This is a genomic window from Acinetobacter legionensis, from assembly GCF_048552295.1.
Classification (GTDB): domain Bacteria; phylum Pseudomonadota; class Gammaproteobacteria; order Pseudomonadales; family Moraxellaceae; genus Acinetobacter.
This window is the reverse complement of the sequence record NZ_JBIMCW010000031.1, coordinates 1-47,992: the sequence shown is the minus strand read 5'-3', so window position 1 is coordinate 47,992 and position 47,992 is coordinate 1. Positions and strand designations below refer to the sequence as shown.

Sequence of the window (47,992 nt, the reverse complement as noted above, 5' to 3'; positions counted from 1 at the left end):
TGACCAGCTACCACAACAAAATAAGGTAGCTTAACTAGAGCAGAGTATCACTTATAAATAAGCTTTTAGTTGTTCAAACATGTGGGACCACCTCTTGCCAAGGCACACCGCCCATGTAAGTTGGTGCACCAAATACGATTGCATCTGCGGCATCCAAAGTGTCCCAATCTTGATCTTGAATATTGCCTTCTTGATCCACTTCGATAAGTGTTGCCTGAATTTCATTGGCAAAGGTTTCTGCAATGACTTTGGTATGGCCATAACCTGAATGATAAACAACAGCGATTTTTGACATGATAAGTCCTCTTATATAGACGGTAAATATTTAAAAATTAATGTTTGATATAACTTGGAACGGTTGCCGTTAGACCTTGTTTGAGTTGTTGGGTAGATTCCCCAACCAACACTTCAAAGGCATTTTGTTGAATTCCATCAAATACGTGTTGCGCCACTGTGTGTGGAGAAATTTTGGCAATATCGAGTGATTGGGTTAAATCTGTGTCGACAAAACCGACATGTACCCCCATCACATGAACATTGGCTTTAACTAACCATTGTCGAGTTGAATTGGTAAATGACCATGCTGCTGCTTTAGAAATTGCATAACTGGCTAACATCGTGCTGGGTTCCCAAGACACATCCGATAAAATATTGACGATATAACTTTCAGAATGGCTTGCTAAAATTGGAGAGAATTGCTGAGTCGTATTGATCACACCATAAAGATTGGTATCTAAAACCGTCCGTGTCACAGCTGCAATATTTGCGTCTACAGGACTTTCATTTAAGCGTGCAATACCTGCATTGTTGATTAATAGATTGACATCACCACATTCTGCAACAGCTTTTTGAATAGATACGGGATCTGTGACATCTACAACAATCGGAATAATACCCTGTTGATTAAAACCTTGAAGATTACGCATGCCTGCATAAACTTTCTTGGCGCCACGTTGTATCGCTTGCTGGGCAAGTGCTAAACCTAGACCACGATTTGCACCCGTAATAAAAACGACCGCATCTGTTATTTTCATTAAAACCACGCTCATAAATATAAAATGGTCTATCAACGCTATCAATCAGCAGAAGTTGTATTGACCTGATTAACTTATGATATACTTTTGAAATCTAGTATCAATTAGTTACTATGTGGTAACTGGTCATTTCTTGGTTATAACTTTCCAAATAGAGGTATAGATTGATGACTAATGCATTCAATTTTAATATTTTTCATCCAAATTGCCCGGCACGATCTTTTTTTGAAAAATTTGCAGATAAGTGGGTTTTGATGATTATTTATCGACTTCATCAGCACTCTCAACACTTCAATGAACTGAAAAAAAACTTAACAGGGATCTCACCTAAAGTACTTTCGCAAAAATTAAAAATTCTGGAAAGAGATGGGTTTATCACCCGTACAATTCATGAGAACAATGTGATTCGTGTTGAATATGCATTAACCTCTCTAGGCTTTGAGTTTGCTCAAACTGCTTTATCATTTAAGCTCTGGGCTGAAGGCAATGTGCAACATGTGATTCGCGCACAAGAACAATTTGATGCAATTCAAGCAAAAAATGAGCCAGCTCTGTTGCAGGAAGCATAAATCTCAACACTCAGAACATGACTTTAACTCAGCTTGATATGTTGTAAATATGATTAAACTCAGCATAATTTTAATAAAACATATCAAAGGGAGAAAAATAATGAAAATTCCACTGCTCTTTATTCTAGCAATCCTCAGCCATAGTGCTTTTGCGTCCTATGAAAATTCTTGTGATTTAGAGGTTAAGCTTTTAGAAAACACTTCTACACGTACGCTATATATCAATAAAGATGGCTTAGGTGAAATTGAGGAAACAACACTCAACATAAAAGGTGTTGTAAAAAAAGCGCAAGAGGTAGGCCGCGCAGATAGTGGTTGTCAAAACTATATCGGCAAAGTCTTAGAAGAAAATTTAAGAAATTTCCCGAATCGCTCTGAATTTAAAAAAGGACAAAAAATTAAACTGAATATCTTAATCACAGATTATAAAGGTATACCGAAATCTGAAACAGTGACCTATTTAGGACCAAACAAATAGTTAAAATCTGAATTATTTTAAAGTATGGATAATAAAGTACAAATGTCGGAGCACTCTGATACAGACTGCCCACATTATTTAAGAACGGTTATAGAAAAAATGACTGGCTCAGACATTTGCTACACAGCAAAGAAAGGGCAAAAATTAAGATAAATATTGTGATTACTCATTTTAAAGCCTCCAACAGATGAAGTCGCTTTTATGCAAAGATAATCACATCGCTCTTTCTCAAAAGGAAATCATAAACTAATATGAATAAAAACCCATCTAAACGATGGGTTATGATTTTTATTTTAATTCTTTAAATCCTTGTTGACGCCATGCTTCATATAGAATCACTGCGGTGGCATTCGATAAATTCAGACTACGTGAATTCGGTGCCATAGGTAAACGAATCCAATGCGCCTTTGGGAACATCATACGGACATCTTCTGGTAAACCACGTGTTTCTGGCCCCATCAATAAAGCCACAGGTCGGTTTAAATCTGAAGTATGCGGTGTTTCAGTACCTTTGGTAGTTAAAGGATAAATCGCATCAAGATCAATCCCCTGCACCTCTAAATGTGCCAGACATTCAGCAAAGTTTTCCCAAACTTTCATATGTGCCCATTCATGATAATCTAATCCTGCACGGCGCAACTTTTTATCATCCAGTTCAAAACCTAAAGGCTTGACTAGATGTAATTGTGCACCTGTATTGGCACATAAACGAATGATATTCCCTGTATTTGCAGGAATTTCAGGCTCGTATAAAACAACATGAATCACGGGAGATCTCTACTTATCAGAATACAACCTAAGTACTTTAAAAAAAGACCATGTCAGTTTTTTAAAGAAAAATTTAGGCAGATATTATTGCCACTGTAACTGTTCGCGCAAATTCACCACTTCACCAATAATGGTCAAAGTAGGCGCTTGAATATGGTTTTCTTCAACTTTTGATGCAATATCTGCCAAAGTTCCAACCACCACCTTTTGATCTGGGGTTGTCCCTTTGGAGATCAAAGCCACTGGCATATTTGGACGTTGACCATGTGATATTAGATTTTCACAAATTTTTTCTAGTCCCACCAAGCCCATATATAAAACCAATGTCTGATTTTCGTAAACCAGCTCATTCCAAGGTAATTCTGGTGAACCTTCTTTTAAATGCCCCGTCAAAAAACGAACGCTTTGTGCATAATCACGATGTGTAAGCGGAATCCCAGCATAGGCTGAACAACCTGATGCAGCAGTAATACCTGGGACGACTTGGAATGTAATATTGGCTGCAAAAAGCTCTTGAATTTCTTCACCACCGCGACCAAAAATAAATGGATCACCACCTTTTAGACGACATACACGTTTGTTTTCGGTGGCATATTTGACCAGTAATGCATTAATACCATCTTGTGGCACGGAATGATTAGAACGTGCTTTTCCGACATATATTTTTTCAGCATCACGCCGACATAATTCTAAAATTGCTGGAGAGACCAAACGGTCATAAATCACCACATCCGCTTGCTGCATCAGTCTAAGTGCTTTTAAAGTTAACAGCTCAGGATCACCTGGTCCTGCCCCCACCAAATAAACTTCACCTTTTGGTTTTTGCCATTTTGTCAAAGCTTGTTCAATTAAACGATCCGCCTCTTTGAGGTTGTCATTAAATACCTGCTCTTTTAAAGGACTGGCATATAAATCTTCCCAAAAGATTCGACGTTCATCAGGATTACTAATCTGCTCTTTAACTGCTTTACGCCATTTTCCAGAAAAATCAGCAAGTTTACCCATGCCATGTGGAATAGAAGCTTCGAGCTGAGTACGAATCTGGCGAGATAAAACAGGAGAAGCACCATTGGTGGCAATTGAAACTACCAGTGGTGAACGGTCAATGATCGCAGGCACCATAAAGCGACAATGTGGAGGATCATCAACACTGTTGACCAACACATTTAAATCTTCACAAGCTTCAAAAACAGCTTGATTGACAGCTTTATCATTGGTTGCAGCAATCACCAAACGATAGCTACTTAGGCTAATTTGATAATCAAATTTATCCGCATGATATTGCCCATAGGTTGAATGGACAATATCTAAGAGATTTTGCTCTATATTTGGCGCAATCACATGAATCACTGCACCTGCTTTTGCAAGTAATACTGCTTTGCGGTAAGCAATATGCCCACCACCCACAATCAGACAAGGTTGCCCTTGCAGTTTTAGTGAAATTGGGAAAATTTCCACAGTGTTCCTCAAAAGTTCAAATCTGATTGTACTAAGCAATATTTATGCACAAAACTGAACCAAATATCGAGTTTTCGACATTTAATCGATAAATGTTGCACCAGCCATGTACGGGCGTAACACTTCTGGCACTTCAATAGAGCCATCAGCACGTTGGTAATTTTCCATCACGGCCAATAAAGTGCGACCTACAGCCAAGCCTGAACCATTCAAAGTATGTACCAGCTCAGTTTTCTTTTGATCTGCACGATAACGCGCCATCATACGGCGTGCTTGGAAATCTCCCATACTTGAACACGAAGAAATCTCACGATATGTATCTTGGCTTGGTACCCAAACTTCTAAATCATAAGTTTTGCATGCACCAAAGCCCATATCACCACCACATAAAACGATTTTACGATATGGTAAACCCAAAGCTTGTAAGATCCCTTCCGCATGCCCTGTCAATGCTTCCAAAGCATCCATTGAATCTTCAGGTTTTACGATTTGAACCATTTCAACTTTGTCGAATTGGTGTTGACGGATCAAACCTCGAGTATCACGACCATAAGAACCCGCCTCACTACGGAAACATGGTGTATGCGCAGCATATTTCAACGGTAAACGATCAGCATCAATGATTTCATTACGTACAAAGTTCGTCACTGGAACTTCAGCAGTTGGAATCAAATAGTATTCTTTTTCACCTTGTAATTTAAATAAATCTTCTTCAAATTTAGGCAGTTGACCCGTACCACGCAATGAGTCTGCATTAACAAGATAGGGTACATATGCTTCAGTATAACCATTTTTCAGGGTATGCGTATCGAGCATGAACTGGGTCAATGCACGTTGTAAACGGGCTAATGGACCTTTCAATACACTGAAACGTGTCCCCGTTAACTTGGTTGCCGTTTCAAACTCCAAACCACCCATCATTTCGCCAAGGTCTGTATGGTCTTTGATTTCGAAATCAAATTGACGCGGTGTTCCCCATTTGAATACTTCAACATTATCACTTTCATCTTTCCCTTCTGGTACAGACTCATGTGGCATGTTTGGGATAGAGAGTAATTTTGCTTCTAATTCAGCTTGAAGTTCATTCAATTCAACTTCAGCAGCTTTAATTTCATCACCAATCGCACCCATACGTGCCATGATTTCTGAAGCATCGCCACCAGATTTTTTGATTTGACCAACTTGTTTCGCACCCGAATTACGCTCTGCCTGTAAGTTTTCAGTTCTAGACTGGATTTCTTTACGGCGAGCTTCTAGTGATGCCCATTCTTCAACATTGAGTTGTACACCACGTTTGGCTAAGGCTAAGTTTACAGCCTCGATATTATTTCTGATTAATTTCGGGTCGATCATAGTCAATCTAAAGGGTAAGAAAAAAACTGACTATAGTGTAAGCTCTTCACTGTAAAAAATACAGTGACAGAGCATTAGACATACATGAATTGTATGATTTGAAGGCAATTAAGGTGTAACAGGTTTTTCGACAGCCGCTTCGACTTGAGGTAGACTTGGTAAATACTCAGCTTTAATCAAATCTTTTGCCACTTGATACGGCAGTTTTAACTCAGGCATACCTTCTGCATAAGAGGTAAGCTCATACAGTGGATAAACAAAAACTAGACCATTTACACCATAATAATAGTTATCGCTTAACTGCAACTTTTCACGTGTAATATCTTTTTGAATCAACCAATTCGCATTGGCATCATAAAGCTGTTCAGCCACTTTTGCTTCCACGTTTGGTTTTAGAATATCAGTTAAGGCGAGGCGCTTTTGCGTGGTTAAATCGAATGTCACATATTCATTGTGATACATCCCATGAGCTGCACCTGCTACATAGGTATAAGTCTGGATCACAAAAGTGGCTAAATTATTTTGTTGTGAAATAAAACGAACATAAATTGAATTTTGATTTAAACCTTTAGCTGAAGATTGCGCTTCACTTTCAGCTTGGGCATGATTTTGATCTTTTTCAAATGCGCCAGGTACATCTTTTTTAATACGATTTAGAAAATAATCATCTAGCCAAGGCACATTACTTTTAACAGTTTGCAAATCATATTGTGTACAACCATCTTCATCACAAAACTGTTTTTTTACCACGTTGACTCGCTCAACTTTGGCTTGAATCAGCGGTATTTGCGCGTGTTGAGTCGCAGTTGCAGCCTGTTCTGCTTGAGGTTCCGGCTTTTCCTGGCATGCGCTAACCATGAGCATACTGGATAAAAGAGATAAAAAAATCAGACCACTTTTAAAATTTACTTTCATTTCTATATCTTTAAAGCATATTTAGTAATAGCCCTATCATAAAACCAGAACCTTTAAATTAATATTCATTATTGTAATTATCACCTATTTACACTGTAAATAAGCGCGTTGTTATTTCAAAGATTTGCTTTCTGCTAACATCTTCTTCCTGTTGATACGCGCATTTATCCATCTTTTTTGTTGATGACTATGTTTTAAATAATCATTTCTTGTGTGCAAATAATACTATTTTTATAATTTTTAAACTCATTAGATCAAAAACTAAATAACATTGAATACCACTAATAACACCAAACATCCAATCCTCAGGGTCAGGGCCAACACTGGGTTGAGCCAAAACTACAAATAAATCATTATCACTAAAAAATGTTAGCACAAAAGTATGGAACTGTCGTGGAGCACCACGTTCATTATGTTGAACAAAATACTTCCCAGCTTGTTTGATCATTTTCAATGTGATTGCAGGACTGACAACTCCATCCAAATTATCCTCAAAATCGCATCTGACTTCATCAATTTGTTCTTCAAATAAATCACTCGCGTCATCATAAATAAACACTTTCTTCTTTATGTCATAACAATAGAAAATTGTATTTAAAAGATACTTTTCATAATTATTGTGAACTGAAAATAAAGCTTTTAATATTTTTTTATTTGGGGTGACTTCTAAATATACATCGTAGTAACGACTCAGCTCAAAACTGGATTCTCTGTTTGAAAAAAACTTCATAAAGCTTGATTAAACACAAAAAAAGATCTGCAGTGATAAAAGAGTTAGAGGCCGTTTCTGGATGATATAAGGGATGTTTAAAATCTACAGTCATAATTCAAACCTTAAGCTAAATCCACCCAATTACAATGAAACCCCAGTGGTACATGTACCCCCAAATCAATTTCAGCTTGTGGCTGAATTTCCAATCCATTTACTTTTAAAATAACAGCTTTGGCTGCTTCTCCGTCCACATGATGTAAATAGGCCATCAAATAACCATGCCCTTCTGCACTGTGCTCATGCTCAGCCACAAAAGTGACTTCACCCATTGCCCACTGTATACCAAAATCATAACTCACCGATGTTTGCATTTCTAAATCATGAATATATAAACAATTGAACAATGCAGTTCCAGCAAAACCCAAAGTATATAAATAACGATATGGAATCCCAGTAAAACGCGCATCAATTTTCGGAAATTCTTGAATCCGAGAGTCGAGTACAGATCTATCTAATGTCTGTGAGTTTAGATCAATGCTCCAACGCTCTAATTGTGCATGTTGCAATTCATAAGCTGCGTGTTGAGAATGTTCAAAATCGTCCTGATGTACTAAAACATCTAAAATAATTCTATTTTCATGATCACGAAAAGCATTTGCCGCATGAAAAACAAAACATGGCTCAAGCTCAATCCACTGAATCTTTTCAGCATTTCCATATTTAGGCAATATTCCGATACGCGCTGGATGTTGTTTATTCCATTGATACGGAACACTTGCGCCACGTAATAATCGAGCCATAGAAAAAGTAAGTGGAAAATCAAAAACCAAAACTTCATGTTGTGTAATGAGACAATCATGAATCATGGGACCATGTTGTAATAAAATTTGCGTCACATGAATCAAATCGCCATGCTGATCAATCACTTGGTAATAGGCATTTTTACGATCTAAGGCATCATAACTAATCGCATGTAGGTGCCCTGTTTTGATATCTTTACGAGGATGTGCCGTAAACGGTAAATCAGCATCACTATTAAACAACTGATAACGTTCTGCATTTAACTCATCATCTAAGCAGATCGGAAACGCGCCAGCTTCAATCACTGCCCAAAGCTTTCCTGCATGTTTAAAAATGTTGGTATTTACAACATCATGTGCACCACGGCGAAAACCACCTATTGAGGGACGTTGTTTATATTTCTGTACAGTATCTGTGGCCAGCATACTGCTTTTAAAGCAGATTGCTTTACCTGCTTGTAATTTGAGTGCATGAATCATTCCATGACCAAGATACCACTCAAATAATGAAGGCTTTTCTATCTCAATCGGATTTGAACCAATTCTTAACAATAAGCCATTTAAATGATCTGGGATAATTCCTGATATTTTTAAGTGAGTTGTGATGATTTCTTCAACTGGTTGGTAAAGCTTTTTGTGATATAGATTAACTTCCTTATCACGACGATGTCGCCTTAAAAATCGCTCCATCACGCAGATTAACTTTTGTCTCAAAACATTAAAAAATGATTTTTGCGCAGTTATCCTTGGGTAATGTTTGAGTTTCAATTGTGTTTTGCGATACATACAGAATCTCTATTTTTATATTCAAACCCTTGTTTGAGCATAGAATAATCTTATATTGAAAGCCACTTTATTTGCTCGTCGCTATTTATCATTCGCCTGATTAACATGACCGAGTCTATTGCTTTGTTCTGTTTAATTGGCATAAAAAAAGCAACCTTATGGTTGCTCTTCTATTCACTTAAAATCGTTTATTGATCTATGATATCTGTACCTTTAGGTGGCACAAAATTAAAGGTAGATGCTGGGATAGCCGCATTGACCTGTACATTGTTAAAACGCACAGTGGTTGTTTGACCTAAAGAATCTTGCAAGATCATTAAAGTCGGTGCATTTTTCGCCCCAAAACTAATCGTCAAGCTTTGGAAAGCACCATCTTTTTGTTTTGGATACAAGGTATAGTAAGTTTTACCTGCATTTGGCTGAGTAATACGATAAGCCTTTTGAATTTGCTCGGTATTACCACTGAGTAGTAATGCCGGTGTATTGGCAACCTGCTCATCTAAACTTTGGCGTACAGCCTGCTGTAAGTCAGGATCATAAATCCACACTGTACGACCTGCAGTCACAATAGTCTGTTTCGCGGGTGTCGTGGTTTCCCAATAGAATTTACCAGGGCGCTCAACCTTCATTGTACCTTTAAAAGTTTGATTCATATGTTGAGCGGTTAAACCCTTTTTCTGTGCAACTTTACCTGTTTGAGTCGCTTTTGTGGTTTGCTCAAAATTTGCAGTAAAGCTTTTTACACCACTGAGTTGTTTAACCAGATTTGCGGTTGCTTGTTGCTCCGAAGCAGCAGTTGCTGCAAAAACTGTTGTGCTCATTACAGGTGCAAACAGCGCTGCACTTATAGCCACTGCACCCATCGTTTTACGAAGCATATTCATATGTCCACCTTTTCTATGTCTGCACCTCAATTAAAATATTCAGATAATATTTGGCACAGAATGTAATTTATTAGATTGCTTATCTTAAACCAAATTGAGTCAGTAATAATTGAGAAAATAAGAAGTTTTGTATTGTTATTGGTGCAATATGTTGAAAATTATTCATCATGATGAAGATGGTTTTTTCTTTAATGCTAAAAAAACTGATAAAAAAACCCGCAATAAAGCGGGCTTTTTTGCACTATTAAAACTTACGCTTCAACAGATACATAGCGACGGCCAAATTGACCTTTCACTTCAAATTTGATTACGCCGTCAGCAGTAGCAAATAAAGTATGGTCACGACCCATACCAACATTTGTACCCGCGTGGAATTCTGTACCACGTTGACGAACGATAATGTTACCAGCAGTCACAGCTTGACCACCGTACATTTTAACACCTAACATTTTAGGATTCGAATCACGACCGTTTTTGGTCGAACCACCGGCTTTTTTAGTTGCCATGTCTATATACTCCTAGTGATTAACCTGCGATCGTAGTAATTTTCAACTCGGTAAACCATTGACGGTGACCTTGTTGTTTACGGTAGTGCTTACGACGACGCATTTTAACAATACGAATTTTGTCATGACGACCGTGACCAACCACTTCTGCAGTTACTTTTGCGCCAGCTACAACTGGAGCACCGATTTGAATACTTTCGCCATTCACAACCATTAATACATCATCAAATGTAATAGTCGCGCCAGTTTCAGCTTTCAACAATTCTACTTTAAGGGTTTCACCCTCAACAACACGGTGCTGTTTACCACCGCTTTGGATTACTGCGTACATAACGTACTCCAACTGACCCGTGTCGTCGTGCCGATAAAGGAATATACCGATCTTAAGACGAACGCCACTGGGGGTTATTCAAGGGCAAAGATTTTAAGTGATAATGAATTAAACAACAAGTCATTTCCAGCAAATATTAGCATTGTATAGAAAATAATCTGCATATATTCATTTTTTTAAGATTCTCCCTTTGATAATATGAATTTTTTTTTAAGATCCAGCTAAAATTGAAATAGATTTTTAAAACAAATCCGCTACTATGTAGCTCAAAAGAATGATCTATTGAATGTTAAATGCTTTATTCATCTTTGGACAAAGGAGGAACAAATCATTAAGATTCAGGCACGATGTCTGCTTTCAAAAGCAACATTGAGACATGTTAATTGTTACACTAGCAACTTATAACGCATTTGCATGAGGCTCCCACCCGATGACCATCGACTTTAAGCAAGATATTCTCGCTCCAGTTGCAACCGACTTTGCTGCAATGGACAAGTTTATTAATGAAGGGATTACCTCAAAAGTTGCTTTAGTAATGGCGGTCAGTAAACATGTTGTTGAAGCTGGTGGTAAACGGATGCGTCCAATTATGTGCCTACTTGCAGCAAAAGCATGTGGTGCAACAGACCTACAGATGGAGCCTTATCGTAAACTGGCAGCCATCATAGAAATGTTACACACTGCAACACTAGTGCATGATGATGTGGTCGATGAATCTGGTTTACGTCGTGGTCGTCCAACTGCTAACGCGACTTGGAACAACCAAACTGCGGTATTGGTTGGGGATTTTCTTATTTCTCGGGCTTTCGATCTTCTTGTCGATCTAGACAATATGATTTTGTTAAAAGACTTTTCAACTGGCACTTGTGAAATCGCTGAAGGCGAAGTGTTACAACTCCAAGCCCAACATCAACCTGAAACAACTGAACAAACATATTTAGATATTATTCACGGTAAAACATCTCGTTTATTTGAACTTGCAACTGAAGGTGCTGCAATCCTTGCTGGGAAACCTGAATATCGTGAATCTTTACGCTTATTTGCTGGCCATTTTGGCAATGCCTTCCAAATTATTGACGATATTTTAGATTACACTTCTGATGCTGAAACATTAGGTAAAAATATTGGTGATGATTTAATGGAAGGTAAACCCACTTTACCTTTAATCTCAGCCTTAGCAAATACCCAAGGTGAAGAGCACGAGATTATCCGTAAAAGTATTGCAACTGGAGGAACAAGCGATTTGGATCGGGTGATTCAAATTGTTCAGACCTCAGGTGCTTTAGATTACTGTAGTCGCCGTGCAACAGAAGAAACTCATGCTGCGATTCAGGCTTTAAATCATTTACCTGAATCTGAGTATCGCCAGGCATTGTATAATTTAGCGCAACTTGCCTTACATCGAATTCAATAAAATTTAACAAGGCTTATGCATATACAATTTAATGATCTTTTCCTCCTTATGCAGGAACAACTTGATAGCATAAAAGTTGTTCCCAATCCTGATATATTAATTGAATTAATCAATCGTATCAGACCTACTGACAGCCACAATTTAGAAGAAAGTCAAAATAAATTTGAGGAGTTACTTCAAGCACTCTTAATCACACCAAATGCATCATCTGCGTTTCAAGGTTACTTACTAAAACTGGTTAACCACTATAAACAAGCAGGATTATATGCAGATAGTGGGATTTTATCCTTAGACGGTTTCTGGAATCAGCTTGGACAACGTATCGGCGCACATTTTCTACCTTTATTAAAAGACGAATCAGATCTCAAAGATTTGGTCGGCAAAGTGTTTCATCAACGTAGCGATAAGTATTGGCTGGAAAATATAAGTGAAAAGAAATGGGAACAACTATTCCGCTTATTGAATCAAGGTCATCGTTATAAAAACGATAAATTGGGAATTAAACGCGACATTGTTAAAGCCATCACAGTACTTTCTTATCGAATCAGTGGTATTGGTCTGTATCCTGAATTTATCAATGCTTACCCAGAACTTCAGGAATATGAATCTCCTTTTTTAGTTCAAAATCGTGAAATAGTTGAATTTATAGAAGCGTATAAGAAGCAGCATCAAGATGAAGATGAGCTTGCTATTGGTATAGCTCCAGATGCAGATCAAGCTTTGGTTATGATTGAACAATGCCGCGATGTGGTATTAAAAATCCGTCGAGCAATTAAACGGATTGGTGTTAGCTTAAGTTTGACTTATTTATTATCGCTACTAGAACAATGTATTGATCGAATTGAACTGCTTCTCAACTTACTTGTAGAAGATGATCAAATTCGTTATCAACTCTGTGGCGAATTACTCACCGATTTAGTCAATGCACACTATAGTGAAACCAGTGTACGTGATTTACTCAAAACTAATAGTGAATTGATTGCACTACAAGTCACTGAAAATGCAAGTAAGACGGGCGAACATTATGTCAGTACCGATAAGAAAGGTTTCTTTGGCATGTATAAAGCAGCTGCAGGTGCAGGTGCGATTATTGCCACCATGGCAACACTTAAAATACTGACAGCACGTTTAGTTCTTGCACCATTTATGCATGCTTTTCTTTACAGCATGAATTATTCATTGGGTTTTATACTGATTCATGTTTTGCACTTTACTGTAGCAACAAAGCAACCAGCAATGACTGCAGCCGCACTAGCATCAACAGTTCAGCACCAAAAAGGTTCAAAAACAGCACAAATTGCTGAACTTGCAGGACTGATTATTAATATTATTCGGACGCAGTTTATTGCAATTCTGGGAAATATTTCGATTGCAATTCCAACTGCAGCTTTAATAACGTATCTATGGCAACTTTCGATGCATGAACCACTTTTAACCCATGCGAAAGCGACAACCTTACTCGCCAGTCTAAATCCATTTACCTCACTAGCAATACCACATGCAGCAATCGCTGGTGTTTGTTTATTTTTATCGGGATTAATCGCTGGATATTTTGACAATATGTCAGTCTATCGAAAAGTCGGTCCTCGTTTAAAAGCCCATATGAAATTGAAAAAAATAATGGGACAAGCAAGGTTGGAAAAATTTGCAGACTATATAGAAAGAAACTTGGGTGCTTTAGCAGGTAATTTTATCTTTGGTATTATGCTTGGAAGTATGGGAACAATTGGGTTTATTTTAGGCTTACCATTAGATATCCGTCATATTGCTTTTGCTGCTGCCAACTTTATTCAAGGCTTAATGACCATCAATGGCTCACCTGATATTGGTCTCATTATTGTGTCTTTCCTTGGCGTGTTGTGTATTGGTTTAACCAACTTATTTGTCAGTTTCACCCTCACCATTATTGTGGCACTTCGAGCAAGACAAGTTCGTTTTTCGCAATGGAAACCATTGGCAAAACTTATATTTACCCATTTTTCTACCCGTCCTTTAGATTTCTTTTGGCCCCCAAAGCAACCGTTACAACTGGAAGATGAGGCAAACTCACAAAACAAACTAAATCACTAAGCTTTTTGTTAATTTTTGTGCAAATTGTTAAATATTTCACAAAAAGAAATTAGTATAAATTACCTAAATTGAAAAAAAGTGTACTGGCTAGTACACTTCAGTGCATTAAATAAACTTAACGTACGCAATTTATATACTCTAGGTTATCTTATGCCTTATGTATTGCTCCTTATTGGCTGTATAGGTTTACTTATTGGGAGTGTTGGTTTAAACATTAACCAGATACAACAATTTGATTTTTCAAGCGTTGTATGGATGAGTACACACCGTTTAGAGGTCTTAAATGGTTTAGCACTTACCCTATCCTATCTGGGCGGCTTACCGTCAATGATTGTGATCGCAGGGCTATGCAATTTATATTTCATACGCCTCAAACAATATGCGAATGTACTGATGATCAGCATTGGTCTACTTGGTGCTTCGGCAATTGGTTGGATTATTAAATATCTAGTCAATCGTCCAAGACCTGATGAAATCTACCAAATGGTGCAAACCTATGGTGCTTCATTTCCTAGTGCCCACAGTATTTATGCTGCTATTGTCTGCTGTTCGATTATGTTTATATTTCAAAAGCATCGCCAAGCTAAATGGATTAGCTTAGGGGGCTTTTTATGGTTTCTAAGCATGGGGGGATCTAGAGTTTATCTAGGTGCACATTTCCCAACTGATGTACTCACTGGATGGGGTATAGGTGTCATATGGGCTGCTATTTTATGGCTCATACTGTCACGAGAAACGTTAAGACAGAACAAATTATTTTTAGATAAAAATCTAAACGAGGTGGAATAATGATGTCGGCAAAGCTTTGGGCCCCTGCCCTTACTGCTTGTGCTCTCGCAACAAGTATTGCACTTGTAGGCTGCAGCAAAGATCCTAAATCAGCACAACAAGCTGGTGGTGCTGCCCAAAAAATGCCGCCGACTGAAGTTGGTGTCATTGTTGCTCAGCCACAAAGCGTAGAACAAACTGTTGAACTTTCAGGTCGTACTTCAGCGTATCAAATCTCTGATGTTCGCCCACAAACAAATGGTGTTATTTTAAAACGTTTGTTTACTGAAGGCAGTTTTGTTCGTGAAGGTCAACCTCTTTATGAGATTGACTCAAGCATCAATCGTGCAAACTTAGACAGTGCAAAAGCAGCTTTAGTACGTCAGCAAGCAAATTTAAATGCATTGCAAGTTAAAGCAAATCGTTATCGTCAACTTGTCGGCATCAATGCTGTTTCTAAGCAAGAATATGATGATTTACTTGCTCAAATCAAACTTGCAGAAGCAGATATTTCAGCATCAAACGCTGCTGTTAAAAATGCGCAAATTGACCTAGGTTATTCGACAGTTCGTTCGCCTATATCAGGTCAATCTGGTCGTTCTTCAGTCACTGCTGGCGCTTTAGTCACTGCAAACCAAGCCAATGCTCTGGTCACGATTCAGCAACTTGACCCAATTTATGTAGACATCAGCCAATCAAGTGCTGAGCTATTACGTCTACGTCAACAATTAAGTCAAGGTAGTATTGATCGTAGCAACAATACCAAAGTTCGTCTAAAACTTGAGGATGGTAGCTACTACGGTGTGGAAGGAAATCTTGCATTTTCTGATGCAAGTGTAGATCCAAGTACTGGTTCTGTGACTTTACGTGCAGTCTTCTCAAATCCTAACCATTTATTATTGCCAGGTATGTTTGCCAATGCGCAAATCGTACAAGGCTTAATTCCAAATGCTTACTTAGTTCCACAAGCTGCAATTACACGCACACCAACCGGTCAAGCGATCGCGATGATTGTAAATGCAAAAGGTGTAGTAGAAAGCCGTCCTGTAACGACTGTAGGTGTTCAAGGTAAAGATTGGATTGTCACTCAAGGTCTAAACACAGGCGATAAAGTGATTGTAGATGGGATTGCCAAAGTAAAACCAGAACAAGAAGTTGTTGCTAAACCGTATCAACCTCAAGCGGCTGCACCACAAGCAGGTGCTAAACCAGGTACAGCAGCACAACCTGTTCAACAAAATAAGTCTAGTGAACAAAAAGCTACTTCAAATGCATAAGGGGTAGACGAATATGGCTCAATTTTTTATTCATCGCCCTATTTTTGCATGGGTGATTGCACTGGTGATTATGTTGGCGGGTATTCTTACGCTAACAAAAATGCCTGTTGCTCAATATCCAACAATTGCCCCTCCTGTGGTGACAATTGCTGCAACTTATCCTGGAGCTTCGGCACAAACTGTTGAGAACACAGTAACTCAGATCATTGAACAACAAATGAATGGTCTAGATGGTTTACGTTATATCTCATCGAACAGTGCGGGTAATGGTCAGGCATCAATCAACTTGAATTTTGAACAAGGTATTGATCCAGACATTGCACAAGTTCAAGTACAAAACAAATTACAGTCAGCGACCGCACTTTTACCCGAAGATGTACAACGTCAAGGGATAAAAGTGACCAAATCTGGCGCAAGTTTCATGCAAGTACTTGCATTTTATTCGCCAGATGGCAGTCTTTCTGGGGCTGACATTAAAGACTATGTAAACTCAAATATTTCTGAACCACTCAGTCGTGTTGCAGGTGTAGGTGAAATTCAAGTCTTTGGTGGTCAATATGCAATGCGTATTTGGCTAGACCCAGCTAAAATGACCAGTTTGCAAGTGACACCAAGTGACATTGCTGCTGCTATTCGTGCGCAAAACTCACAAGTAGCTGTAGGTCAATTGGGTGGTGCACCAGCGATCCAAGGTCAAGTTCTTAACGCGACTGTCAATGCACAAAGCATGCTGACAACTCCTGAACAATTTAAAAATATCTTCCTGAAAAACACTGCTTCTGGTGCTCAGGTTCGTTTAAGTGATGTTGCTCGTGTAGAACTAGGCTCAGATAACTATCAATTTGATTCTAAATTTAATGGTAAGCCTGCTGGCGGTGTAGCAATTAAACTGGCAACAGGTGCAAATGCACTTGATACAGCGGCTGCTGTAGAAAAACGTCTTACTGAGCTACGTAAAAACTACCCAGATGGTCTAAAAGATAAGCTTGCTTATGACACTACACCATTTATCAAGCTTTCAATTGAAAGTGTGGTACATACCTTAATTGAGGCAATCGTTCTTGTATTCTTCGTGATGTTCTTATTCTTACAGAACTGGCGTGCAACGATTATCCCAACAATGGCTGTTCCTGTGGTTGTACTGGGTACATTTGCAGTTATTAATATTTTTGGCTTCTCAATCAACACCTTAACTATGTTCGCCATGGTGCTCGCGATTGGTCTCTTGGTCGATGATGCAATTGTTGTGGTTGAGAACGTCGAACGTGTGATGCAAGAAGAACATACGGGTCCAGTTGAAGCCACTGAAAAGTCGATGAAACAAATTTCAGGTGCTTTAGTAGGTATTACCAGTGTATTGACTGCTGTATTTGTGCCAATGGCATTCTTCGGTGGTACTACAGGTGTAATTTACCGTCAGTTCTCGATCACGCTGGTTACAGCGATGGTTTTATCATTAATCGTTGCTTTAACCTTTACCCCTGCTCTTTGTGCGACATTGTTAAAACAGCATGATCCAAATAAAGAACCAAGCAATAACATTTTTGCGCGTTTCTTCCGTTGGTTTAACCGTAGCTTTGATAAAGTAGCTGAGAAATATCAAGGTGGTGTCAATCGTATGACCCATCATAAGATCTTCTCTGGTGTGATCTACGTTGCTGTGATTGTTGCTTTAGTCGGACTGTATAAAATGCTCCCCTCTTCTTTCCTACCAGAAGAAGATCAAGGCATGGTTATGACGCTTGTTCAATTACCACCAAGCGCCAGCCTTGAACGGACAGATAAAGTCATCACCACCATGACCAATTACTTCTTAAATGAGGAAAAAGCCAATGTAGATACTATCTTTACAGTTTCTGGCTTCTCATTTACTGGTGTCGGGCAAAATGCTGGTTTAGCATTTATGAAACTGAAAGACTGGAGTGAACGTACAACACCTGAATCACAAATTGGTGCCATTATTCAACGTGGTATGGCACTAAATATGATTGTCAAAGATGCATCGTACATCATGCCATTGCAATTACCAGCAATGCCAGAATTAGGTGTTTCATCAGGTTTTGATATTCAGTTAAAAGATGCAAGTGGTCAAGGTCACGAGAAGCTAGTTGCTGCACGTAATGCTGTTTTAGGCATGGCTGCACAAGACAAACGTCTTGCTGGTGTTCGTCCAAATGGACAAGAAGATACACCTCAATATCAAATCAACGTTGACCAAGCGCAAGCGGGTGCAATGGGGGTTAGTATTGCGGATATTAATTCGACCATGAGCATGGCTTGGGGTGGTTCTTATATCAATGACTTCGTAGACCGTGGTCGTGTGAAAAAAGTCTATGTTCAAGGCGAATCAAGTGCTCGCATGATGCCTGAAGACTTAAACAAATGGTATGTACGTAATAATAGCGGCACTATGGTTCCATTCTCTGCATTTGCAACAGGCCAATGGACTTATGGTTCACCTCGTTTAGAACGTTATAACGGTGTAGCTTCTGCAAACATTCAAGGTACACCAGCACCGGGCGTAAGTTCGGGAGATGCCATGATGGCTATGGAAGAAATTATTGGTAAGTTACCATCTATGGGCTTAACAGGTTTCGACTATGAGTGGACTGGTCTATCTTTAGAGGAACGTGAATCTGGTAGCCAAACTGTTCCGCTTTTGATTCTTTCTCTGCTTATTGTATTCCTTTGCCTTTCAGCTTTATATGAAAGTTGGTCAATCCCTGTTTCAGTATTATTAGTAGTACCTTTAGGTGTTATTGGTGCATTTACTTTAACGTGGTTGGGAATGGTCATCAAAGGTGATCCTAACTTATCATTTAACATCTATTTCCAAGTCGCGATCGTTGCAGTCATCGGTTTGTCTGCAAAAAATGCGATTTTGATTGTAGAGTTTGCAAAAGAGTTGCAAGAACAAGGCGAAGAATTGTTTGAAGCGACATTGCATGCTGCAAAAATGCGTTTACGTCCAATTATCATGACAACTTTAGCGTTCGGTTTCGGTGTATTGCCACTTGCTTTATCAAGCGGTGCAGGTGCCGGTAGCCAACACTCAGTTGGTTATGGTGTATTGGGTGGTGTAATTAGCTCAACACTTTTAGGTATCTTCTTTATTCCTGTGTTCTTCGTATGGATTCGTAGTATCTTTAAGTACAAACCTAAAAATCAAAATATTCAGGAGCATAAATCGTGATGCAGAAAGTATGGTCTATTTCAGGTCGTAGCATTGCGGTATCTGCACTTGCGCTTGCTTTGACAGCTTGTCAAAGCATGCGTGGCCCAGAACCCGTAGCTCAAGCAAACATACCAACAGGTTATATTCAAAATAACACTGGTACATCTATTGCTGAACAAGGTTATAAAGAGTTTTTTGCAGATCAACGCTTACTTCAAGTAATTGATCTTGCTTTAGCCAATAACCGTGATTTACGTACAGCAACATTGAACATTCAACGTGCTCAACAAGCTTATCAAATCACTGAAAACAATCAGTTACCAACGATTGGTGCAAGTGGTGGTCTTTTACGTCAAGATCAAGGTGTTGGTGCTCAAACACGTTATAATGTTGGTCTCGGTGTAACTGCTTATGAGTTAGACTTCTGGGGCCGTGTAAAAAGTTTAAAAGACAATGCTCTTGATACTTATTTATCGACCGCGAGTGCCCGTGATGCAACGCAAATCAGCTTAATTGGTCAAGTTGCTCAAGCTTGGTTAAATTATTCATTTGCCAATGCGCAACTTAAACTTGCTGACCAAACATTAAAAGCTCAACTTGATTCTTATAACCTCAACAAAAAACGTTTTGATGTTGGGATCGACAGTGAAGTTCCTGTTCGTCAGGCTCAAATTTCTGTTGAAACCGCACGTAATGATGTTGCCAATTATAAGACTCAAATTGCCCAAGCTCAGAACTTATTGAATCTACTTGTTGGACAATCAGTTCCTGACAATTTATTGCCTACACAACGTGTGACGCGTATTACCTCGAATGCTGTGTTTGCATCAGGATTACCAAGTGATTTGCTCAACAATCGCCCAGACGTAAAAGCAGCTGAATATCAGCTTTCTGCTGCTGGCGCGAATATTGGTGCTGCGAAAGCACGCTTGTTCCCAACAATCAGTTTGACGGGTTCTGCGGGTTATGCATCTACTGATTTAAGTGATTTATTTAAATCAGGTGCATTCGTTTGGTCTTTAGGCCCTAGTCTTGATATTCCTTTATGGGATTGGGGTACACGTAGAGCAAATATTAAAATTTCAGAAACAGATCAACAAATTGCATTATCTGACTATGAAAAATCAATTCAATCTGCTTTCCGTGAAGTTAATGATGCATTAGCGACTCGCCAAAATATTGGTGATCGTCTTTCTGCTCAAAAACGTTTAGTTGATGCGACCAATACAACGTATAAACTTTCAAATGCTCGCTTCCGTGCAGGTATTGATAGTTTCTTATCTGTATTAGATGCACAACGTACCTCTTACTCTGCTGAACAAGGTTTATTGCTATTAGAGCAAGCGAACTTAAACAATCAGGTAGAAGTCTATAAAACACTGGGTGGTGGTTTAAAAGCCAACACTGCGGATCAAATTGCACAACCGGCCTCTTCATCTGAATTGAAATATCATTCAAAAGATAAAAAAGTCAGTTAATATCAATTTGATGATCTAAGCTCACTTCGGTGGGCTTTTTTTATTGCTTTTTAGTGGATAATTTCCTATGTTTAAAGTAAGACATCATCAATGAATATTTAAAATGAAACTCAGTAATTTAGAAACTATTCCAGCCCATGTAATAAAGCAACAGCTTGATGTCGTTTATGGAAGCACAGTCCGCAGCAAACATGTCGGACGTGACTTTATGGCTGGTCTAAAAAATATTGTCGGTGGTGAACTCAAAGGCTATACCGAATTATTAGAAGAATCGCGTCAAGAAGCCATGAATCGTATGATTGAAAAAGCACGTGGTTTAGGTGCCAATGCAATTGTCGGTATCCGTTTTTCTACCTCTAATATTGCACAAGGTGCTTCAGAACTTTTTGTTTATGGTACTGCAGTCATTGTTGAACCGACCACGACACAACTTCCTGATCCATTTTCAAAATAGGCGAAACAGATGGATGGTTTAATTTTTAAAATTGGGCTCACACTGGTTCTGTTTTTTATTGGCTGGGGGTTTGGACGTTTTATCGAACAAAAGCATTTAAAAGAATTGGCAGACAATGAACAACGGCTTGCTCATATTCGGATTGATACCAATAAGTTCCAAGTCTCTGAAAAGCATGGACAACTCATCAGTAGTAATGTGGTCATTTCACATGATTATTTTAAATATATTATCGCGCAAATTCAGAACTTCTTTGGTGGTCGTTTAACCACCTATGAGAGTGTCGTCGATCGCGCACGTCGCGAAGCAATTGTTAGATTAAAACAGGAAGCTGAAAATATTGGAGCAACGCATATTATGGGCTTACGTTTAAGTACCACTGAACTCGGTATGCAAGGTGGAATGGTTGAAGTCTTTGCCTATGGAACAGCAACTTAATCTCACTCCTCTTTTTTAAATAATCATCATGATTTTTTCATCAGAATACATAATCGCTGTTGGACTGTCTGGTTTTGTATTCCGGTGATGTAAAGATCTGGGAATATCTAAACCATAACAAAAATGAAAAAATCTTAACTTCATGAACAGGTTAGACATCATGAAAGCTTTAGCACTTAAAATAAGTATCGGATTACTGTCTATGCTTCCATTCACAATAAATGCAGAATTGATTGTATTGGCTTCGCCACAAAGTCAAGATAAGTACTATGCAGAAAAAATCGATGATATCTTTGATTTCCACGTCGATTATGCAAAGAAAATTATTCAAAATGGTGACAATGTGATGATCTTAACGGATCAACAACTTTACCCTGATTATGTTAAAGCACTCGGTAAACAGCATGTCACTATTGCGCCTATGCAAGATATTTGGATGCGTGATTTTAGTAGTGCCAATCCCAATCAACCTGTTCTTTTTCGTTATACCGCAGCAGGACAAGGTGGAACCAAAAAGGCTCAAGCCATCTCTGATGATGTTCAATCAGACTTTAAAGCCTATAGTCAAAAGGCTGGCTTAAAATTTACCCAGACCCAACTGCTCAATGATGGTGGTAATTGGGTTGAAGATGGCTATGGCAATGCTGTGTTAAGCACCAAGTTCTTAGCTGACAATCATTTAACCGAAACCCAAGCAAGAGCACAGCTGATCCGTTTGACAGGTGCTAAACATATTGCATTTATTGAAGCGGATGAACAAGGTGGCTTAGAACATGCGGATGGCGTGGTGAGCTTTATAGATCAGAATACGTTAGTGATTAACACTTATCCTGAAGATCCCGAATACGCCAAACAGTTAAAAATTGATTTAAAACGCGGTATTCCAAATATCAAAATTCATGAAATCACCACACCTTATGATGGCAGTGAGATCTATGATGAAAAATTTGGTTCAGCTTGTGGTTTATATACCAATATGCTGGTTACGCCTGAGCGTATTTATTTTCCGCAATTTGGTATTAAACAAGATGCACTGGCATTACAGCAAATTCGTCGTCTAACCAAACGAACAGTCATCCCAATTCACTCTGCACAGGTGTGCCATATGGGGGGTGGAGTGCGCTGTATGTCATGGCAATTAAGAGGCAAAAATGCTGAATTATTATTAAACTACTTCAATAAAATACATTAAGCATTCGATTTTTACCCTTTCAAATATCCTGTTATTCTAAAAGCATTCATCTTTTAGCTCACTGCTATTTTTTTCGCTAACGAGAAGATGGATGTTGAATAATCAGCATTACGCTGCAATGACTTAATTTTATTGATACTCTTGTACTGTACTGCCTATCGGTACTGATATTCATCTTTAAAACTTTTAGGAAATTGATATTTTTTCCTATCAAATTTTAAAACAAACCGTTGTTGCGATGAGTGATGATTAAATTCTTGGCAATCCTCGTTTATCACTTGCGTCTGGTAGCGTTTAATTTTGCTATTGACCAAAATATCCGTATATTTCTTGGTTTGGGTTGACTGCATGACTAAGGTAGAAGCGCGTTCTTCAATATCTGCATTACAATGCATATCTACTTCTGCCCGATTACGTGTCACAATCAAACTGTCCAGAATTTGTTTTTTATTTTTAAGGTCATATAAATTTAAAAGTTGCATAGAAAAAGGAAAGGGCTGTGAGTGACCTGAGTAATTTAATCTTAGACCCAAAGCTCTATTTGAATCAGTGACTTTATAATTTGCAGTATCCAGCTCAATAGAATTTAAGCTAATTGCGTCCGAAACCATGCGTTCAGCAACAGCATAGTGATAAATCACCTTTAAATTTTTTGGATTAAACTTAAATAAGTCTAAAGCATAATCCCTTTCTTCTGCATTTCCTTTTACAGGAATCCATTGGGCATAGGCCATGATCATATTTGAATTATCGACCGGATCGAGTTTACAGTCGATTAAAGACTGTTCAACCTTTACAATTTTAGCCTGCTTCAATATTTGTGCGACAACTTGAGTATCATCACAAATATTTGCATAAACCGCACTGATCAATATGAATTGTAGACTGATGATTTTAAATATTATTTTCATTAGGTTTAACATGGATTTTGTGCTTATAGATAGAGACGGAACATATTAAGAAAAAGCGCTTATACAATGTATAAACGCCATCAATACACATAAAATTTATGAATTTTCAATCACTTTACTTTCATTTTGCGAATCATTTTATAAAGTGTCGATGGTGATAGACGAGAAACCAACACACCCAATTTCTCTTTACGCCCACCCACGACAATATATTCTTGACCTTTTAATAAAGCAGAAACTGTTTTCTGCGCAAAATCATCAGCTTCTAATCCATTTTCAATGGCTTCATCCTGATGTGCCTGTGCTTTTCCTGCACCATTTAAGGCATTGAAAGATACATTGGTTTTTACAAAACCAGGGAAAATAACAGAAACATTAACACCATCTTGTGCCACTTCTGCGCGTAAACTGTTTGCCCACATATGAATCGCTGCTTTTGCTGCAGAGTAAGATGCCCGATATTGCGTCCCCAATAAGCCCGCAACGCTAGAAATATACGCAATTCGCCCAGATTTTTGAGCTAAAAAGGTTGGTAAAACCAATTTGGTCAAAAACACTTGAGAGAAGTAATCAATTTCCATAATCGCACGTTCAGTTTGCATTGTGGTATCAGTAATCAGTGCCCTTTGGCTTAAACCCGCATTGTTGATCAACCAATCAATACGCCCTTTCTCATCTAAGACTTGTTCATATGCATGGCGTACTTGTGCTTCATCGGTAATATCCATTGCCACAGAAATATGATGATCTGGGTTAAGAAGACTTATACGAACTTTTTCAAGTTCTTCTAAACGTCTTGCACTTAAAACCACTTGTGCACCTTGTAAAGCACATTCAGCAGCCAAGGCTTTACCAATCCCTGAAGATGCGCCTGTAATCCAAACCACCTTTCCTTCTAAGCTTTCCATTTTATTATGCTCTTGAATATGGTGAATAAATATTAGACCACGTGACCCACCAAATCAATCAAGTGATTTGCTTTTAAAAACTAACCTTCAACTAAAAACTTTTTAAAATGTTCTGCATAATGTTGCGCCTTTTCTACATTGCGAGGATTGTATTCATCGCCAACTTTTTCTAAGCGTTTATAGCCAGTACTGGTGATCATATTAATCACACCATTTAAGGTTTTATCGACCACAAAGTTAAATTTTAACAAAGTCTTAGGGTCACGGATAAATTCTGATACACCGAGGTCAATAATTTTAACCAAATTTTTTAGTGTCACAGGCAAAGCACTGGTATCCCCTTGAATGACCTTTTGAATATTGCTGGTCGCTTCTTGCCCTAAGCTACGGTCTAATTGGTAATACATCACCACTTCAGTTGCATCTGAATCTTCAAACTTTTTAAGAATATGGTTTGCCACAGGCTTTAGACGATCATTACTAAAAAAGGAAATTGACCACGGCATATATTTTTTTAATGCCCCTTCAATCTGATCAAAAATCTGTTCAGCTTCTTTGAGCTTTTTCTTCCCTGTTGCATCTAGTGCATCATTTTTACGTTGTTCATCAAGTAAGGTTCCAAAAACCTGATCCAGCACTTGGCATGACATTTCCGTAAAGACATTACCTAATTGTTTTGCTAGATCTCTTTTTTCACCATGATTCAAACTTTGGGTAATGCTTTTTAACTCTTGGTACGTTTGCTGTTTAATCAATAAATCGATTTTATACTGCATTGTTATGTGTCCTTTTGTTGTTTTGTCCTATTCAATTTTGATCTTAGCAAAACTTGAAATATCTTGCATTGTCTTTAACCACTGCTATTTGTTGAATTTCAATCACAAATACTCTCAACAAATCAAATATCTAAAACACGCATTTGTAAATATGACTCAGTTAAAACCCCACAATATCCAACATTTGTCATATTTAAGATCGATAAAAACCACAAATGCATCTTGTATTCTCATGTTTTGATTGCTGCATTCAATTCAAGATAAATATGCCATAACAGGAATCAACATTCCTAATGAATATTTGCTACAATGAATGCAATTTTTTACTTACTTTTGATCTGTTTTTACTATGACTGATTCAGCGCAAAATATTGCTACAACCTACGATCCTACCGAGATCGAGAAAAAATGGTACAAGACTTGGGAAGAGAAAGGTTATTTCCAACCGTCTCGTAAAGGCGATTCATTCTGTATCATGATTCCGCCACCGAACGTCACAGGTAGCTTGCACATGGGTCATGGTTTTAACAATGCCATCATGGATGCCTTGACACGTTACAACCGAATGTCAGGCAAAAATACTTTATGGCAACCGGGTACTGACCATGCGGGTATTGCAACTCAAATGGTGGTTGAGCGTCAATTGGCAGCTCAAGATATTAGTCGTCATGACTTAGGCCGTGAAAAGTTCATCGACAAAATTTGGGAATGGAAAGAACAATCTGGCGGCACAATTACCCGTCAAATTCGTCGTCTTGGCTCATCTGTAGATTGGTCACGTGAACGTTTCACCATGGATGATGGCCTGTCAAATGCTGTTAAGGAAGTATTTGTAAAACTGCATGAACAAGGTTTGATTTACCGTGGCAAACGCTTGGTAAACTGGGATCCTAAACTACAAACTGCACTTTCAGACCTAGAAGTTGAATCAGATAAAGAAGAACAAGGTTCATTGTGGCACTTCAAATACTTCTTTGAAGATAAGTCTCTACGTACTCAAGACGGTCACGATTATTTAGTGGTTGCAACAACCCGTCCAGAAACATTACTGGGTGATACTGCGGTTGCAGTTGCTCCAGATGACGAACGCTATGCACATCTTGTTGGTAAAAATATTATCTTACCAATTACGGGTCGTGCGGTTGCAATTGTTAAAGATGAATATGTTGATAAAGAATTCGGTACAGGCTGTGTAAAAATCACCCCTGCACATGACTTCAATGACTATGAAGTGGGCAAACGTTGTGAACTCGCAATCATCAACATTTTCAACAAAAATGCCGAAGTTTTAGCTGATTTTGAGTTTATCGCAAAAGCTGGCGAAGCGATTTCTAAAACCATCCCAGCACCAGCTGACTATATTGGTTTAGAGCGCTTTGCTGCACGCAAAAAATTGGTTGCACAAGCTGAAGCTGAAGGTTGGTTAGACCAAATTCAACCGTATACGCTGAAACCACCACGTGGTGACCGTTCAGGTGTGATCATTGAACCATTATTGACCGACCAATGGTATGTCAAGATTGCGCCTCTTGCAGAGCCTGCAATCAAAGCAGTAAAAGACGGCGATATCAAATTTGTGCCTGAACAATACAGCAATATGTATATGGCTTGGATGAACAACATTCAAGACTGGTGTATTTCTCGTCAATTGTGGTGGGGTCACCGTATCCCAGCTTGGTACGATGCAGAAGGCAACATTTATGTTGGTCGTTCTGAAGAAGAAGTTCGTGAAAAAAACAATATCACTGCTGATATTGAATTAAACCAAGATGAAGATGTACTGGATACATGGTTCTCTTCAGGTCTTTGGACATTCTCTACACTGGGTTGGACCGGAGATGAAGCAAAAGATAAAGAAAACTATTTCTTAAATACATTCCATCCAACGGATGTATTGGTTACTGGTTTTGACATCATTTTCTTCTGGGTTGCCCGAATGATCATGATGACCATGCACTTCATGAAAAATGAAGATGGTACACCGCAAGTTCCATTTAAAACTGTATATGTACATGGTTTGGTTCGTGACGGTGAAGGTCAAAAAATGTCTAAATCTAAAGGGAACGTACTCGACCCATTAGATTTGATTGATGGTGTAGATCTTGAAACCTTAGTACAAAAACGTACCACTGGTTTAATGAACCCTAAAGATGCACCAAAAATTGAGAAATCTACACGTAAAGAATTCCCTGAAGGTATTCAAGCTTACGGTACAGATGCGGTTCGTTTTACTTTCTGTGCACTTGCCAATACTGGACGTGACATTAAGTTCGATATGAAACGTGTTGAAGGCTATCGTAACTTTGCCAACAAAATCTGGAACGCAACCCGTTTCGTGATGATGAACTGTGAACAACAGCCAATTGGTCAGGAAATCCGTCAAGATCTTTGGGAACTTCCTGAACAATGGATTGTCAGCCGTTTACAAAAAGCGGAAGCTGCCGTTCAACAAGCGTTTGCAACCTACCGTTTAGATTTAGCTGCTCAAGCAATTTATGAGTTCATCTGGAATGAATACTGTGACTGGTATGTAGAACTGACCAAACCAGTACTAAATGATGAAAAAGTATCGACTGAGCGTAAAGCAGAAGTTCGTCGTGTCCTTCTTTCTGTAATGGAAGCGTCTTTACGTCTTGCACATCCAATCATGCCATTCTTAACTGAAGAAATTTGGCAGACCCTGGCACCAATGATTGGTATTGATGGTGAAACCATCATGCTTGCGCCGTACCCTGTTCCTAACCCTGAACGTGTCAATGAACAGGCTGAAGCAGATATGCTTGGGTTACAAGGCTTGATTGGTGCTGTACGTAATATTCGTGGTGAAATGGGCTTAGGTAATGCACGTTTATTGCCTGTATTGCTTCAAAACGCGACTGATGCTGAAAAAGCACAGATTGCACGTATTGAACCATTGTTTAAAGCATTGGCTAAAGTTGAAAGCATTACCTTCTTAACCGAAGCTGAGCAACCACCATTATCTTCATCTTCTGTTGTTGGTCATGTGTCTGTATTTGTACCAATGAAAGGCTTGATTGATCCAAAAGCAGAACTTGCTCGCTTGCAAAAAGACTTAGACAAGGTTCAAAAACAGCATGACCAAATTGCTTCTAAACTTGCAAATGAAGGCTTTGTGGCTAAAGCACCTGCTGCGGTTGTTGAAGGTGAAAAGGTTAAACTTGCTGAATTTGTAGATCAGTTAGCTAAGATTAAAGCCAATATGGAGCAGATTGCGGCGCTTTAAGCTAAGCTTGCAATTTTGCCTCTAAAGAAGGAAGCTTAATTATGCTTCCTTCTTTTTTTGAGTAAAATAATGAATATTATAGAAGAATTTAAAGAATATCTATTAAAGCAAAATTTAGAAATCAAAGAACCTGCAACCTTGATTGAGGTCGAACAATTTGAACAACAATATAAGCTCAAGCTTCCGCAAATTTTGAAAGCGTATTTTACACTTTGTAATGGTTCAGGTGAGATGAATTGTAATAATGAAGGATTTTCATTTTTTACTTTAGCTGAATTTAGACCTGTAAAAGATTTAAAAGGGATTGAAAACTTTCCTCATGCAAATTGCTTTGTATTCTCTGAGTTCTTACTCTGGATTACCGCGTATGCAGTAAAACTAGACGAATATGGCAATGAATTAGGCATTTATGAAATCTGTAATACGCATAATAAGGTTTGTAATAGTTTTGAAGAGTTTATTTTACTCATAATGAAAGATGATTTAGAAATACTTGATCGATGATGTTTTTCCGTACAGCATTCAACAATTTCATATCCATTTAACTTAAAGATTAGTTATCAAAATAAAGCGAATTGATACACTCTAATTTTTCAAAAATTACCCTCACCCTAGCCCTCTCCCACAGGGAGAGGGGACTTCCATTACTAATTTTATCGTTATTTGATACACAATAGGTTTCTCTCCTTTCAACAGAGAATTAAAGAGAAATGACTTAAAATATTTGCATAAACTCCACAACCTCAATCTTCCCAAAAATGTGGCAGAGACACTCTTTGAGAGTTTAATAATTATTCGATACACAATGAAGCTCCCTCTCCTTTCAGCAGCGGGTTAAAGAGAAGTAACTAAAAATGTGTGCATAAATTCCACAACCTCAATCTTCCCTAAAATGTGGAAGAAACACTCTTTGAGAATTGAATAGTTATTCGATACACAAAGAGATTCCCTCTCTTTTCAGGAGAGGGTTAGGGAGAGGTGTCTTTCAACTCAATACAGATATTCCATAAATCCGCCAATACCACCTCACTGCGATTCAATACATCATCATTCCAATAACGAATAACTTTAAGCCCCAAAGCCTCTAAAAACTGAGTTCTTCCATTATCATAAGCTACGCCCACATCTGTATTATGTTGCCCACCATCCAACTCAACCACTAAACCCAATTCATGACTGAAAAAATCGATGATATAAGGCTCAATCACATGCTGACGACGAAACTTTAAATTCATAAATCGTTGAGCTCGTAAAAGTTGCCACATAAGATGTTTCCCATTTGTGGCATCGTGTCGCATAGATTTAGCGTATTTTAATAATTTGGGGTTTAGCTTCATTTTATTTTCCCTCACCCTAACCCTCTCCCAAGGGGAGAGGGGACTTCCATAAAACCACTATTCCTTAAGCTGATCCAAAGCTGTCCCCTCTACAGGATTTCTTTTCCAATAATAAGGTTGGAAAAATCGAAGCAACAAACGCCACGGTGTCATCCAGACAATACGCGCATTGCTCTTCTTATTCTTACTGATGCGTTGTGCCAAATAACCACACACTTGCTCAGGTGGGTCAATCACAAACATAAATAACCATTTCATTTTATGCCAGTTTTTAACTTCACCTTGTTGCCAAGAAGAAATCAATAAATCTGTTGCCACCATTCCGGGGCTGAGCGTTCCAATCAAAATATTACTATTTTTGGTTTCTTTATTTAAAGCATGATTCAGATAAGCAACTGCTCGTTTACTGGTTGCATAAGGCGTCATCCCCGCACTCCATTCACCACGACTACCCCAACCTTCCATATTAAAAATTTGCCCAAAACCTTGCTGCATCATTCCTTTTAAAGCCACTTGCGAACCCAACATCGAACCAAGCACATTAGTTTTGATTACACTTTCCAAGTCTGAGCTAGCAATCTCGGTAAATGCTCTTGCTGCATTACAGGTACCGGCATTGTTAATCCAAACATTGACCTGACCAAATCTTAAAACTGTTTCTTCCCATAAGTTGTGTAAATCTTCATATTGAACCACATCACAGGTCACCCCATAAATTCGATTTGGTGCATAGCGTTGCGCAAAGCCTGCAACAACTTGATTTAACTGTTGTGCATTTCGTGCCGAAATCATCACAGACCAACCTAACTTTAAAAAAGCTTCTGCCAAAGCAAAACCAATTCCACGTGTACCTCCTGTAATCACGACTGATGAAGCTTGATCAGAATTTGATGCGTTCAAAATATTCCCCATTGTGGTGATAAATCAGTATGGACAGCAAACTGGCATGTGATAAAACACACGATGATATCTCCAATTTAGGACATTGAGCATCAAAAAATCAATTTTTAAGATAGAATCTTCAACATTCAAAATCATTGAATGATTCAAATTCTATGAAAAACAAAATCTTATTATGCATCACCCTTATTTTTCTTATTGGCTGTCATGAGAAGCCCAGCACATCAACTGAAAGCAAGCCAACCAAACAAGAAAGCCCCCAATCAACTGAAACCACAGTAGAACCTATTGAGATTGCTGCTCATCCTGAGCCAGACCACCTCGTCAATAATCCAACACTGCTCCCTCAAGGTTATTTAGTCGGTACGACATATCTCAAAAAGCCATTACTCATCGATTTTGATGGAGATGGAAAACGAGATGCTTTCCAAGTCTTAAAGAATCCCAATAAAAAGGGCATGAAATATCTGTTTGAATTCCGTATTTCGGACAGTGATAAAGTTTATTATTATCAAAATAATGAAGAAGGTGATGATTTAGATATTTTTGCTAAGTTCGAAGTCGCGCCTAAAACAAATATCTATGTCGATGAAGAATATCGCTTTGGAAAAAATGGCGATATTATTGCTAACGAACAGATTGACCCTAAACATTATTTAAAGTTTAAGGGTAATGGTGTTTCAGTCAGTGTCCTCGAAGAAACCTGTGCTGCATCTGCTTTCTTCTTAACAGATGATAAAATTAAACGGATTTATCTCTGTTAAATCTATTTTTCATCCGCAAAAATCGCATTTGCCCCAATCACTTTAGAAATCTTTACTTGGTCTTGTTTGAATAAAGCATAGATTTTTACTTTAAGTGTTTCACTGGTAAAAGTCCCGTTTAAATTCAGCAAAATGGGTTCATCACTCAATGAACCTTTGCCGTGATATTCTTGATTAATATCGTTGGTGGTCGCCTGATTGACCACTACAAAATGCCCCGCAATACCAGCAGCCTGACCACAAGCTAAACTTTGTGGTGACCAATCCCCTACTTTGATCTCAGGTTTTAAAGCATAGCCTTTACTTGCTAATATTTTCTTTTGCTGTGCTGTTGTCATGGGAAAATTCAGTATCTTTTGCTGACCTTTCCAGTTTACCGCTAATTGACTCGATAAACATGATGCTCGAAAAGGACCCGCACTACCTGACTCTGCACCTTCGTTAGAATCATCACATTGCGAAATAACTTGAAAAGTTGCTTCTCCACACTGCAACACTTTAGATCTATAGATTTTATATTGATTGGACTGCGCACTCACTGATTCAGCAAATAGACAGAGGCCAAAGAATGCTATTAAATACACTAAAAAATTGGAATATGTTTTAGACACCATCATTTTTGTACACGTCATTAATTGTTTAATCGCAAATTGATTTTATCTTAAACATTTATTTTCAACTCATTAAAACACTCAATAAAAGACCAACCATTTGAAATTTATAATAATATAACTCAGATATCCCCAAGATGTTGATTAAACCAGAAGATGAATACAAAAGCTTGATAAAATACATATTTTAAAATACAGATAATTCAATCACAAAAAAAACGATATGATGATGAAAAATATAATAATATTCAACAGTAGTGTTCTATCACTATTTTTGGGCTCGCTTAATTATGCAGCGACTCCGCAAGTACTTGAGAAAACGGCCATACAAATTTTTTAAAATGCAAAGTTTCAAAAAACCAATCAATGGAACGGTCAAAAATTTCAAAGAAACCATTTCGAATACAGAAATCAAGCTTGCAGTGTGGGTGTATGCAAAAATTGGTCATTAAGTTATTTTTTAATTTTAACTCAATCATTTATCGGTTTGTTTTTAGATTCAAATTAGACAGGCTGGGTCTAAGGTGAAACACGATAAATAAAAATCAATAATTATCAGTATCTTAAAAATAAACCAGAATATCTTATTGCATCAAGTTAGTGCATAAATTCCAATATAGTGCATGCTTTTGCTTTATATCGAGTCTTAATAATATTTTGAAATTGTTGATCTATTTTTTCATACAGCCAAACACTTCACGGATTCAAATCGTTGGTTATACTTGAACCAATTTGTGACAGATAGCACCAAAAAGAATCGTATATGCAAAACGTTGATCTACTCTTTCTCTTGCTTGGCGCAGTGCTTGTACTCGCTATGCATGCAGGCTTTGCTTTTTTAGAGCTGGGAACAGTTCGCCATAAAAATCAAGTCAATGCACTCAGTAAAATTATTACTGACTTTTCAATCTCAGCAATCGCCTACTTCTTTGTTGGTTATTACATTGCCTATGGCCAACATTTTTTTCATACAGGTACTACGCTTTCAACTGAGCATGGCTACAATTTGATGCGTTGTTTTTTTCTTTTGACCTTTGCTGCAGCAATCCCCGCCATTGTTTCTGGTGGCATTGCAGAACGTGCCAAAATGCGTTCTCAAGCCATTGCGACCCTGTTTATTGTGGCGCTGGTTTATCCTTTTTTTGAAGGGATCGCATGGAATGGTAATCTCGGCTTACAAAAGTGGTTAGCGGATACGTTTGGTGCTAGTTTCCATGATTTTGCCGGTTCTGTTGTGGTACATGCGATGGGTGGCTGGATTGCACTTGCAGCAGTGTTACTACTTGGTGCACGTCATGGGCGCTATAAAAAAGATGGTCGCGTTAGTGCACACCCCCCCTCTTCTATTCCTTTCTTAGCACTCGGTTCTTGGATCTTAATTGTTGGTTGGTTTGGCTTTAATGTCATGAGTGCTCAACGCTTAGATGCAATCTCAGGTTTAGTCGCTATGAACTCACTCATGGCAATGGTAGGCGGCACACTTTCTGCAAATTTCTTTGGAAAAGAAGATCCGGGGTTTTTACATAATGGCCCCTTAGCAGGCTTGGTGGCAATCTGTGCAGGTTCTGATGTGGTTCATCCAATTGGCGCTTTATTTATTGGTATCTGTGCCGGTTTTCTGTTTGTTAAACTGTTTACCTATACACAAAATAAACTCAAAGTTGATGATGTACTCGGTGTTTGGCCATTACATGGGGTTTGTGGTGCATTTGGTGGTATTGCTGTGGGTCTATTTGGTCAGCAGTGGTTGGGAGGGATCGGGGGAGTATCTTTGATGTCTCAGATAATAGGTACGCTACTTGCCATTTTACTGGCTTTAGCTGGTGGATTTGCTGTATATGGTATACTTAAAGCGACTATGGGTATTCGTTTAACACAAGAAGAAGAGTTTCGAGGTGCAGATTTATCAATTCATAAAATTTCTGCAAACTCTGAGGATGCAATGTTTTAATCGTTTATACCAGCAGGTTTTATTTTTTATAAATTTTGCGGCTGAAAAGCCGCTTTTTATAGCATCTAAATGACTATACAATAATTTAAAAATAAAATTTTTAAAATAAGCTTATTCATTCTCAAGAGCAGTTACTTACAAAAACCATCTTAAAATAATCGTTGATGTTTCTATTTATTAATAGATCAATTTATAAAATTCCAATTATATAATCATTAAGCTTAGTTTAAGTTTGTTTTTTTCTAATACACGCAGATTAAAATATTTAAATTGAGCAAAACAACACATGTCTTATTGCGACTCAAATAAATTTTTCTTAAGTAACAGTTTATTGTTAGGAATATTATTTTTAATATTGTTCTTTGTCTTTCCCGTGGGTGGCGCAATCGATATGTATTTTATCCAACCGTGGATAGATAGTACTGGTCATTTTCCACTCAAGAACAATTGGTTTCTTATTGAAGTTAATCACAAGTTGCTTAAACATATTATCATTGCCTTCTATATTACAGTATTCATTTCATGGATTGCTTCTTTTAAAGTTGCGAAATTAAAATCGTATCAATGGCAATTGGGCTATTTGTTCATTGTCAGTGTTTTATCCACAGCAGTAATTGGCATTTTCAAATCCCACTCAGCTCATGCCTGCCCTTGGTCTATGACTGAGCAAACCGCTCTAGGCTATGTTTGGGATTTTTCTGCAAGCCACGGAGGCTGCTTTCCTGGTGGGCATGCCAGCACAGGTTTTTCATTGCTTACAGGTTTTTTTGTATTTAGACGATCAAATTCTAAAATTGCTTATCTTTTCCTAGCCCTAGGTTTAACACTTGGCTTGATTACGGGGTGGGGGCAAATGATGCGTGGTGCGCATTTCCTTAGCCATAACCTTTGGACAGGTTGGATTATTTTTACTTTTAACTTAATTGTGTATCGTATATTTTATAAAAAATTTACCAGATAACGACTCTAAAATTATAAATGATATATCGCACAAAATTATTTTATTATAAATGCATCTCTAAAAATACATCAGATATTTAAAAGCGAATTACTGTTACTCTGGTTTATTTGATCGCTCATCTATTTTTATTTCAATCTAAAATGCCAAATCAAGTGATACTTAGCTATATTCATCACTAAAAGAATTACATTTTTGTCATAATTTAAATATTAAATTATTAAACCAATCTTAATTTTTACAAATTATTATATTTTGTTTATACTTGTGCCAATTTAGTAATCTTATACGTGCAAAATATGAGTAATTTTTCTAAATTTCTCCGCAATTCGCTTAAAATTCAAGACCAGAATATTCAGTCTTATCAGTTAGGTGATGGCAAAGTGTGGCTTAAAAAAGCCTCTGAACGCCACTCGGCTTGGATTTATATCCCATTAAAATGGGTTGCACGTATACTCAATATTGAAGCACTAACCCCTATTCCAAATTATGGTGGAAGCAAATCGATTTATTGTGAAGTACATCGTCTGACAGAATTAAATTCACTTGGTATTCCAACACCACAAATTTTAGCTAATTGTTCACAAGGTCTATTGATTGAAGATGCTGCTGATCACGGTGAAGATGTCATGCAACTTGATCAAGCATTGGCAAAAATGGAAGGAAATACTGCTAAAAAGCTTGAATTTTATCGTGAAGCAATTTTTGCTATTCAAGCTGTACACCAAAAAGACAGTTATTTGAGTGAGGCGTTTGCACGAAATATTTTAGTGAATAATGACAAAGCATTTACTTTTATTGATTTTGAAACTGATCCTGGGGAAGTCCTCGAATTAGAAACCTGTCAAATTCGAGATTGGTTATGCTTTATTTTCTCCACAGCATTCCGTTTTAATGATGACGAGCTTGCACAAGCGTGCGATATCCTGATTGCAGAAATTTATCCAAGTAAATCAAAATACAACGAGATTTGCCGTATAGGAAATAAACTCAATTGGGTTGCAAATTTCAATTTGGGTAAACTTGGCAGTGATGGTCGTAGAATGCAAAAATGTTTAGAATTTTTTCAGTATATGAAGAAAAATGAGCCCCTTCCGCTAATGTAGAAATGGGATCATTTATTTTTTAAGTATTTTACTTTTCTGTTTTGATATGGCACTGAATTGGGATTTTGACCAAAACACTGAGTCCGCCCAATTCTTCACTACGTGATAAAGACAGTTCACCGCCTAAATGTTGAATGGCTTTATCCACGATCGACAATCCCAAACCACTCCCCACTTCCAAGTGATGATGTACACGATAAAAACGTTTTAAGACTTTGTCATACATATCAGGATCAATTCCAGAACCACTATCCTCAATTAAAACATAAGCAAAACCATGAATATCTTCAAATACTGAAATATTAATCATGCCTGAAACAGGTGTATATTTTATTGCGTTATCGATTAAATTAAAAATGATTGAATGAAGACTATGTTCTACACTTCTTAAAGTCACTATTTCATTACGTACAAAGCCAAGATCGATATCTTTTTCCATTGCAAGATTCATCAACTGTTCTACACAATTAAGTGCTACATCATTCAGCTTAAATTGAGTCACTTGAACTTCATGACTCAATGAGGAATCTTGCTTTGCCAAGGCAAGCAGTTGCGTTACTAGGTGCTGCATCCGTGCTAAACCTTTACTTAAATTTTTCAGATTTTCCTCTTCAGGAAACTGGCTCATTAAAATTTTAGTTTGCAGATTCAAGGCAGTAATTGGTGTACGTAACTCATGTGCAGCATCTGCTACAAACTGTCGCTGTTCTTGCTGAGCAATAGAAATTCGCTCAAATAAATGATTCATTTCTTGAATTGTAGGCAATAATTCTTCTGGATAATGTTCATTTTGAATCGCAACCAATGAATTTGAATCACGTTTTGCGAGTTCAGATTTAAAGTCTTCAAGGGGCTTTAAACTACGGCGAATAATATAAACCAAACCGAGTAAGGCAAAAGGAATAATTAATAAATAGGGAAGAAACATACTTCCAGCCAGCTCTAAAGCCAAATGCTCTCTAACTTTTTCCTGTTGACTGATTTGAATTTGAAAATTAGTGGTAGGTAAGATATAGGTAATCCAAGTACCATGCGCTGTTTCTTGGCTATAAAAACCTGCTTTTTGCTTAGGTTCAACGATGACATGATGAGGCGTACTTTGGGTTTGACTTGGGTCAGCATATGCCCAAACATCAATAAATAAATCCTCTTCATGGTAACGTTTATGTATATCAAAATGACTTTGGATAGCACGTGGATTTAATTCCACTCGCTCTGCCAAATAGACCATTTGTGCATCTAAAATTTCATTAATCTCTTCTAAAGAAATTTTATAGGCTGAAAAAACCAACACACAACCAAGTAAAATACTAAAAATAGATGTATAACGAATTAAACGTTTTCTTAAGGAAAATGCAGATTCCATGTTATTCCGCTTTTTGTGGTTGCCCCAAACGATAACCTAATCCACGAATTGTACGAATAATATCTTTACCCAATTTTGATCGGATATGATGTACATAGACTTCAATTGTATTACTGTTGATTTCACTATCAAAAGCATACAATTTATCCTCTAAATTAGATTTAGAAAATATTTTATTGGGATGGGTCATTAACGGAATGAGAATCGCCCATTCACGATTTGAAAGTTCCACTGTTTCACCTTTTAGAGTTGCAATATGCTGTTCAACATCTAAAACAATTTCACCATTTTTCAATAAATTTGATGCGTTTCCTATCACTTCTTTTGTTATATCACCTGTGCGACGTAATAAGGCATGGATACGAGCTACCAACTCATCAAACTCATAAGGCTTAATCAAATAATCATCCGCGCCTTGATTTAAACCTTCAACACGATTTTGTAATTGATCACGTGCTGAAATAATCAGTACAGGTAAACTTGAACGTTGACGAATTTGCTTTAAGACCTGCATCCCATCCATCATGGGCAAGCCTAAATCAAGTAAGACCAAATCAAATTGTTTCTCAGAAATAAGCTTGAGGCCATCTAAACCATTATTCACCCATTCCACATCAAAGCCCTGATATTTCAATAATGTTTTAGATGATTCTGCAATCATAAAATCATCTTCTATCATCAAAATTTTGGTCATGGTTTATATCCTTTCAATCAGCTTTGTACAGCACACTGGTGCAACATATTATTTTTTTGATCTATGACTTGAGTTTGGACATTTAACAAACTCAAAAGACTTGGAAATAAATTATCTTGACTCAATGTTGCCTGTTTTTGTTGATTTAAACAATTGATTTGTTTTGCTGCTACAGATTTCCATGCATCTGAAAACCACATCACCATTGGTACATGGGTTTGTTGAGTAGGCGCAATCGCATAAGGTGCACCATGCAAATACATACCACGTTCACCTGTAGACTCACCATGGTCAGATAAATACCAAAAACCTGTGCGATAGTTTTGTTGCTGTTTTAAAGTTTCAATCATTTGATTTAGAATATGATCTGTATAGACAATCGAATTATCATAAGTATTAATCAATTCAGTCGATGAACAACCTTGTATCGCATTGGTTTCACAAGTCGGTTTGAATTTTTTGAATTCATTTGGTGCACGTTTATAATAAGCGGGTCCATGACTTCCCATTTGATGTAATACAATCAAATGCGCTTGCTTATCATCTTTTGGCAATTGACTTAAATATAGGTTTAAGCTATCGACTAAAATTCCATCTTGACATTCGCCATCTTTACACCATTTTTTCTCTAAATTTTGAGGAATTACAAACTTCTCAACGCGATCACAAGCACCTTTACATCCTGAATTATTATCAATCCACGTTACCTTGTAACCTGCGCGTTGCGCGATATCAAGCAGTCCCTCTCGATGACTTGCCAGTTGCTCATCATAGCTTTTACGAGGCATACCTGAAAACATACAAGGCACTGAAACTGCTGTTGCTGTACCACAAGAACTGACTTGAGAAAAATTAATTAGGCCCGTCTGCTTGGACAATTCAGGATTAGTGTTCTTTGCATAACCATTTAAAGAAAAACTCTCTGCACGTGCGGTTTCACCAACTACCAAAACCATCAATTTAGGTTTATGTTGTAAAGCAACATCGTCGACTAAATGTGCATCTTCACCATAACGAATCAAAGGTAGATTTTTTTTCGGTGCTTTTTTATGAAAATAAGAAAGTGTTGAAGCTACTGCATTTTGCGGAGAAATCATGCCTTTTAAATCACGATGCTCGCGAAAAATAGCAGCATAATCCACATAGAAAACAAATAATAATGCTGCAATTACAGCGAAAGAGCCCGCAATATTTATGCTTTTAAATAATAATATTTTGCCAATTTTTTCTGGTTTAATTTTTACCCAAAAAATAATGATGATGGGTAAAACAACAAATCCCAGTGTCCAAACCAAAAATTGCAAAGAAAGTAAGTCTGACACTTCACTAGGATCTGTTTGTACCATATTTTGAATTTGATCAGGCGAAATGACTACACCCAATGAGTTGACAAAATAAGCACTAAATCCACCAATGAAGACCAAGACAATTGCAAAAAATTTTGCTGTCCATTTCCAGTCTAAAATTTGTAATAATAGATTATATAAAGCAACCAGCACAAAACCTGTCGCGATCAGAAACAGCTGTGCTTTAATCCCCTGATAAGGCGTTAGAGACTGAACCTTATTTAAAAAACTAAAATTCAGGCACAAGCCTAACCACACTGCGACAATAAAATTAAAAGCAGTTAGTGAAATTGAGACTTCACGTCGTTTTATACGCTGTATTAAGTTAGACATTACTTTGGCAATACTCTTTTCAATGGGGTTAAGTTAAAAAATGAAGCTTAAACTGAACTTAAAAAGCACTTTCCCAAGCATATTGCACCACTGATCTTAATTGTAACTACCTTTACATTTCTCACGATCTGAGAAAATTAAAATCAAATAAAGCATCTACAAAAAAAATGAGTATTATTTTATAGCCCGTAGATTATAATACTGCTTATTCCATTCACAATAATTCATTTAAAGTTAATATTTTTGAGATAAAGTTATTTTAAATCCAAAAAAGTAATAATACACGAATTGATTTCTACATATTTTAAAATGGCGAAAAAGTAATTTTCTATTTTTCAAGCAATGCAAAACACATCAATATTTAATTAAAAAATAAAGACAAAACCACATTAAATCAAAGACATTTATACATAAATTAAACTTTATTAACCATACAATGTATTTTACTTTTATAATACATTGTGGGCTTATTTATTCCCAAGAAAAATTATTTAATTCAATCAAAACCTGACTAACCATAACACTACATATTAAATATTGATCATAGCTATTATCAAAATTTAAGTTCATAATATTATGAATGACGTATCTTTTTGATCCAATATATTATAGGGATTTGACAAAAAATGCCTATCACTAAAATCAAACTTAAATAATTAAAATATCCCAATTGATCGCCAATCATGCCACTTAAGGTATACAACAACCCACTGATTGTTGCCATAATCGAGACCTGAAAGGTAAAATCTGTACCTGCATATTCTTGACGGCTATATTGCATCACTAATGTTAAAATTATGACTAAAAGCATTGCAGCAAACAGATCTTCTAAAGCATTAATCAAATAAATTAACCACGGTGCTACAAAATGAGATTGTTCATATTGAGCTGCTAACCACACAAACCCTGCTAAACTGATCAATTTCAAAATAGAAAATAGGATTAAGGCTTGCTGACGCTTTAGATTTTTTAACATTAAACTGGCCAAGCCTGCACCCAATAATGCAGAAAATGCCCCTAACATTGTGATATAAATGCCGATTTGAGAAAGGCTCAGCTGTAGATCAACCAACAAAGGTTTAGTTATTGGACCTGTAAAGCCATCGGTTATTTTGATGCTACAAAGCACAAAGAACCATGCTCTTAGTTTTTTATTGACAAAGAAATAAGTTAAATAACTTTTAAGTTTTTCAATAAAGTGCTGTGTAGCGTCATCGTGTAAATGTGTTAAAGCAGTCTTTTTCAAGTGTTTGGGTTCGTGGTAAAAGCAAATAGGGATTGTATTTAAAGCCACAATTCCTGCTAAAATCAAAAACGTACTTTGCCAACTTAACCAGTCCATTGCCCATAAGATTGCCCCGCCCCCAACAATAAATCCTAAACGAGAGCCAATGACTTGAATCATATTCCCGATATGTTGCTGATCCCCTTTTAAAATACTAACGGCTAAGCCATCCGTTGCAATATCTTGGGTTGCACCCACACTGTTCATACAGAGCAAAGCCATAAAAAACAATAATAAATAGATCGGTTCATTCAGGGATTGGATCGGTAAAAAAGATAAAATGGTCAAGATAGCAATGGTTAAAAGTTGGGTTGGAATAATCCAACTGCGATAATGCCCTTTGGAATCATGTCCAAAACTGTCCACAAAGGGCGCCCACAAAATCTTAATTGCCCAAGGGGCCATGAGTAATCCAAAGCCACCGATATGTGCCAATGACACGCCTTGTGATCGCAAAATTACTGGTAAAGCATGCGTCATAAATCCTACAGGTAAACCCTGTGCCCAATACAATGAAAATAACAACAAATAGGTGTGTCGCATGCAATCTAAACTCGAATGATGTCAATATAAATGGGCGTAACTTGATTCTGTATGTATTGCTTTTATCTACGAATTTTGTAATATTTACATTTTGCAGATCGTTACTATTAAGCAAAAACCAAAATCAATGCAAGAGTAATCATATAAAAATACAATGTCACAAAATTTTCCAATGATACCTGATCAAGTACCTCAGCGTGGTACAAACACCAGTCGTAATATTTTTAAAAACCTTTACTTAGTTCAAGGCTGGGGATTTGAAGGTGAATTTCCCAATTTACCTAAAGCGGTGGTATTTATTGCGCCACACACCTCTAATTATGATGGTTTATATGCCTTCCTCGCGATGTTAGGTATTGGTGTTAAAGTCACAATTTTTGGAAAAGATAGCCTGTTTAAAACGCCACTTAAAGTACTTTTTGAATGGATGGGTGTCATTCCTGTTCATCGTGATTCACCACATGGACTCACCCAACAGATTGTTAAAATCATACAAGAGCAAGATAAAATTTGGATTGCGATTGCACCTGAAGGTACCCGGAAAAAAGCTGAAAAAATTAAAAGTGGTTTTTATCATATTGCTATGGGAGCCAAAATACCGATTGCAATTTTCTCATTCGATTATGAGAAAAAGCAAATTCACTGCTTAGGAACATTGCAACCTACAGGAGATTATGAGCAAGATTTAGCAGAAATTTTAGCGCGTTTTAAAGGTAATTTTTCACCTAAACGGCCTAATTTTTTATCAATTCCTTTACAAAAACTTTTGAAAAATAACTAGAAAAAACAGAGACAATCTGTTCAGATGTGCAACATACATTTTGATCAAAAGTAATACTCCATGCGTTTTAAACAACTTGGTTTTATAGGCTTATTGGGTCTAGCCCTTGTTGGCTGTGACAAAACTACCAAAACTCCAACACAGACCACTGCAATTAAAGCACGTGAGCCTGTTATCGCGATTGCTTTAGGTGGCGGTGGAGCAAAAGGTTTCGCTCATATTGGCGTGCTCAAAGTTTTAGAATCACACGGGATCAAACCTAAAATTGTGACTGGAACCAGTGCCGGAAGTTTTGTTGGCAGTATTTATGCCAGTGGTAAAACACCATTTCAAATGCAGCAAATTGCACAACAATTGAAAGAATCTGATTTGCGTGATTTAACTATAAATAGCCAAGGTATTGTTCTTGGTCAAAAACTACAAGATTATATCAATCGGAATGTTGCGAATAAACCTATTGAGCAATTTCCAATCCGTTTTGCAGCAGTTGCCACACGCTTAGACAATGGTAAAAAAGCTGAATTTATTAAAGGAAATGCAGGACAAGCAGTCCGAGCTTCTTGCAGTATTCCGAATGTTTTTGTACCAGCCACAATTGGTCATACAAAATATGTTGATGGTGGTTTAGTTAGCCCAATTCCTGTCCAGACTGCGCGTGATATGGGAGCTGATATCGTGATTGCAGTTGATATTTCTGCTCGTCCAAGTGGCAGCCAACCCATGAATATGTGGGGCTTATTGGATCAAACCATTAACATCATGGGACAACAAAGCATTAACAATGAGTTGGCTCAAGCAAATATTGTTATTCAGCCTAAAGTTGGACACTTAGGTACACTTGATCTTAAGTCGAGTAACCAAGCCATATTAGAAGGTGAAAAAGCAGCCCAAGGCAAAATCATTGCGATTCAAGCTGCAATTAATAACTTTAAAAAAACACCTGCTGCATTAAAACCTGCACCACGGGCAAAATTTTAATACCGCAATAACGGTCATATAATCAATAATGCTTTAAAACGAGAATAATCACGTTTTTATATGCAGCACTAAAATGATCTGCTACATTGATATAGATGATCCGTCATCTATATCAATGATAATCACTCGAGTAGATGTATGAACTTTATTTTTGAACCGTGGCATTGGTTTGTACTTGGCATATTGCTGATCTTATCTGAACTTCTACTACCAGCATTTGCGGCTTTGTGGTTTGGTATCGCTGCAGTTATAGTCAGCATTTTATTGTGGTTATTCCCAAGTATGAGTTTCACCTTGCAAGTCGTTTGCTGGATTATCTTATCTATCATTTGTACTGTGGCTTGGTTTAAATTCATTAAACCCTTATCTGTAGATAAAACTAAAGCTGGGCTTTCTCGTGAAGCAACCATTGGTCAAACGGGTATGGTCATTCAAACTGGGCTTAGCCATGATCAAATTCGTGTCCGCTTTCCAATGCCTGTTTTGGGTTCTGATGAATGGAATTGCCGTACGTTATCGCCTGTACAAGTAGGTGACCGTGTACGAGTGACTGATATTTTAGGTAATGATCTAGTTGTACAACTACATTCATCATCTTAATAATGAAGAATAAAGAGGAAAATTAAATGGGTTTTGGTTCTATTGTTGTTTTAGTCTTATTTCTATTTGTGGCTGTGACCATTTTCAAAGGTGTCCGTATTGTTCCTCAAGGTTATAAATGGATCGTACAACGCTTAGGTAAATATCACATCACACTGAGTCCTGGTTTAAACTTCGTCATTCCATATGTGGATGAAGTTGCTTATAAAGTAACCACAAAAGATATTGTTCTAGATATCCCATCACAAGAAGTAATCACACGTGATAACGCTGTATTAGTGATGAATGCCGTGGCCTATATCAATTTAACCACACCAGAAAAAGCCGTGTACGGTATCGAAAACTACACTTGGGCAATTCAAAACTTGGTGCAGACTTCCCTACGTTCAATCGTTGGTGAAATGGACCTAGATGATGCATTGTCATCACGTGATCATATCAAAGCGAAATTAAAAGCAGCAATCTCTGATGATATCTCCGACTGGGGCATCACACTAAAAACTGTGGAAATTCAAGACATTCAACCATCACACACGATGCAATCAGCGATGGAAGCCCAAGCAGCAGCCGAACGTCAACGTCGTGCAACTGTAACCAAAGCAGATGGTGAAAAACAGGCCGCTATTTTAGAAGCTGATGGACGTTTAGAAGCTTCTCGTCGCGATGCTGAAGCTCAAGTTGTATTGGCTGAATCTTCACAGCGTGCTATTGAAATGGTGACCTCTGCTGTAGGTGATAAAGAAATACCTGTTGCCTACTTATTGGGTGAGCAATATGTCAAAGCTATGCAAGACATGGCCAAATCCAATAATGCCAAAACGGTTGTGTTACCTGCGGATATTATGAATACGATTCGCGGTGTGATGGGCAGAAATTAATTCTGAAATTTAAAAAATTGCTCAAAATAGGCAACCGATGTGTTGCCTATTTTTATCTTGAAATAGGTTTTTGCATTAACATGCCCATAAGGTCTGATTCAGTAATATAATTCGCGATTGAATAAGCCCAAACTTCACACATAGCACACCCTCAATTGGTCTTGTTTCAACCGAGCTCTATTCCAACGTGGAAATATCTCCACTTAGTTTGGTTCTAATACAAAGTGGTATGCCTAATCGGAGCGGTAAACAAGGTAGCAATCAAACCTATTCAGATGCGACTATTCAATCTTTCAATCTTATTTGATGATTAAATCCTTATTCTAATTGTATTTAAGTATGGGCACAGGCTTTGTTTAAAGCTTGATTAAATTATGAGGGCTTGATTAAACAGCTTTAGATTTTTTCACTATTTTTAGAAGACAAAAGTATATTGAGATTACGATTCGCTATTAAAAAGTCATTGTATACTTCACCTACTTTTAAACATGAGATGCCAGCTTCACAAGATTTAAAATTTTCGTTGATCAAATAAGGTGAATGGAAGCCTAAGCAAAAATAAGCTGGATATCGCCCCCAATGGCATAAGCTCCATAGAGGTATCGATGCTAAAACACTACAAATAATATTAGTGATTTACTCTATCAGACTCCACCAAGTGAACAACTCAATTCCATCTATACTGATGGAGCTTATGATACTAAAAGCTGCTAACGGGTGATTTCAGACAAATTGGCACATATGGTGATCCCTAAGAAAAAATGTCAAGCCTTGAAAAAATACAAAAACTTGCTCATTAGAATGCAATGAGCTGCTTCGAGCAGCCAAACATTTAGGTAGGATACTATGGAAAAATGGTCAGGTTACCCTCAGAGAAGTTTAGTAAATACCAAGATGCGCTGCATAAAATTATTTGGCGACAAACTAAGCACAAGGAACTTTCAAAGTCAGGGCGTTGAAATCTATGTACCTTGCGCATTAATAATGCTCGTGTATTAAACAGATTCAGTGAATTAGATAGAACTCGCACCCGAATTGTGGTCTAAACTTGACTTATGCAAAGGAATTTAGACTTTCGAATCTTTGTGCAACAAAGCCTATTCAATTGATTACCCCACATTGAGGGGGATTCATCAAATTTAAATGATTCAAAAATATTTCTTTAGTGCTGAGAGATAAATAAATCACCACATTACATTAAGTTTAAATTGTAACCTCATAAATTTTTTGTACTGTCGCATGGATTGAGCATTTAAATCAATTTCGCAGGTAATGTTCCACTTTCATATATGAAATTAACAAAAATCCTTTTTGCTAAGGTGACAAACCTGTACTTAAAACAATCTTAGTACTCATGTCTTCATTCATAGCGATATCATGTCGAATTAAACTATGCAAAAAACAGTGTTAATCTATCTTATCTAAGTACTCTATTTAAGTACTCTATTTAAGTACTACTGATGAGCATTACTTTATTGAAAATCTGATTTAGCTTTTTCTTGCCAATAAAAATTGAGAAATTTGATTCAATTCCTGAGCATCCTCACCAAAATATTCTAAGGCTTTAAATGCTTGGTCATGTAATTGTTGTGCATAAATTTTGGCATTGTCTAATCCCATTAAAGCAGGATATGTCGACTTATCTACTTGTTGATCTTTACCTGCAGTTTTTCCCAAAGATTCAGTATCAGAAACCACATCTAAAATATCATCTTGCACTTGAAATGCTAATCCAATCGCTTGACCATATTGACGCAATTGGGGAATAGCCTGATCTGTACCTACAAAAATTGTCACAGCAGACATCATAATTGCAGCTTGGATTAAAGCCCCAGTTTTATTAAGATGGATACTTTCTAAATGCGCTTGATCAACATGCTTACCTTCAGCCTGTAAATCTAAAACCTGACCACACACCATTTTTGAACTGGCTGTTGCTAAAATTTGCATTTGCTTAAGAATAATGCTCTGTTCAACGGCTTGACCTTGATCAAATAGACGACTCCCTAACACTTCAAATGCCATTGATTGCAGAATGTCTCCTGCTAAAAGCGCTGTATCTTCACCAAAAGCCACATGACAAGTTGGCTGCCCTCGACGTAACAAGTCATTGTCCATACATGGCAAGTCATCATGTGCCAAGGAGTAACAATGAATAAACTCAATCGCAACCGCAGCTCTACGCACAGCTGCAAAATTTGGATTATTTGCTTTTAAATGTGCTGTTGCGTAACTTAAAGCAGGTCTAACTCGTTTTCCACCTAACATCACCGTATGATGCACAGCCGATTTTAATGGCTCTGGCAATGAAAAGGCATCTAAAGCAACTTGTAAATCTTGCTGAATTTGTACTTGCGCTCGTTTTAAAATTTCTGCATTTACATTGGGAATAGAAGTCACATCTGCCTCGGTTTGTACGAATCTCTAAAACTAAAAAATCAGAAGTTTTAGATGAATTGGTAAATTTGATGAGTCAGAACATTCTACTATGAGTTACTATAATTCTCATCTCTTAATTCCAATAGAATCATTTGAATAAGTTCAAGATATTTACAACTCATTTTTTAATAGAAACAGCGAGTTTTTTCCCTTTTCTTTAGCAGCTCGTACTGCAAATTCTAATTTTTGTAAAACATCAATCTCAATCTGTTTTTTTTGTAGATCTAAATGATAAATTCCTATAGACGCAGTAAGGTATTCGTTATTATTGCCAAATAATATCTTTTCATTAGTAACTGCAAATTTAAGCCTTTCAGCAAGTGTTACAGAGGTGGTCCCACATGTTTGAACAACTAAAAGCTTATTTATAAGTGATACTCTGCTCTAGTTAAGCTACCTTATTTTGTTGTGGTAGCTGGTCAT

Annotated in this window: 42 protein-coding genes and 2 pseudogenes; 22 read left to right on the top strand and 22 right to left on the bottom strand. The window is 37.4% G+C overall.

The window, feature by feature from the left end; translation table 11 throughout:
• Positions 1-94 precede the first annotated feature (94 nt).
• Together ACG916_RS18550 and ACG916_RS18545 are read right to left on the bottom strand one after the other, a co-directional pair.
• Positions 95-295, bottom strand: a pseudogene (locus ACG916_RS18550) (flavodoxin family protein); the annotation flags it as partial.
• A gap of 37 nt (positions 296-332) precedes the next feature.
• On the bottom strand, positions 333-1,034 hold the full coding sequence (locus tag ACG916_RS18545) for an SDR family NAD(P)-dependent oxidoreductase (protein WP_336952778.1): 702 nt from the start codon (positions 1,032-1,034) through the stop codon (positions 333-335).
• Between the two features lie 167 nt (positions 1,035-1,201).
• Between ACG916_RS18545 and ACG916_RS18540 the strand changes: the two genes are divergently transcribed.
• The gene (locus ACG916_RS18540; RefSeq protein WP_419327612.1) at positions 1,202-1,603 is read left to right on the top strand and encodes a winged helix-turn-helix transcriptional regulator; all 402 of its coding nucleotides are present in this window, start codon (positions 1,202-1,204) and stop codon (positions 1,601-1,603) included.
• A gap of 100 nt (positions 1,604-1,703) precedes the next feature.
• Positions 1,704-2,081, top strand: a complete 378-nt coding sequence (locus ACG916_RS18535) for a hypothetical protein (protein WP_419327611.1) — start codon at positions 1,704-1,706, stop codon at positions 2,079-2,081.
• Between the two features lie 288 nt (positions 2,082-2,369).
• Here ACG916_RS18535 and ACG916_RS18530 read toward each other — a convergent pair whose 3' ends face one another.
• The 9 genes from ACG916_RS18530 to rplU form a co-directional block, all read right to left on the bottom strand.
• Positions 2,370-2,849, bottom strand: coding sequence for a tRNA (cytidine(34)-2'-O)-methyltransferase (locus ACG916_RS18530; protein ID WP_336952782.1), 480 nt, complete (start codon positions 2,847-2,849; stop codon positions 2,370-2,372).
• Positions 2,850-2,933: 84 nt separating this feature from the next.
• Positions 2,934-4,307: a siroheme synthase CysG gene (gene cysG / locus ACG916_RS18525; RefSeq protein WP_336952783.1), complete on the bottom strand. Its 1,374-nt coding sequence runs from the start codon at positions 4,305-4,307 to the stop codon at positions 2,934-2,936.
• An 81-nt stretch (positions 4,308-4,388) separates the two neighbouring features.
• Complete coding sequence (gene serS / locus ACG916_RS18520; RefSeq protein ID WP_336952784.1) at positions 4,389-5,660, bottom strand: serine--tRNA ligase; 1,272 nt, start codon at positions 5,658-5,660, stop codon at positions 4,389-4,391.
• Positions 5,661-5,768: 108 nt separating this feature from the next.
• A complete protein-coding gene (locus ACG916_RS18515) occupies positions 5,769-6,575 on the bottom strand; it encodes an RsiV family protein (RefSeq protein WP_419327610.1) in 807 nt (268 codons plus the stop codon).
• A gap of 202 nt (positions 6,576-6,777) precedes the next feature.
• Complete coding sequence (locus tag ACG916_RS18510; RefSeq protein ID WP_419327609.1) at positions 6,778-7,305, bottom strand: hypothetical protein; 528 nt, start codon at positions 7,303-7,305, stop codon at positions 6,778-6,780.
• A 104-nt stretch (positions 7,306-7,409) separates the two neighbouring features.
• The gene (locus ACG916_RS18505; protein ID WP_419327608.1) at positions 7,410-8,873 is read right to left on the bottom strand and encodes a carotenoid oxygenase family protein; all 1,464 of its coding nucleotides are present in this window, start codon (positions 8,871-8,873) and stop codon (positions 7,410-7,412) included.
• Between the two features lie 188 nt (positions 8,874-9,061).
• Positions 9,062-9,757: an outer membrane lipoprotein periplasmic chaperone LolA gene (gene lolA, locus ACG916_RS18500; RefSeq protein WP_004722558.1), complete on the bottom strand. Its 696-nt coding sequence runs from the start codon at positions 9,755-9,757 to the stop codon at positions 9,062-9,064.
• 251 nt (positions 9,758-10,008) lie between these two features.
• Positions 10,009-10,263, bottom strand: a complete 255-nt coding sequence (rpmA, locus tag ACG916_RS18495) for a 50S ribosomal protein L27 (RefSeq protein ID WP_004722560.1) — start codon at positions 10,261-10,263, stop codon at positions 10,009-10,011.
• Positions 10,264-10,282: 19 nt separating this feature from the next.
• Entirely contained in the window at positions 10,283-10,594 is a 312-nt protein-coding gene (rplU, locus tag ACG916_RS18490) for a 50S ribosomal protein L21 (protein WP_004722561.1), read from the bottom strand.
• A gap of 430 nt (positions 10,595-11,024) precedes the next feature.
• Between rplU and sdsA the strand changes: the two genes are divergently transcribed.
• The 9 genes from sdsA (at position 11,025) to ACG916_RS18445 (ending at position 22,860) form a co-directional block, all read left to right on the top strand.
• Positions 11,025-12,008, top strand: a complete 984-nt coding sequence (gene sdsA / locus ACG916_RS18485) for an All-trans-nonaprenyl-diphosphate synthase (protein WP_336952791.1) — start codon at positions 11,025-11,027, stop codon at positions 12,006-12,008.
• A 15-nt stretch (positions 12,009-12,023) separates the two neighbouring features.
• Complete coding sequence (locus ACG916_RS18480; protein WP_336952792.1) at positions 12,024-14,078, top strand: site-specific recombinase; 2,055 nt, start codon at positions 12,024-12,026, stop codon at positions 14,076-14,078.
• Positions 14,079-14,228: 150 nt separating this feature from the next.
• On the top strand, positions 14,229-14,867 hold the full coding sequence (locus tag ACG916_RS18475; protein ID WP_336952793.1) for a phosphatase PAP2 family protein: 639 nt from the start codon (positions 14,229-14,231) through the stop codon (positions 14,865-14,867).
• On the top strand, positions 14,867-16,123 hold the full coding sequence (locus tag ACG916_RS18470; protein WP_336952794.1) for an efflux RND transporter periplasmic adaptor subunit: 1,257 nt from the start codon (positions 14,867-14,869) through the stop codon (positions 16,121-16,123). The genes ACG916_RS18475 and ACG916_RS18470 overlap by 1 nt, the downstream gene beginning before the upstream one ends.
• Before the next feature lie 13 nt (positions 16,124-16,136).
• Positions 16,137-19,316: a multidrug efflux RND transporter permease subunit AdeJ gene (gene adeJ, locus ACG916_RS18465; protein ID WP_336952795.1), complete on the top strand. Its 3,180-nt coding sequence runs from the start codon at positions 16,137-16,139 to the stop codon at positions 19,314-19,316.
• Positions 19,316-20,776, top strand: a complete 1,461-nt coding sequence (adeK, locus tag ACG916_RS18460) for a multidrug efflux RND transporter AdeIJK outer membrane channel subunit AdeK (RefSeq protein WP_336952986.1) — start codon at positions 19,316-19,318, stop codon at positions 20,774-20,776. Before adeJ ends, adeK begins: the two co-directional genes overlap by 1 nt.
• A 103-nt stretch (positions 20,777-20,879) precedes the next feature.
• Entirely contained in the window at positions 20,880-21,230 is a 351-nt protein-coding gene (locus ACG916_RS18455; protein WP_336952796.1) for a YbjQ family protein, read from the top strand.
• 9 nt (positions 21,231-21,239) lie between these two features.
• Entirely contained in the window at positions 21,240-21,668 is a 429-nt protein-coding gene (locus tag ACG916_RS18450; protein ID WP_056514420.1) for a YbjQ family protein, read from the top strand.
• Positions 21,669-21,828: 160 nt separating this feature from the next.
• Complete coding sequence (locus ACG916_RS18445) at positions 21,829-22,860, top strand: agmatine deiminase family protein (RefSeq protein WP_419327607.1); 1,032 nt, start codon at positions 21,829-21,831, stop codon at positions 22,858-22,860.
• A 155-nt stretch (positions 22,861-23,015) separates the two neighbouring features.
• Here ACG916_RS18445 and ACG916_RS18440 read toward each other — a convergent pair whose 3' ends face one another.
• The 3 genes from ACG916_RS18440 to ACG916_RS18430 form a co-directional block, all read right to left on the bottom strand.
• Positions 23,016-23,783: a PA3715 family protein gene (locus tag ACG916_RS18440; protein WP_419327606.1), complete on the bottom strand. Its 768-nt coding sequence runs from the start codon at positions 23,781-23,783 to the stop codon at positions 23,016-23,018.
• Between the two features lie 98 nt (positions 23,784-23,881).
• The gene (locus ACG916_RS18435) at positions 23,882-24,679 is read right to left on the bottom strand and encodes an SDR family NAD(P)-dependent oxidoreductase (RefSeq protein WP_419327605.1); all 798 of its coding nucleotides are present in this window, start codon (positions 24,677-24,679) and stop codon (positions 23,882-23,884) included.
• Positions 24,680-24,759: 80 nt separating this feature from the next.
• Complete coding sequence (locus ACG916_RS18430) at positions 24,760-25,455, bottom strand: hypothetical protein (RefSeq protein WP_004722586.1); 696 nt, start codon at positions 25,453-25,455, stop codon at positions 24,760-24,762.
• A gap of 349 nt (positions 25,456-25,804) precedes the next feature.
• Between ACG916_RS18430 and ACG916_RS18425 the strand changes: the two genes are divergently transcribed.
• Both ACG916_RS18425 and ACG916_RS18420 read left to right on the top strand, forming a co-directional pair.
• Entirely contained in the window at positions 25,805-28,699 is a 2,895-nt protein-coding gene (locus tag ACG916_RS18425; protein WP_419327604.1) for a valine--tRNA ligase, read from the top strand.
• Between the two features lie 69 nt (positions 28,700-28,768).
• Positions 28,769-29,203 (top strand): SMI1/KNR4 family protein, encoded by a 435-nt coding sequence (locus ACG916_RS18420; RefSeq protein WP_336952801.1) that lies wholly within the window; start codon positions 28,769-28,771, stop codon positions 29,201-29,203.
• A gap of 464 nt (positions 29,204-29,667) precedes the next feature.
• Here the strand turns inward: ACG916_RS18420 and ACG916_RS18415 are convergent, their stop codons facing one another.
• Together ACG916_RS18415 and ACG916_RS18410 are read right to left on the bottom strand one after the other, a co-directional pair.
• On the bottom strand, positions 29,668-30,036 hold the full coding sequence (locus ACG916_RS18415) for an endonuclease domain-containing protein (RefSeq protein WP_419327603.1): 369 nt from the start codon (positions 30,034-30,036) through the stop codon (positions 29,668-29,670).
• A gap of 57 nt (positions 30,037-30,093) precedes the next feature.
• A complete protein-coding gene (locus ACG916_RS18410) occupies positions 30,094-30,936 on the bottom strand; it encodes an SDR family NAD(P)-dependent oxidoreductase (protein ID WP_419327602.1) in 843 nt (280 codons plus the stop codon).
• 155 nt (positions 30,937-31,091) lie between these two features.
• Between ACG916_RS18410 and ACG916_RS18405 the strand changes: the two genes are divergently transcribed.
• Positions 31,092-31,700: a hypothetical protein gene (locus ACG916_RS18405; RefSeq protein ID WP_419327601.1), complete on the top strand. Its 609-nt coding sequence runs from the start codon at positions 31,092-31,094 to the stop codon at positions 31,698-31,700.
• A 2-nt stretch (positions 31,701-31,702) separates the two neighbouring features.
• Here ACG916_RS18405 and ACG916_RS18400 read toward each other — a convergent pair whose 3' ends face one another.
• Positions 31,703-32,317 (bottom strand): hypothetical protein, encoded by a 615-nt coding sequence (locus ACG916_RS18400; RefSeq protein WP_419327600.1) that lies wholly within the window; start codon positions 32,315-32,317, stop codon positions 31,703-31,705.
• 757 nt (positions 32,318-33,074) lie between these two features.
• Between ACG916_RS18400 and ACG916_RS18395 the strand changes: the two genes are divergently transcribed.
• The 3 genes from ACG916_RS18395 (at position 33,075) to ACG916_RS18385 (ending at position 36,326) form a co-directional block, all read left to right on the top strand.
• On the top strand, positions 33,075-34,262 hold the full coding sequence (locus ACG916_RS18395; protein WP_336952805.1) for an ammonium transporter: 1,188 nt from the start codon (positions 33,075-33,077) through the stop codon (positions 34,260-34,262).
• 286 nt (positions 34,263-34,548) lie between these two features.
• Positions 34,549-35,223 carry a phosphatase PAP2 family protein gene (locus ACG916_RS18390; protein WP_336952807.1) on the top strand — a complete coding sequence of 225 codons (675 nt, stop codon included), beginning with the start codon at positions 34,549-34,551 and terminating at the stop codon, positions 35,221-35,223.
• A 296-nt stretch (positions 35,224-35,519) separates the two neighbouring features.
• A complete protein-coding gene (locus tag ACG916_RS18385; RefSeq protein ID WP_419327598.1) occupies positions 35,520-36,326 on the top strand; it encodes a BUD32 family EKC/KEOPS complex subunit in 807 nt (268 codons plus the stop codon).
• Between the two features lie 28 nt (positions 36,327-36,354).
• Here ACG916_RS18385 and ACG916_RS18380 read toward each other — a convergent pair whose 3' ends face one another.
• The 4 genes from ACG916_RS18380 to ACG916_RS18365 all read right to left on the bottom strand — a co-directional run bounded on the left by ACG916_RS18380 (position 36,355) and on the right by ACG916_RS18365 (position 41,893).
• Positions 36,355-37,692: an ATP-binding protein gene (locus ACG916_RS18380; RefSeq protein WP_336952810.1), complete on the bottom strand. Its 1,338-nt coding sequence runs from the start codon at positions 37,690-37,692 to the stop codon at positions 36,355-36,357.
• Position 37,693: 1 nt separating this feature from the next.
• Positions 37,694-38,386 (bottom strand): response regulator transcription factor, encoded by a 693-nt coding sequence (locus ACG916_RS18375; RefSeq protein WP_336952811.1) that lies wholly within the window; start codon positions 38,384-38,386, stop codon positions 37,694-37,696.
• A gap of 17 nt (positions 38,387-38,403) precedes the next feature.
• Positions 38,404-40,065 (bottom strand): phosphoethanolamine transferase, encoded by a 1,662-nt coding sequence (locus ACG916_RS18370; RefSeq protein WP_419327597.1) that lies wholly within the window; start codon positions 40,063-40,065, stop codon positions 38,404-38,406.
• A gap of 574 nt (positions 40,066-40,639) precedes the next feature.
• Positions 40,640-41,893, bottom strand: coding sequence for an MFS transporter (locus ACG916_RS18365; RefSeq protein ID WP_336952815.1), 1,254 nt, complete (start codon positions 41,891-41,893; stop codon positions 40,640-40,642).
• Positions 41,894-42,047: 154 nt separating this feature from the next.
• Between ACG916_RS18365 and ACG916_RS18360 the strand changes: the two genes are divergently transcribed.
• From ACG916_RS18360 to ACG916_RS18340, 5 genes and pseudogenes are all read left to right on the top strand, one after another.
• Positions 42,048-42,674, top strand: coding sequence for a lysophospholipid acyltransferase family protein (locus tag ACG916_RS18360; protein WP_336952817.1), 627 nt, complete (start codon positions 42,048-42,050; stop codon positions 42,672-42,674).
• Between the two features lie 60 nt (positions 42,675-42,734).
• Complete coding sequence (locus ACG916_RS18355) at positions 42,735-43,652, top strand: patatin-like phospholipase family protein (RefSeq protein WP_336952819.1); 918 nt, start codon at positions 42,735-42,737, stop codon at positions 43,650-43,652.
• Positions 43,653-43,790: 138 nt separating this feature from the next.
• Entirely contained in the window at positions 43,791-44,252 is a 462-nt protein-coding gene (locus tag ACG916_RS18350) for an NfeD family protein (RefSeq protein WP_336952821.1), read from the top strand.
• A 26-nt stretch (positions 44,253-44,278) separates the two neighbouring features.
• The gene (locus ACG916_RS18345; protein WP_336952823.1) at positions 44,279-45,130 is read left to right on the top strand and encodes an SPFH domain-containing protein; all 852 of its coding nucleotides are present in this window, start codon (positions 44,279-44,281) and stop codon (positions 45,128-45,130) included.
• 117 nt (positions 45,131-45,247) lie between these two features.
• A pseudogene (locus ACG916_RS18340) lies at positions 45,248-46,176 on the top strand (IS5 family transposase).
• A gap of 442 nt (positions 46,177-46,618) precedes the next feature.
• On the opposite strand, the gene ACG916_RS18335 reads toward ACG916_RS18340, so the two are convergent.
• Complete coding sequence (locus ACG916_RS18335; RefSeq protein ID WP_419327596.1) at positions 46,619-47,530, bottom strand: polyprenyl synthetase family protein; 912 nt, start codon at positions 47,528-47,530, stop codon at positions 46,619-46,621.
• Between the last annotated feature and the right edge of the window lie 462 nt (positions 47,531-47,992).

Excerpts from the sequence above, each read along its gene's own strand:
- ACG916_RS18470 (WP_336952794.1), top strand. The coding sequence starts at position 14,867 with ATGATGTCGGCAAAGCTTTGGGCCCCTGCCCTTACTGCTTGTGCTCTC.
- ACG916_RS18375 (WP_336952811.1), bottom strand. The coding sequence starts at position 38,386 with ATGACCAAAATTTTGATGATAGAAGATGATTTTATGATTGCAGAATCA.
- ACG916_RS18420 (WP_336952801.1), top strand. The coding sequence starts at position 28,769 with ATGAATATTATAGAAGAATTTAAAGAATATCTATTAAAGCAAAATTTA.
- rpmA (WP_004722560.1), bottom strand. The coding sequence starts at position 10,263 with ATGGCAACTAAAAAAGCCGGTGGTTCGACCAAAAACGGTCGTGATTCG.
- ACG916_RS18475 (WP_336952793.1), top strand. The coding sequence starts at position 14,229 with ATGCCTTATGTATTGCTCCTTATTGGCTGTATAGGTTTACTTATTGGG.
- ACG916_RS18440 (WP_419327606.1), bottom strand. The coding sequence starts at position 23,783 with ATGTTAAACCTAATGAAAATAATATTTAAAATCATCAGTCTACAATTC.
- ACG916_RS18430 (WP_004722586.1), bottom strand. The coding sequence starts at position 25,455 with ATGCAGTATAAAATCGATTTATTGATTAAACAGCAAACGTACCAAGAG.
- ACG916_RS18370 (WP_419327597.1), bottom strand. The coding sequence starts at position 40,065 with ATGTCTAACTTAATACAGCGTATAAAACGACGTGAAGTCTCAATTTCA.
- ACG916_RS18510 (WP_419327609.1), bottom strand. The coding sequence starts at position 7,305 with ATGAAGTTTTTTTCAAACAGAGAATCCAGTTTTGAGCTGAGTCGTTAC.
- ACG916_RS18400 (WP_419327600.1), bottom strand. The coding sequence starts at position 32,317 with ATGATGGTGTCTAAAACATATTCCAATTTTTTAGTGTATTTAATAGCA.
- ACG916_RS18415 (WP_419327603.1), bottom strand. The coding sequence starts at position 30,036 with ATGAAGCTAAACCCCAAATTATTAAAATACGCTAAATCTATGCGACAC.
- ACG916_RS18450 (WP_056514420.1), top strand. The coding sequence starts at position 21,240 with ATGGATGGTTTAATTTTTAAAATTGGGCTCACACTGGTTCTGTTTTTT.
- ACG916_RS18425 (WP_419327604.1), top strand. The coding sequence starts at position 25,805 with ATGACTGATTCAGCGCAAAATATTGCTACAACCTACGATCCTACCGAG.
- adeK (WP_336952986.1), top strand. The coding sequence starts at position 19,316 with ATGCAGAAAGTATGGTCTATTTCAGGTCGTAGCATTGCGGTATCTGCA.
- ACG916_RS18345 (WP_336952823.1), top strand. The coding sequence starts at position 44,279 with ATGGGTTTTGGTTCTATTGTTGTTTTAGTCTTATTTCTATTTGTGGCT.
- ACG916_RS18445 (WP_419327607.1), top strand. The coding sequence starts at position 21,829 with ATGAAAGCTTTAGCACTTAAAATAAGTATCGGATTACTGTCTATGCTT.
- ACG916_RS18385 (WP_419327598.1), top strand. The coding sequence starts at position 35,520 with ATGAGTAATTTTTCTAAATTTCTCCGCAATTCGCTTAAAATTCAAGAC.
- ACG916_RS18405 (WP_419327601.1), top strand. The coding sequence starts at position 31,092 with ATGAAAAACAAAATCTTATTATGCATCACCCTTATTTTTCTTATTGGC.
- adeJ (WP_336952795.1), top strand. The coding sequence starts at position 16,137 with ATGGCTCAATTTTTTATTCATCGCCCTATTTTTGCATGGGTGATTGCA.
- ACG916_RS18540 (WP_419327612.1), top strand. The coding sequence starts at position 1,202 with ATGACTAATGCATTCAATTTTAATATTTTTCATCCAAATTGCCCGGCA.
- rplU (WP_004722561.1), bottom strand. The coding sequence starts at position 10,594 with ATGTACGCAGTAATCCAAAGCGGTGGTAAACAGCACCGTGTTGTTGAG.
- ACG916_RS18390 (WP_336952807.1), top strand. The coding sequence starts at position 34,549 with ATGTCTTATTGCGACTCAAATAAATTTTTCTTAAGTAACAGTTTATTG.
- ACG916_RS18360 (WP_336952817.1), top strand. The coding sequence starts at position 42,048 with ATGTCACAAAATTTTCCAATGATACCTGATCAAGTACCTCAGCGTGGT.
- ACG916_RS18515 (WP_419327610.1), bottom strand. The coding sequence starts at position 6,575 with ATGAAAGTAAATTTTAAAAGTGGTCTGATTTTTTTATCTCTTTTATCC.
- ACG916_RS18350 (WP_336952821.1), top strand. The coding sequence starts at position 43,791 with ATGAACTTTATTTTTGAACCGTGGCATTGGTTTGTACTTGGCATATTG.
- ACG916_RS18355 (WP_336952819.1), top strand. The coding sequence starts at position 42,735 with ATGCGTTTTAAACAACTTGGTTTTATAGGCTTATTGGGTCTAGCCCTT.
- ACG916_RS18435 (WP_419327605.1), bottom strand. The coding sequence starts at position 24,679 with ATGGAAAGCTTAGAAGGAAAGGTGGTTTGGATTACAGGCGCATCTTCA.
- serS (WP_336952784.1), bottom strand. The coding sequence starts at position 5,660 with ATGATCGACCCGAAATTAATCAGAAATAATATCGAGGCTGTAAACTTA.
- ACG916_RS18380 (WP_336952810.1), bottom strand. The coding sequence starts at position 37,692 with ATGGAATCTGCATTTTCCTTAAGAAAACGTTTAATTCGTTATACATCT.
- sdsA (WP_336952791.1), top strand. The coding sequence starts at position 11,025 with ATGACCATCGACTTTAAGCAAGATATTCTCGCTCCAGTTGCAACCGAC.
- ACG916_RS18395 (WP_336952805.1), top strand. The coding sequence starts at position 33,075 with ATGCAAAACGTTGATCTACTCTTTCTCTTGCTTGGCGCAGTGCTTGTA.
- ACG916_RS18455 (WP_336952796.1), top strand. The coding sequence starts at position 20,880 with ATGAAACTCAGTAATTTAGAAACTATTCCAGCCCATGTAATAAAGCAA.
- ACG916_RS18480 (WP_336952792.1), top strand. The coding sequence starts at position 12,024 with ATGCATATACAATTTAATGATCTTTTCCTCCTTATGCAGGAACAACTT.
- ACG916_RS18505 (WP_419327608.1), bottom strand. The coding sequence starts at position 8,873 with ATGTATCGCAAAACACAATTGAAACTCAAACATTACCCAAGGATAACT.
- lolA (WP_004722558.1), bottom strand. The coding sequence starts at position 9,757 with ATGAATATGCTTCGTAAAACGATGGGTGCAGTGGCTATAAGTGCAGCG.
- ACG916_RS18535 (WP_419327611.1), top strand. The coding sequence starts at position 1,704 with ATGAAAATTCCACTGCTCTTTATTCTAGCAATCCTCAGCCATAGTGCT.
- ACG916_RS18545 (WP_336952778.1), bottom strand. The coding sequence starts at position 1,034 with ATGAAAATAACAGATGCGGTCGTTTTTATTACGGGTGCAAATCGTGGT.
- ACG916_RS18365 (WP_336952815.1), bottom strand. The coding sequence starts at position 41,893 with ATGCGACACACCTATTTGTTGTTATTTTCATTGTATTGGGCACAGGGT.